Consider the following 43,131-nt stretch of genomic DNA (forward strand, 5'->3'; position numbering starts at 1 on the left):
CGAGGGACGTCATGACCTGATCCCAGCCGATCATGCCGCTGTGGATCTCCATGAACTCGCCGTTCTCGTGCTCGAAGCTCATGAACAGGCCCTGCCCCGCGCTCCCCTCGAGGGCGTAGACGGACACCCCGTCGACCTGCTCCCACCCCATCTCGAAGGCCGAGTCGGGGAGCTGCGGGTGCGCGTACGTGACGCGGAGCCCGCGGGCGCTGGCTTCGACTCGTGACGGCACGGCCACACTGTAATCGGCTCCACCGACGCCGTCCCGGTCGCCGGGGCCGCAGGTCACCCGCTGTCGCGAGCGCTCGGCCGACCCGCCCAGAGCGCGGCGGCCAGGGCGCCCGCGAGGAGGACGAGCGCGGTGCCGATGGCCGCGCGCAGACCGTCGCCGGCATCGCCGTCGGCTGCCACACCGAGCTGGTATGCCGTGATGAGCACCGCCGCCCCGATGGCCGAGCCGACCCGCTGCCCGGTCTGGAGGGCGCCGCCGGCGGCGCCACCCATGCGGGGTGGCACGTCGGCGAGGGTGAGGGTGAAGTTGGGTGAGACCACGGCCCCGCCGCCGAGGCCGGCGACGAGCAGCGGCACGGCGAGCGCGGCCCAGAGCCACGCCCGGTCCTGCGCGATCCCGGCCAGCACGGCCAGGAGCACCAGCCCGGCCATCATCACCACGAGGGCGCGCACCACCAGCGCCCGGCCCTGGCGGCTGACCGCACGCCCGGCCCAGGGGGACGACACGGCCGACCCCACGGCGAAGGGGGTGAGGAGCAGCCCGGTCGCCAGCGTGGAGTAGCCGAGACCGTCCTGGAGATAGACGGAGAGCACGAGGAAGACACCGGTGAAGCCGGTGAAGTAGAGCGAGCCGACGACGATGCCGTTGGCATACCCCGGCGTGCGGCGCAGCAGCGCCACGTCGAGCAGCGGGGCGCCGCCGGTGCGGCTCAGCCGTCGCTCCCACGCCACGAACGCCCAGCCCAGGACCGGCACGAGCAGGAGCAGCAGCAACGGGAGCAGGTCGCCCGACTCCAGCGCGACCACCGGCAGCAGCAGGCAGACTACCGCGAGGCCGAGGAGCACGGCGCCGAGCAGGTCCAGCCGTGGGCCGCTCCTCCCACCTGCCGCGCCCGCGCCGTCCTCCGGGTCTCCTGCCGCAACGGCGTCGGGTCGCGCTGCGGGCACCATCCGGGCGATCGCCACGAGCAGGGCGGCACCGATCGGGACGTTGACCAGGAAGATCCAGCGCCACCCGCCGTCCTCGCCGGCGAGCGCGATGATGACGCCCCCGAGCACCGGGCCGATGGCCGAGGCGACCGAGACGACCAGTCCGAAGAGACCGAACGCACGGCCGCGCTCCGCGCCGGAGAAGAGGTCCTGGATCAGGCCGGTGTTCTGGGGCGCGAGCAGCCCGGCGGAGATCCCCTGCACCAACCGGGCAGCGACGAGCACGCCGGCGTGGGGCGCGATCCCGCACGCCGCGCTGGACAGCACGAAACCGGCGAGGCCGACCAGCATGAGGGTGCGCCGGCCCCAGGCGTCGCCGAGGCGGCCACCGGTGACGAGCATGAGACCGAAGGTCAGGGCATACCCCGACACGACCCACTGGATCGTCGCGGCCGAGGTGTCCAGCCCGGCGCGCATGGAAGGGATGGCGACGTTGACGATCGTCACGTCGAGCAGAGACATGAAGCCGACCGCGAGCGTGACGGCGAGGATGCGCCACCGCGCCGGGTCGGGCTCGGTGGCGGCGTCGATATCGGAGTCCGGCTCGGCGCTCACGTCGGGATCCTGCTCACCTCGTCATGCTAGGTGGTGAGGCCGACAGACCCGACCGGCGCATCGCCCGTTGGCCACAGCCGTGGTCCGACCGGGTGTAGGAGACGTGCCGGGTGCTCGGTACCGTGGAGCGGACAGCTCACTCCCCCACCACCGTGAGGACACGATGACCAACAGCAGCCTGCCCCGCACCACGATCATCCTCGGACTGGTACTGGTCGCCGTGGGCGTGGTGGGCTACCTCGTGAGCGAGAGCCGCAGCCTCACCGCGCTCATCCCGGCGCTGCTCGGCGCGATCCTCGCGGTCTGCGGAGTCATCGGCCGCAGGCCAGGCCATCGGCATCCACGCCGCGCTGGTGGTCGCCCTGCTCGGGGCGCTCGGCACGCTGCGCAACGTCCTGGGCCTCGGCGACCTGCTCGCCGGCGACGCCGAGCGCCCGCTCGCGGTGATCTCAGGGACGATCAGCTTCGTGCTGCTGGTGATCTACCTGGTCATCGGCGTGCGCTCGTTCGTCGCCGTGCGGCGCGAGCGCCGTGCCGGGGTCGAGCGCTGACCCGACCCCGGCACGAGCTGCGCTCACGCCGAGGGGGCCTGCCCGTCCCGCGGCATACCGTCCTCGCCGAACACCACCCTCCCGCTCGAGGCGCTCGCGAGCGGCGTGGTGCACCACGCCGCGCCGACGCGGGTCAGCGCTGAGCAGCCGCAGCAGCCTCGGGCTCGCCGTGGTCGGGTGCTCGGCGACCGCGATGCGGGTGCTGCAGAAGGGGTCGTCCGCGAAGCGCTCGATCACCTGCGCGCTGGCGTCCGGGTTCATCGCCGCCGCATGGCGGGCGGATCGCCTGGTTGGAGTCGGTGTAGAACGGCTCAAAGTCGGCGTCCGTCCGGGCTGAGTACGCCCGGGCGTACCGCTGCTCCTCTTGCGCCTTCTGCTCGGCGCTCTTGCGCCGGCCCACACGACCTCCTCGCGGTCCTCCCGCTGCCCCACCGACCCTACGACGCGGGCAGACCGCGTCTCGAGGTCGACGTCGACCAGGCCGCCGCGACCTGCGTGTGGCGGCTGCGGCCGCACGCAGGTGTCGCCCCGATCGACCGCAGGCTGACGCAGCTCGTCGGTGAGTTCTCGACCCCGATCACGCCAACACCTCAACGGCGACGCCGAGCGCCTCGTAGGTCCCCTTCGCGCGGGCATCGCGCGTGGCCAGGGACAGGTCATGGTGCCGGGCAGCCAGCGCGACCATGGCGTCATACACCGCACCACCGGCGATCTGCGCCCCCGCCATCCGGCGGTGAAGGGTCGCGGTGAGCTCCTGGGGCAGGCCCGCCTCCACGTCGAAGACGTCGTCGATGAGTCGCACAGCGTCAGATCCGGCGACCCGCGCGTCGCCCGGAAGCCGCGTGAGCACGGAGTACGTCTCCGGAAGCGCGTGGCCACAGAGCACCACCGTGGCGCTCCGGTCGGCCACCCAACGCCATACCGCGCCGTGGGCCGGATGCCGCTCCACGAGCAGGGGGACGGCCACGCTGGTGTCGACCGCCCAGCGGTCGTGCTGCGTCACCGGGTCACCGGCGGCTGGCATCGATGAGGCCGAACATCTCCTCATCGCTCACGGCCGTGTCGCTCCGCGCGACCAATCTGCCGTGGTCGCCGCGCACCACCTGGGCCGTGCGCCCACCGGGCGTGATCTGCAGGCCGTCGCCGTAGCGCGAGACGTCGACCGTCATGCCCGCGGTGAGGCCCAGCGCGTCGCGAAGGGCCTTGGGCAGCAGGATACGCCCGCCCGAGTCGATCGTCGCCTTCATGGGAAGAGGGTACCAGTCAGTTCCCATGGCACATGGTGCATATGGAGGCGCGGGGGGTGAGGGCCAGAAGCACGTGAGCCTCGTCCGTCACAGCAGCACCAGAATGACGGGAAACTCGCATCTGCCGATGACACAGCCCCGGCACATACGAGGTTCTGGCATCGCGTGAGGCGTGTGACACGAGTGACACCGAGAACGACCATCGCCCCGCGGGCCTGCCCCGTCGGCCTGCACGAGCTGCCACAGCGCGAACTCCGCCTGCGACTCAGACGTTGAAGCGGAACTCCACCACGTCGCTTTTAGTCGTTGTCATGCTCTTCCGCCTTCCACTGCCCGATGATTGTCGCAGCCGATTCCAGACTCGCTCCGTACGTTTCCCACAATGCAGGCTGCTTTGCCCTGATCCACTCGAATCCCTGACGGACATCACGGTCATCGATCCCCCAACCTCTGTCCGCAGCAGGTATCGACTCGATTGCGGAAGCGAGATTCTGAACCATCCGCATCGCTAGGTGGCTGTCGGTGTCGGCGAGCCAGCCAACCGCCCTGATGAGCCAGGCGACCGTGGCACTGACGGGCTCGGTCGAGCCTTCACGTGACCATCGATCAAACGAGCGCAGGTTGTCTCGATGGAGAAGGAAGGCGAGGGCCTCGGGGACCGCATCCCTCAACTCTTCCACCGCATCCGCATGCAACCTCGAAGCTCCCCCGGACCGCCCGATCTCCACGTCCTTGACCGCGAGGAGGGTGCCGGTCAGAACGTTCAGCCTGAGACCACCGGAACTCCGAGGATCGATACCCTCGACCGCGTGAAGGAGACCGCTAGCTGCCCTGGGAAGGACGCTGACCAGATCCCGGTAGAATCCGTGGCCTGGACACTGATTCTCGGCGGTGGGTCCTGTAACGAGCGCGACGATCTTCGACGTCTCGATCTTTGCCCCCTGATTCGTCGCGGCCACCATGAAGTCGAGCAGACCAGGATACGAATGGAACCCGCGAGCGCCTTCTGCGTAGCGACGCTCAAGCCCGCCAACGTAATGACTCACGACGGTGTCAGTCAGATCATCCCGAACCTTCACACCAGTGGACGTCCCGGGAAGCGCGAGCGCAACGTTGGTACGAAAGCGGGCGAGAAGGAGGTCCCGATCCTCGCCTTCATACTCGCGAACCTCCCGCCACAAAAGCCCCAGATGCGTGGCGTCAGCGGATCGGTCAACGACCTCCAGCAGTGCGTCCCGTCGCTGGCGTCGGGAAATCTGCTCTTGACGAGCGAGGGTTTCGGTTTGCAACTCGTTGAGAACACCGTCGCGTTTTGCCTGTTTCGCACCCAGCCACCACAAGGCGACGGGTATAAGTGCAGTGACCACGATGGTGACAAGGCCCACGAGAAGCATCGGGTCGTCCCATGACCACTTCGCCGAGAAGTCCTGCCACCATTCCGTCACTTCTTATTCCCAGACGTAAGTCCTGTCCGGAACTCCACGACGTCCCCGTCCGCCATCACGTAGTCCTTGCCCTCCATCCGGACCTTGCCGGCCTCCTTGGCCTTGGTCATCGACCCCAGCTCGTCGAGCGCGTCGAAGCTGACGATCTCGGCCTTGATGAAGCCGCGCTCGAAGTCGGTGTGGATGACGCCGGCGGCCTGCGGCGCGGTGGCGCCCTGGCGGACCGTCCAGGCGCGCGACTCCTTCGGCCCGGCGGTGAGGTAGGTCTGCAGCCCGAGGGTGTCGAAGCCGACCCGGGCCAGCTGGTCCAGCCCTGGCTCGGTGACGCCGACCGACTCCAGCAGCTCGGCGGCCTCCTCGTCCTCCAGCTCAGCCAGGTCCGCCTCGAGCTTGGCGGAGAGGTAGATCGCCTCGGCGGGCGCCACCAACTGGGCCAGCTCGGCGTGCAGCGCCTCGTCGGTCAGGCCGTCCTCGTCGAGGTTGAAGACGTAGAGGAAGGGCTTGGTCGTGAGCAGCCCGAGCTGCCGCGCGATCGCGACGTCGACCCCGGCAGCCGCGCCGGCGGCATACAGGGTGTCGCCCGCCTCGAGCACCTGCTGCGCCGCGAGGGCGGTGTCGAGGATCTCCTTGTCCGTCTTCTTCCCCTTCACCTCCTTCTCCAGCCGCGGGATGGCGTTCTCCAGCGTCTGCAGGTCGGCGAGGATGAGCTCGGTGTTGATGGTCTCGATGTCGTCGACCGGGCTGACCTTGCCGTCGACGTGCACGACGTCGTCGTCGCGGAAGGCGCGCACCACCTGGCAGATCGCGTCGGCCTCACGGATGTTGGCGAGGAACTTGTTGCCCAGCCCCTCCCCCTCGCTGGCGCCACGGACGATACCGGCGATGTCGACGAAGCTCACCGTCGCGGGCAAGATCTTGGCGCTGCCGTGGATCTCGGCGAGCCGGTCCAGGCGCGCGTCCTTGAGCGGCACCACGCCGATGTTGGGCTCGATCGTCGCGAACGGATAGTTCGCCGCGAGCACGGTGTTCTTGGTCAGCGCGTTGAAGAGCGTGGACTTGCCCACGTTGGGCAGGCCGACGATTCCGATGGTGAGTGCCACGGGGTCAGCAGTCTAGTCGTCGCCGGAGGGCAGCAGCGCACAGTCCGAAGCAGCCGCCGCCATCCCGCGATCCAGGGTCAGCAGGGGCGCATCCACGGCGCGAGCCAGCGCGACGTACATCGCGTCGTAGGCGCTGACGTGGTGGCGCATCTCCCACACGGCCGGGAGCAGCGGCATCATGTCCACCAGCTCGATGCGCACGTCGGCGAACTCCGCGACGGCACGAGCGGCATCGTCATCGGAGAGCAGACCGCCCAGCGACCAACCGCGCAGGACGGAGGCGAGCTCGGCCGGCAACAGGTGAGGGGCGATCAGGCTGTGATCACCGAGCATCCCGACAGCCTTCGCCCCGCGTGAGGTCCGGAGCAGGATCTCCGCGACGGCAGAGGCATCGACGACCAGGGTCACCTGTCCGCCCGTTCCTGGGCAAGCACCTCCTCGGCCGGCGGCAGGTCACGCACCGGCCTGGCCTCGATCTGCTCCAGAAGCTCGGCGCGGGTCGGTCGGGCGGCGATCTGCTCCAGCTGAGCCAGCAGGAAGTCACTCAGAGAGGCTCCCTCCCGCGCCGCCTTCGCCTTCACAGGCCGGCTCAGGTCCTCGGGCACGTTGCGCACCTAAATCGTCTTCATGCACTGAGCATGGTAACCATGCACAGTGCATGCATACTCATCCGACGCCGACCGGGGCACCGAACACGGTCCGCACCCCTGGGCTGTAGAGCACGCTGTCAGGTGGCCGCCGCACCACGTCGGCCGGTAGCCCGGCCGCCGCGACCAGCTCGTCGTCGAGGTCGAGCAGCTCGGCCCGCTGCAGCGGCCACGGGCCGTGCGTGTTCGGCACCCACAGGGTGCGCCCCAACCACCTCGTATGCAGACCGAACCGGGCGGTGAGGAAGATCGCCAGCGGGTCGGGGTCGGCGATCCGCTCCCGCACGCGCACCGTCATCGAGCTGCGTGCACCGCGCGGCTCGAGCCGTCGGCTGCGCCACCGGAGCACCTCGCCGACCGCGCCCGGCTCGACCCCTGGGCTTCGCTCCAGCGACATCGACGCCCACCGGTAGGGCACCCCGAAGCCCAGCCGCGCACCCGCCACCACCGCGGCGCGCTGGGCTTCCAACGACCGGAAGACCACGCCACGCCGCCCAGCCGCATCGACGGCATACGTGCGGACGTTGAGCTCCAGGAAGGTGCCCAGCCACGGCACCGCCGGGCCCCGCAGTAGCCCGGCGTCGACCATCCGGAACGGAATGAGCCCCACCCAGGCGGACCCGTCGACGACGTCGGGGCGGGTCCCTGCCGGCAGCAGCGGAGCCACCTGCTCCGGCGCCACGCGCCAGTGCACGAAGCACAGGTCGCGCCACCACTGGTGCATCACCTGCCGGGTGGGCAGCGGCGGACCGCCCTGCTCCAGCGGGGTGTCGGCGTCGCTCACGCCGGGTCAGACCCCACCAGGTGCGGCAGCAGCTGCTCGACGCCTCGGGGGTGCAGGACGATCGTGTAGTGGTTGACGTCGTCGACCTCGACGAGGCGCAGCCGCGGCAGCCGCGTCGTCCACCCCGAGCGGGCCGCCTCCGGATAGAGCGGCGGCACCTCGTCCATCAGGCCGCGAGGCGCGACGAACCACGTCGCCTCGTGCGCGAGCCCGTCGAGCGCCCGCTCGACGTCGTCGCCGTCGATGAGCTCGCGGATGTCCTCGGTCAGCGCCTCCGGTCGCGTGGCGGGCCGCAGCTCCGGCTCCTCCCCCACCAGGTCGTAGTCGACGTAGGCGAGGGTGACGTTGGTCAGCTCCGGCCCGAGGGCCGGGTGCTCGCGCCAGAAGTCCTGGTATGCCGCTCGGCTGGGGAAGGTCTGCGTCAGCCGGTCGGCCGCGGGGCCGAGGACGGCGGCGGCCATCTGCTCGGGCGCGACGCCCTCGGGCGGGAGCAACGGCATACCCCCGTCGACGAGGTGCAAGGCACGGACGCGCTCCGGGTGCCGGTGCGCGAGGACGAGGACGACGAAGGCTCCCATCGAGTGCCCGACCGCGGTCACCGCACCGGCGCCGAGGTGCCCGAGCACGGCGGCGACGTCGTCGGCGTGCCGGGCCATGCCGTAGGGGCCGGGCAGGTCGCGCGAGCGCCCTCGCCCCCGCAGGTCGGGGGCGATGAGCCGGGCGTGCGGCAGGGCCGCCGCGAGCGCGGCGAAGGAGACGTGCGAGGCGGTGATGCCGTGCACGAGCAGCAGCGTCGGCACGTCAGCGCTCTCCCCCGCCGACTCCGCCGGCTCCCACACCCCGACCCGCAAGGTCCCCCCGTCGACGGGCACGTCCTCCTGCCGGTAGCGCTCGTCGGTCACCTCGTCCAGCGAAGGCAGTATCGCGGTGGTGCTCATCGGTCCTCCTTGGTCGTGCTGGTCGTGCTGGTCTCACCCCGGGTGCGGGCCGGCCGCGGCCCGCCGCGGCCCACGGCGTGCTCGATGACATCCATGAGCGCGGTGAAGATCTCGGGCGGGACACCGTCGGGGTGGGCGCCGCGCTCCTCGTCCCAGAGCACCCAGCGCATCCCGATCAGCTCACCCGCGCCCATGAGCACCCACGACGCGACCTCGGGGTCGAGGTCGGGCCGCACGTCACCGGCCTCGCGGGCGCGGGTCAGCGCCTGCTCGTAGCCGGTGAGGATCGAGGTGTAGTGCTCCCGCATCGCCTCGGGCGAGACGAACTCGGCCTGCCGGACGATGCGGTAGAGCGCGGGGTGCTCGGCGGTGAAGCGGAAGAAGGCGGAGAAGCCGGCCCGCTCGGCGTCCAGCCGACTCGGCGCCCCCTCGATCGCCTCGCTCATCGCGTGCCGGACCCGGCGGTTGAGGTCGAGGACGACCTCGTCGAAGATCTCCTTCTTGCCCGGGAAGTGGACGTAGAACGTGCCGAGGCCGACCCCCGCCTGCTCGGTGATCTTGACGATGGAGGCGTCGACGTAGCCCACGTCGGCGAAGACGTCCTCGGCCGCCTGCAGCAGCCGGGCCCGGGTGCGGGCACCGCGGGCCGTGCGCGGTGCTGGGCGGGCCCCCGCGCGCAGGTCGTCCTCGACACTCATGCCGGTGACCTGCGCAGCCCGAGGTCGTCGACCATCGCCCGGACGGCCGCGAGATCGGTCTTGCCGATGCCGACCTCGGGGAGCCCCGGCACAGCGACGACGCGCTGCGGCACCTTGAAGCCGGCGAGCTCGGCCCGGCAGTGCTCCAGCAGGTCGCGCTCGTCGGTCGCGACTCCGGAGCGCAGCGTGACCAGGGCCAGGCCGACCTCGCCCCACCGCTCGTCGGGCACCCCGACCACGGCGGCACGAGAGACCGCGGGGTGCCGCCGCAGCACCGCCTCGACCTCGGCCGGAGCGACGTTCTCGCCGCCGCTGATGAAGATGTTGCGCAGCCGGTCCACGATCCGCAGGTAGCCCTCGTCGTCGCGCGTCGCGACGTCCCCGGTCCACAACCAGCCGTCGTGCAGCACCTCGCGGGTCGCCGCCTCGTCGTGCAGATAGCCGGAGAACAGGCCCGGACCCCGCACCAGCAGCTCGCCGGTGGCCGCGCCCTGGAGCCGCTCCCCCGTCGCGGGGTCGGCGAGCGCGACGTCGACATAGGGGTAGGGCACGCCGGCCCAGCCCACCCGCTCGGTCGCCTCGTGCGGCGGCAGGCACAGCACGTTGGGGCCGGCCTCGGTGAGCCCGTAGCCCTGGGTGAGCGCCACGCCCCGGGCGTGGAAGGTGCGCAGCAGCGGCGCCGGCATCGGCGCCCCGCCCACGACGGCGCTGGTGAGGCTGCCCAGGTCGGCCGTGGCGAAGGCCGGGTGCTCCGAGAGCAGCAGGTAGTGCGTCGGCACCCCCATCATCGTGCTCACCCGGTGCTCGGCCACGAGGCTGAGCACCCGCCCGGCGTCGAAGGTCCGCTCGAGCACGACGGTCGCCCCGGTCCACCACGCCAGCAGCGGCTGGATGTTCCACCCGCCGACGTGGAACTGCGGCAGCACCGACAGCACGATGTCGCGCTCGGTCAGCTCCAGCGTCCGCGACAGCGACAGGTTGGTCCACCAGCAGGTGCGGTGCGAGAGCACGGCGGCCTTGGGCTCGCTCGCGGTGCCCGAGGTGAAGGCGACGAGCAGCGGGTCCTCGTCGTGGACCGGCGCGGCCGGGACGGGGGCGGCGTGCGTCGTCGCCGTCAGCACCCCTGGGGTCGCCAGCTCCGTGAGGTATGCCGTCGCCAGGCCGTCCGCACGCGCCAGCCGGCGGGTGAGCTCCCGGGCGAGGGAGGCGGTCTCCTCCTCGATCACGAGCAGGTCGGGGTCGAGCAGATCCACCTGACGCGCCAGCTCCCGGGGCGTGAGCCGCCAGGACAACGGGGCCAGGGCCGCCCCGACGCGGGCGCAGGCGAAGAGCAGCACGACCTGGTCGGCGCTGTTGCCGACGAGCGTCGCGATGCGCGCACCGCGCCCCAGGCCGGCATCGCGCAGCAGCTGCGCCAGCTGGTCGACCCTGGCCTCGAGCTGGCCGTAGGTGAGGACGACACCGCGATCGATCACGGCCCGGTGCTCCGGGGCGATCCGGGCCCGGTCGGCCGGCCAACGCCCGAGGGTGTGCAGGCCGTCCTCCGAGACGCCCGCTCCCGGCCCCCCATGGTCGGTCCGGGGGTGCTGACCGTCGACCTTTCGGGAGGCGGACGGCATACCCTCACCGCTCACCGTGACCCCGCACCGGCCGGCGCGTCCTGCGCACGGTCCTCGTCGTCCATGTCCTCCAGCATCTCAGCCGGGTCGTCCTCGCTGCCGGCGCCGTCACGGGCGCCCCGCAACCGGGCGACGGTCCCCGCGATGCCGCCGGGCAGGAACATCACGACGAGCACGAAGAGCGTGCCGAGGATGAACATCGGCTCCGACAGCGGGATCCGCAGCACGGCGGGCAGGTCGTGGACCCAGTCGGCCTGGGCGAGCACCGTGAGCCGCTGGTTGAGCAGGACGTAGAGCACCGCCCCGGCCACCGCGCCCCAGCGCGACCCGACGCCGCCGATGACCACCATGAGCAGCAGCGAGATGGTGAACTCGGCGCTGACGACGTGCGGCACGGCACCGGAGTTGAGCAGCAGGTGCACCATGCCCATCCCGATCGCGATGACCGAGGCCGCGACGAAGATCGCGAGCTTGACGAGGAAGGGCCGCATGCCGAGCACCCGGACCCGCAGCTCGTTCTCCCGCACCGCCTCGGCGACGTGACCGGCGCGGCTGCGCTGCACCCAGGCGACGAGGAGGTGGGCGAGGACGAGGGCGGCGAGCGCCAGCCAGTAGAGGTTGCGGGTGTCGGCGACGCCCACCAGCGCGTCCGGCACCTGCTCGGTGGGCAGCCGCAGCCCCTCCTCGCCGCCGGTGACCCGGCCGGGGTCGCGACGGACGAGCACCGACCCCGCCTGGGCGAAGGCCAGGGTGACCATGGCGAAGGGGATGCCGGTGACCCGCAGGCTGATCGCGCCCAGGATCGAGGCGAGCAACGCGCCGACGACGAGCACGAGCAGGACCGACGGGAGCAGGGCCAGCTTCAGCTCGCCCATGACGATGCCGAGCAGGTAGGCGCCGATGCCGAAGTAGAGCGCGTGCCCGAAGGACAGCAGCCCGGCCACCCCGAGCAGCAGGTGGTAGGACAGCGCGAGCGCGGCCATCACCATGGCCAGCGCCAGCAGGTGGAGCGTGCCGGGGGTGTAGGTGGGCCCCGGGAGCACGCCCGGGAGGGACAGGTCGAGCAGCGGCAGGCAGGCCAGCAGCACGACCAGCCCGGGCGGGAGCAGGCGACGGACCAGGGTGCTCATGCGCGCCTCCCCATGAGGCCGGAGGGTCGGGTGAGCAGGACCACCGCGAGCAGCACGACGACCGCCAGGTCACCCGTGCCCCACAGGTAGTAGTTGGCGAACTGCTGCAGCAGCGCCACCAGCACCGAGGCGATCGCCGCGCCGGTGAGCGAGCCCAGCCCGCCGATGACGGTGACGATGAAGGCGAAGATGAGCAGCGTCTGCCCCAGCAACGGCGAGACGTAGCCGAAGTAGTGGCTCGCCAGCACGCCGCCGAGGCCGGCCGCGATGCCGCCGATGGTGAAGACCAGGGTGAAGGCGGTCCGCACATCGATGCCGAGCGCGGTGACCATGGCGCGGTTCTCGACGCCGGCCCGGATGATCATGCCGTAGCGGGTCTTGCGCAGGAAGAGCACCATCGCGGCGAGCACGGCCGCGGCGACGATGATCGCCACGAAACGGTCGTTGGGCACGTTGGCGCCCAGGACGTTCGTCGTGTCACCCATCCAGGCGGGGCTGGAGATGAAGCGCGGGTCGGTGCCCCAGATGCCGTCGAAGAGCGCGACGGCACCGAGCCCGAGCCCCACGGTCACCAGCACCTGCTCGATGTGCCGCTCGTAGAGCCGCTGCACCAGCAGCCGTTCGGTGAGCGCCGCGAAGACCGCTCCGGCGAGCGCGCCCACCAGCAGCGAGGCTGCGAAGCCGAGCCACGTCGTGGCACCCAGCCGGGTCGCGACCTCGAAACCCAGGAAGGCCCCGAGGGAGAGGAAGACGCCGTGCGCGAAGTTGAGGACGTGCATGAGCCCGTAGATGAGCGACAGGCCCGAGGCGACGAGGAAGTAGATCGCGCCCAGACCGACGCCGGTGATGAGGAGCAGGACGACCGTGCTCATCGCTCACCTCCGTGGACGCCGAGGAGCCGCTGGGTGGCCTCGGGGTCGTCGAGGAAGTCGCGGGCAGGCCCGTGGTGGACGCTCCGGCCGTCGGTGAGGACCACCGCGTGGCGGGCCAGCTCGCGGACGACCTGGAGGTTCTGCTCCACGAGCAGGATCGGCGCGACCTCGGCGGCGCGGGCCAGCACCCGGCTCACCTCCTGCACGAGGCGGGGCGCGAGCCCCTTGGTCGGCTCGTCGACGAGCAGCACCCGGTTGTCGTTGAGCAGGGCCCGCGCGAGCGACACCATCTGCTGCTGCCCCCCGGAGAGGGTGCCCGCGGCCTGGGCGCCGCGCTCGCGCAGCTCGGGGAAGAGGTCGTAGACAAGGTCGTAGCGGTGCTCGCTGCCCCGGCGCTCGGCGAGGCGGAGGTTCTCGGTCACGGTGAGCCCGGCGAAGACCTCGCGGTCCTCGGGGACGTAGCCGACGCCCCGCTGGACGATCCGGTAGGTCGGCTCGCTCGAGATGTCGGCACCGGCCAGCTCGACGGTGCTGACGGCGCCGCGGTCGACGAGGCCCAGGATCGCCTTGATCGTCGAGGTCTTGCCGACGCCGTTGCGGCCCAGCAGGGCGGTGACGCCGGACGGGGCCACGTCGAGGTCGACGTGCTCGACGACCTGCTGTCCGGCGACGTGGGCGCGCAGGTCGCGGACCCGCAGGACGGGGTCGCCGGGCGTCTCCGCGGCCGTGGCCACGCCCGAGGCGCCCGCGGTCTGCGGCGCGGGGTCGGGAGAGGTGCGCTGCGTCATACCGGCTCCCCGAGGTAGGCGCTCTGGACGGTCGGGTCGGCCATGACCGCCTCCGGGGTGTCGACCGCGAGCAGGGTGCCGAAGTGGAGCACCGCCACCCGCTCGACCAGGCCCAGGAGGACCTCCATGTGGTGCTCGACCATGAGGACGGTGCACCCGTGCTCGGTATGCAGCCCGCGGATCACCTCGGTGAGGCTGGGCACGTCGCCGGACGCCACGCCCGCCATCGGCTCGTCGAGCAGCACCACCTGCGGGTCGGTGGCCAGCAGCATGGCGATCTCCAGCTTGCGCTTGTCGCCGTGCGGGAGGTCACCGGCGCGCACCTGGGCCCGGTGCGTGAGCCCGACCTCGTCGAGGAGCTCGTGCGCGCGCCGGGTCGCGGGATCCTGGCGCCGGGGGAAGGTGAACAGCGACAGCGCCCGGCCGAGCGGCACCTGGGCGGCGAGCCGGGCGTTCTCCAGGACCGTCAGCCCCGGGAAGAGCGAGGAGGTCTGGAAGGTCCGGCCGAGGCCGGCGCGGGCCCGCTGGGTGATGCTCGCGGACGTCACGTCGGTCCCGTCCAGCAGCACCGACCCGGAGCTGGGCTGGTGCACGCCGGAGACGAGGTTGAACAACGTCGTCTTGCCGGCGCCGTTCGGTCCGATGACGCCCACGATCTGGCCGGTGGGCACGGCGAAGCTGATGTCCTCCAGGATCTGCGCGCCGCCGATGCGCAGCGACAGGTCCCGGACCTCGAGCGCGGGGGTGGCGGTGCTCGCCGCCCCCGCGTCGGGGCGGGCCTGGGGGGTCACTTCCCGGACGCCTCCGGCGGCGCGACCTCGTCGGCGGAGACGGTGTCGATGAGCTCTGGCGTGAAGGCGTCGCCGTCCTGCACGAGGCGGGCGGTGAACATGTCCTGCACCAGCGCGTGGTCACCCTCACGGATGGTCGTGGTGCCCTTGGGGCCCTCGAACTCCCAGCCCTCGAGCGCGTCGATCATCGCGTTGACGTCGTCGCCGCCCTCGGCGACGGCCTGGACGATCATCTGCCCGGCCACGAAGCCGTCGACGGTGAACAGGTCGGGGGTGCCACCAGCCTCGGTGACCGTGTCGATCAGGGCCTGGTTGACCTCGTTGTCGGTCGCGTCCGGGAAGTAGTGCGACAGGAAGGAGATCTGCTCGCCGACGGACCCGTAAGCGGCGAAGGTGGCCGAGTCGGCCAGGCCGGTGACGACGGGGGCCGCGTCGAAGACCTCCTGCTGGTCGAGGGACTGCCACATGTTGCCGGCGGTCGCCCCCGCCCAGGCGACGAAGATCAGGTCGGGCTCCTCGTCCACCACCTGGCGGGCGAAGCCGGTGAACTCGGTCGCGTCCTCGGGCACCAGCACGCTGGCGACCTCCGCGCCGTCGGCGCCCAGGACGGCCTCGACGGCGGCCAGGTTGCCCTGTCCGAAGGCGTTGTCCTGGGCGAGCACGACGACCTTGCCCGAGGAGTCCTCGAGCATGGCGCCGGCGGTCGCGACGTCCTGGAAGCTCTGCCGGCCGGAGCGGAAGGTGAACTCGTTGACGCCGGTGATGGCGTCGGTGGCCGCCGGGCCGGAGATGTAGAGGATCTCGTTCTGCTCGGCCTGCTCGGCCATCGCGGTCGCGATGCCCGAGACGACGGTGCCGCCGAGGATCGTGTAGTCCTGACCGATGAGGTCCTTGGCTGCTGCGACAGCGGTGTCTGGGTTGCCCGCGTCGTCACGGAACTCCAGCTCGATGGCCGTGCCGTCGACCTCCCCGGTGCCCTCGGTGGCGTAGTCGATCCCCGCCTCCAGACCCTGCCGGTACTGCTCGCCGTAGGCGGCGAGCGGTCCGGTCTCGGAGTAGATGATGCCGACCTGCACGCTCCCGGGACCATCGGCGCCCTCGGCACCGTCCCCGGAGTCGTCGGTCTCGGAGCCGCTGTCGGCGCCACCCGCGTCGCCGTCGTCACCCCCGTCCGTCGAGGGGGCGCAGGCCGCGAGGCCGAGCGTCATCGTGGCGGTCGCGATGGCGGCGGTGATCAGACGGGCGGGACGTGCGGTCACGGGTCACTCCTTCGTGAGCTCAAACATGAAAGGTGATTCATGTTTCGTCATGGAAGGTAGACGAGGCCTCGCGGCGATGTCAACGCCGGGTCGGCGCGGGGGAGCCGGTCGTGACCAGATCGTGATCAGGTCGGGTCGTCCCGCCCTCGTGCGACCGGCGCCGGGTCACCAATCCGCACTCCTCCAGCCACGGGTATGCCGCTGCGCGACCGGGTCTGTCGGTGCCCGGTGCGAGGGTGGCGACATGAGCGAGGAACTGACGATCGGCGCGGTGGCGCCGCTGCTGCTGGCGCTCGCGGTGGGGCTCGTGCTCGGGTGGGTGCTGGCCCGCAGCGGGGCGGCCGCCCGCCTGGCCCGGGCAGGCACGGAGACGGCGCTCGCCCGCGCCTCGCGCGACCAGGCGCACGCGGAGGCGGGCGAGCTCCGGCAGGAGCTCGACGGCCTCCTGGAGCGCCAGGAGCGCGACACCCGCACGGCGGCCGAGCTGGCCCCGCTGCGGGCGGCCCTGGATCGCGTCGAGCACCAGGTGCGCACCTTGGAGCGCGACCGGGTCGAGCAGTTCGGCCAGGTCGGCGAGCACCTCGAGGTCGTGGCCGAGCAGACCCGCACGCTTCAGCAGCAGACCGCGGCGCTGTCCGGCGCCCTGTCCTCCTCCGGCACCCGGGGCACCTGGGGCGAGGTCCAGCTGCGCCGGGTGCTGGAGCACGCCGGCATGCTCGCGCACTGCGACTTCGACGAGCAGGTGGAGGCGGTGAGCCGGCACGACGCGCGGGTGCGCCCGGACGCCGTCGTCCGGCTGCCGGGAGACAAGGTGCTCGTCGTCGACAGCAAGGCCCCGCTCTCGGCCTTCGTCCAGGCCCAGGGTGAGGACGTCCCTCCCGCGGAGGCGACCGCGCTCCTGCGGAAGCACGCCGCGGCGCTGCGGGGGCACGTCGAGGCGCTGGCCGCCAAGGACTACTGGTCCGCCTTCGCGACGTCCCCAGAGCTGGTGGTGTGCTTCGTCCCCAGCGACGCCGTGCTCGCGGCCGCGCTCCGCGCCAGCCCCGAGCTCTACGACGACGCCCAGGCGCGCAAGGTCGTCCTCGCCTCCCCCGCCACGCTGCTCGCCGTCCTGCGAGCCACCGCGCTGGCCTGGCAGCAGGACGCCCTGGCCGGCAACGCGCGCGAGCTGCTCTCGCTCGGCACCGAGCTGCACCATCGGCTCGGCACCCTCGGGCGGCACGTCTCCGCCATGGGCGGGTCGCTGCGCCGGTCGGTCGAGACCTACAACCAGCTGGTGGGCACCCTGGAGTCGCGGGTGATGGTGACCTCCCGGCGGATGCACGAGCTCGGGCTCACCGACGCCGCGCACGCCGCGCTGCCGACCGTCGAGACCGCGCCGCGACCCACCGGAGCAGCCTGGCTCTCCGACGAGCTCGAGGCCGGCACGCCGGGCCGCGATCCCGAGCTGCTCGCCGGTGACGAGACCGCCGGAACGTCCTTCGTACCTGACGTGGCGTCAGGTTCGCGTCAACAGGACAGGCCGCCGCGGGCGGGCTAATCTCACCGGCTATCCAACCCGTGGAAGGACACGACTACTGATGCGCAAGCGCACTCTCCTCGCCGGCCTGGCCGGCATCGCCACCGTCGCGACCACCGCCCTGCCGGCAGCCGCCATCAAGTGGGGCGACCCGGACGACGGCGAGCACCCCTACGTCGGTTTCATGCTGGCCTACACAACCCAGGAGATCGACACCGACGAGGACGGCGAGCCGGACACCGAGACGCTCGTCGCCTCCTGGCGGTGCAGCGGCACCCAGATGGACGAGGACACCTTCCTCACCGCAGGTCACTGCACCTACGGCGCCGAGGCGGTCGCGATCTGGTACGGCGACGACCTCGAAGGGGAGATGCGTGCAGAGCGGGAGTGGCTACTCTTCTCGGACGCCATGGAGTCCGCCGATGCCTACGGCACCACCGTCCTGAGCCACCCGGACTACGACGACGCCGCCTTCTACCTCCACGACGTCGGCGTGGTCGAGCTCGACGAGCCGGTGCATATGGACACCTACGGCGAGCTCCCCGAGCTGGGCTACTGGGACGAGCAGCTGGCGACCCGCAAGAAGGACCGGGACAGCTACGACACGGTGGGCTACGGCCTGCAGTGGTCCATGCCGGACAGCAACGGCCAGGGCCGCGGCGACCAGGACGACTGGACCAAGCTCCAGGCCGAGGGCGAACTCATCAACAACCGGCAGTTCGGCGGCGGCAAGGCCAACGACATGTATGTCGTGCTCACCAACAACGCCAACACCGGCGGCACCTGCTCCGGCGACTCCGGTGGCCCCACCTTCATCGACGGCAGCGAGACCGTCGTCGCGGTGACCTCGTTCGGCGTCAACGCCACCTGCGCCGGCACGAGCGGCATCTACCGCATCGACACCGCCGACGACCTCGAGTGGCTGAGCCACTTCATCGACTGACCACACCTGACTCCCGTCGCACGGGCGGCCGGCCGTTCGGCCGGCTGATTCCACCCCTCCCGACGGGAACGACACGGCCCGGCACCCCACAGGGAGCCGGGCCGTGCTCGTGCTCGTGCTCGGAGGAGTCTCGGTCGGTGCGCGGTCGTGCGCCCGCGGTCAGCGCAACGAACCGTCCCGCCCGCTCGGGATCGAGCCGGGGTCGTGCTGGACCTTCGTGTCCTGCTGACCCGCGGCCTTGAGGTCGCGTCGGATTTCGGTGGGCAGCGCGAAGAGCAACGACTCCTCGGCCGCGGTGACCGCCTCGACGTCGTCGTAGCCGCGCTCGGCCAGCCAGTCGAGCACGTCGCGGACCAGCACCTCAGGGACGCTGGCGCCGCTGGTCACCCCCACGGTCTGGACCCCGTCGAGCCAGGCCTCGTCGATCTCGTCGGCGTAGTCGACGAGGTGCCCGTCGCGCGAGCCGTACTCGAGCGCGACCTCGACGAGGCGCTTGGAGTTCGAGGAGTTCTGCGAGCCCACGACGATCATGAGATCGCAGTCGTCGGCCATCTGCTTCACCGCGACCTGCCGGTTCTGCGTGGCGTAGCAGATGTCGTCGCTCGGTGGGTCCTGCAGCTTCGGGAACTTCTCCCGCAGCCGGCGCACGGTCTCCATCGTCTCGTCCACGCTGAGCGTGGTCTGCGACAACCAGATCACCTTGTCGGGATCCCGGACCTCGATGTCGTCGACGGCGTCAGGGTTCTCCACCAGGGTGATGTGGTCCGGCGCCTCCCCCGCGGTGCCCTCCACCTCCTCGTGCCCCTCGTGCCCCACGAGCAGGATGTCGTAGTCCTGGTCGGCGAAGCGCACCGCCTCCCGGTGCACCTTGGTCACCAGGGGGCAGGTCGCGTCGATCGTCTGCAGCGACAGCGCCCGCGCCTCCGCGTGCACCGCTGGGCTCACGCCGTGGGCCGAGAAGATGACGCGTGCTCCCTCGGGGACCTCGTCGGTCTCCTCGACGAAGATGGCGCCGCGCTTCTCCAGCGTCCGCACCACGTGCTTGTTGTGCACGATCTCCTTGCGCACGTAGATCGGCGGGCCGTAGAGCTCGAGGGCCTTCTCCACGGTGACGACCGCCCGGTCGACACCGGCGCAGTATCCGCGCGGCGCGGCGAGGAGGACCCGCTTGTCCCCCGCGCGCCCGGCAGAAGGGACGTCTGGGGCATTGGTCGGTCGGGTGGAGGGTGTCGCAGAAGTCACCGTCCCATTCTAGGTGCTGCGCCTGGGAGGTCCCCCAGCGGTGAACGGCTCAGCCCACGGCACGGGCCGCGTCCCGGAGCACCTGGGCGACCTGTCGCGGGTGCGTGGCCGGCATGAGGTGCGAAGCCCGAGGGACGGTCACGACCCGGGCGTCGCGGGCCGCGGCCGCGAACCTGCGCACGTGGAGTCGCATCTGGTCGAACTGGCCGTTGACGAGGACCACCGGGCACGCGACCGACGAGAGGAGCTCTGGCGTGACCTCGGTCATGATCACCTCCCACGCCGCCGGGAGCGCAGCATACGCCCGCCCGTCGGGCAGCAGCGCGGCGTGCTCGCCTCGCGCACCCAGCGCCCGCATCACCGCGTTGGCACCGCGGGCCATCCGGTCCTCACCGACAGCGGGCAGCAGGCGCGCGAAGCCGCGGTAGACCCCGGTGAGCGGCCCCCGAGGGTCCGCCGTGGCCCCGAGCAGCACCAGGGAGGCGAGCGACGTCGGATGCTGGGCCGCCCACATCATAGAGAGGTATCCGCCCAGGCTGTGACCCGCCAGCACCGGCGCCAGGCCGCCTGCGGACGCCATCGACACCGCATCGTCGATGGCGCTCAACGCCGCCTCGCGCGTGAAGGCCTCGCCGACCCGCTCGCCGTGGCCGGGCAGGTCGATCGTGACCAGGTCGATCTCCGGCAGCAGCGCCCGGTAAGGCTGCCACTGCGCCGCACTCATCCGCGTCCCGTGGACCAGGACGAGGCGAGGGCTCACCCAGCGAGCTGCTGGCGGTGCCGCCCGAGCTCGACACCCTGGCCGACCGGATGACCGGCGAAGGCGATGAGCTCCTCGAGCACCTCTGCGACCCGGTGGCCGTCCGCCACCGCGTTGAGGCAGGCCCGGCAGAGCTCCTGCTCGGTGAGGTGCAGCTGCTCCAACGACGAACGCACGCTCTCTTCCATGATCGCAGTGTGGCGTGTGTGACGCGCGTGACATCTGTGACACGCCATGCGACGCGGCGGATCGTGACCCACCCGTGACCTTGCCCGCGTGCCGCCCGCGTGAGGCCGAGCCACGGCATACCCTGACGTGGTGCCGTCGCCGTCGCTGCCCCCGACCGCCCGGGAGACCACGGCCTCCTCCCCGTGGCCGGTGCGGACGCTGTCGATGAAGATCAGCGACTACGTCGACAAGATGTCTCCGCTGTGGGTCGAGGGTCAGATCGTGCAGCTCAACCGTCGACCCGGGATGTCGACCGCGTTCCTCACGCTGCGCGACACCGACGTCGACATGTCGTTGTCGGTCGCCATCCCGACCGGCGCGCTCGATGCCATGCCGAGTCCGCCGCAGCAGGGCGCGCGGGTGGTGGTCCACGCCAAGCCCACGTTCTGGACCAAGCGCGGCACGCTGCAGCTGGAGGCCCGGCAGATGCGGCACGTCGGCGTCGGCGAGCTGCTCGCACGGCTGGAGCACCTCAAGCAGCTGCTGCGCAGCGAGGGTCTCTTCGACGCGGACCGCAAGCGCCCACTGCCCTTCCTCCCGCGCCGCATCGGCCTGGTGACCGGGCGTGCGACGGCGGCCGAGCACGACGTGCTCGCCGGGGTCCGCCGGCGGTGGCCCGCGGCGCAGGTCGAGGTGCGCCAGGTCGCCGTCCAGGGCACCGACACCGTCCCGGCGGTGACCGCCGCGCTGCGGGAGCTGGACGACGTGGCCGAGGTCGAGGTCATCGTCGTCGCCCGGGGCGGCGGCTCGTTCGAGGACCTGCTGCCGTTCTCCAACGAGGCGCTCGTGCGCGCGGTCGCCGAGATCCGCACCCCCGTCGTGTCGGCGATCGGGCACGAGAGCGACACCCCGCTGCTCGACTTCGTCGCCGACCTCCGCGCCTCGACGCCGACCCACGCAGCCGCTGCGGTGGTGCCGGACGTCGCCGACGAGCTGCGCGGGCTGGCCACGGTCGCCGCCCGCTCGCGGCGCGCCCTGCGCTCGCGGATCGACCGCGAGCGCCAGCGACTGCGCGACCTCATGGCCCGCCCGGTCATGGCAGACCGCGCGGCGATCGTGGCCCAGCACCGGGCTGAGGTGAACGCACTGCACCGTCGGGGCCGGGAGGTGCTCGGCGCCCGCGTCGAGCGCGAGCGCGATCGCGCTGATCAGCTCGCCCGGCACCTGCGCGCGGTCTCGCCGCAGCACACGTTGGAGCGGGGGTATGCCGTGGTGCGCCACGGTGACGGCGCCATCGTCCGCGACCGGGCGGAGGTCGACGCCGAGGAGCTGCTGCGAGTCACCGTGGCCCGAGGCGACTTCGCGGTGCGACCGGTCAGCCGCTGAGGGGGCGTGGCTGCGCCTCGCCACCGCTCCCGCGGTCGGGCTGGTCGGCGGCGATGTCACCTCGGCCCCGACAGCAGGCGCAACCGCTGTAGCCGCGGTCGCCCCCCTCGTGCGAGGCCGCCTGGTGCCGGCACTCCCGGCACAGGTGCAGCAGCAGGCTCATCAGATCTCCGGGCGGATGGGCATGACGAGGGCGAGACGGGAGCCCGTGTCGTTGGCCAGGAGCAGTGGCCCCATCGAGCCGGGCAGTCGGAGCTGACCACGCGGCCCCACTCCGGCGAGCGCCTCGCGGAGGAAGGGCCGAGAGACCAGGTGTCCACCGTCCAGCTCGACCACCTCGGCATCGGTGTCGCCCTCGCACTCGAGGAGCACCGCGCCCAGGGCGGGATGATCCGGGTCCTGCGAGACGGCATACCGGACGTCGCGCAGCGCCTCAGCCAGCTCGGCCCCGCCGACCCGCACGGCAACAGTGCTCCCCGCCGCGAGCGAGGCCAGGCGCTCGACCTCCGAACGCGCCTGCTTCAGGCCACGCTCCAGACGCCGCACGTGCCAGTCCAGCAGGTCGCGGACGGTCTCGCCGTCGCCACCCGCGTCGAGGACGGCGACCATCTCCGCGAGCGGGAGCTGGACCCGGCGCATCCCGGCCAGCAGACGGGCCTGGCGCACCTGACCCGGGTCGTAGCGGCGGTAGCCTGTCGCCGGGTCGTAGCGGCGGTAGCCTGTCGCCGGGTCGACGCGTGCTGCGGGGAGGACTCCCTCGCGGTCGTAGAACCGGAGGGCGCTGATCGTCAGACCGCTGCGGCGCGAGACCTCACCGATGGGCAGCAGGTGTCCGTGCATGAGGATCACTGTCGACCCTCGACCAGGGTGAGGGTCAAGGCAGGGCCCGGAGAGGGTGCTCGTGAAGGACGCCCGGACGGCGTCGACCCCCTCGGGCGGGCAGGGGTCGGCCACCAGGTTTTCCCACGGCGTACGGTGACGGGGTGACACCCGCTGCGCAGTCCCCCGAGCCCGCGACCGACGACACCGACCTGCCTCCCGTGGCCGACCTGAGCTACGAGCAGGCCCGAGACGAGCTGGTCGCGCTCGTGGCGCGGATCGAGTCCGGCCAGGTGCCGCTCGAGGAGGCCATGCAGCTCTGGGAGCGCGGCGAGGCGCTCGCGGCCCACTGCCAGACCAAGCTTGACGCCGCCCAGGAGAGCCTCGACCAGGCCACCGACCGCGGCGAGTCAGCCCGCGCCCCCTCCACCGACGAGGACTGACGACCGGCCGCACGCTCTGGACGCAGAACGGGCCTCCAGTCGGGTCGCCACGGCATACCGCGCGGGCAGTCACGGCATACCGCGCGGCCAGTCACGGCATATCGCGCGGCCAGACACGGCATATCGCGCGGTCGGTCGATCCTCAGTCGCGTGGCTCGACCGAGTCGAGCAACTCCTGGGCCTCGTCCTCGGCTGCCGTGCCGTGGACCGCGACGGTCGAGCCGTCCGCATCGTCCGGCCCCAGCACCCAGGCGTTCTGGGCGTTGCCGGACTCTGCCTCCCACACGCTCCAGGTGCGCTCCCCCGTGGGCCCGGCCAGGCCGACCTCACCGACCTCGTCGGCCCCGGCGAGCACCTCCTCCTGCCAGACCTGGGTGACGTCGGCGGCCTGGTGGAGGGCGAGGTACTCACCCTCCGGCGTGACGTACGAGACATGCCACGTGGGCACCTCCTCCACCGGCTCGAACCACACCACGGTCGGCGTCCACCCCTCTCCCGGGTCCGGCACCCACACCGGCCAGTCGGCCTGCTCCGCCGCATACGTCGCGGTGGACCCGACCTCCACCGCGCGGGGCTGCTGCTCGGTGGGGTTGTAGGTGACCGACCACCAGACGAGGACCAGCGCGAGCACGATGAGCATGGAGTAGACCATGTTGCGCACCGTGTAGGACGCCAGCCGCTGCCGGCGGCGGTCTGGCGGTGCCGGGGGTCCGCCCGGTCCAGGGTCGGCGGTCTCGGGGGCGCTGCTCACCTCTCCATGGTCGCACCCCGCGCCGCCCACCCCCGCCCCAGGCGCACCCCGCGCCCGGCCCACCGCCAGCAGATAGGGTGATCGTGGCGCATCGTCCGACGAAGGAGTGGCTCATGGCCGACCGTTCCCCCAAGACCACCGACCAGGTCCTCCCGGACCGCAACCTCGCGCTGGAACTGGTGCGGGTGACCGAGGCCGCCGCGCTGGCCGCCGGCCGGTGGGTGGGTCGCGGCGACAAGATCCTGGCCGACAACGCTGCGGTCGAGGCGATGCGCAAGGTCATCTCCCAGGTCGCCATGGACGGCGTCGTCGTCATCGGCGAGGGTGAGAAGGACGAGGCGCCGATGCTCTTCAACGGCGAGCAGGTCGGTGACGGCACCGGTCCCGCCGTGGACGTCGCGGTGGACCCGATCGACGGCACCACCCCTACCGCCAAGGGCATGGACAACTCGATCGCGGTCATGGCGGTCTCCGAGCGGGGCACGATGTACGACCCCTCCGCCGTCTTCTACATGGACAAGCTGGTCGTGGGCGCCGACGTCGCGGACCGGGTCGACATCCGCCTGCCCATCCGCGAGAACCTTCGCCGGATCGCGCGCGCCAAGAAGCGCTACGTCGAGGATCTGACGGTCATCATGCTGGACCGTCCCCGGCACGAGCAGTACACCCACGAGGTCCGGGAGGCCGGCGCCCGGCTCCGGTTCATCACCGACGGTGACGTCGCCGCGGCGATCGCGGCGGCCCGCGAGGACTCCTCGGTCGACATGCTCATCGGGATCGGCGGTACGCCCGAGGGCATCATCACCGCCTGCGCGATGAGGGCGATGGGCGGCGTGATCCAGGGCCGCCTCTGGCCCAAGGACGACGACGAGCGTCAGAAGGCGATCGACGCCGGTCACGACCTCGACCGGGTCCTGTCCACCGACGACCTCGTCACCGGCGACAACTGCTTCTTCGTGGCCACCGGCATCACCACCGGCGAGCTGCTGGGCGGCGTGCGCTACGGCTCCGGCACCGCCACCACCCAGTCCCTGGTGATGCGCTCCCGGTCGGGCACCATCCGGGAGATCACCTCCCACCACCGCCTCGACAAGGTCGCGGCCATCGCCGACTCGCTCGCGCCGGAGTCCGTGTGATGGGGGCGGTGCTGACGGTCGGGGAGGCGCTCATCGACATCGTCGTCCCGCACGGCGACGGCGAGCAGAGCGAGCACGTCGGGGGATCACCCGCCAACGTCGCCATCGGGGTCGCCGCGCTGGGCCACGAGAGCCGGCTCACGGCATACCTCGGTCAGGACGAGCGCGGCGAGGAGGTGCGCGACCACCTGCAGCGGTATGACGTGCAGCTCACCGAGGGGTCGATGTCGGCTCCGCACACGTCGACGGCGACCGCGCACCTGGATGCCGACGCGGTCGCGACCTACGAGTTCGACCTGAGCTGGGAGATCGGCGATCAGGACCTGGCGGGCGTCGGGCACGTCCACACCGGGTCCATCGCCGCCACGCTGGAGCCGGGCGGCTCCGCGGTGGTGGACCTGATCGGGCAGGCCCGGGAGGCCGCGACGGTCAGCTATGACCCCAACGCCCGACCGACGATCATGGGGCGGGCGGAGGACACGCGGCAGCGGATCGAGGAGTGCATCGGGCGCAGCGACGTCGTCAAGGCGAGCCTGGAAGACATCGCGTGGTTGTATGGCGTGGACGACGTCGCGAGTGTCGTGGACGTCGTGCACGCCTGGGGCCAGCTCGGACCGCAGCTGGTCGTCGTGACGCGCGGGGGCGACGGCGCGGTCGTCCATCTCTCGCGCGACGACACCACGCTGGAGCTGCCGTCGCTGACCGTCGAGGTCGTCGACACGGTCGGCGCGGGCGACTCCTTCATGTCCGGGCTGCTGAGCGGGCTGCTGGACGCCGGCCTGCTCGGGTCGCCCGAAGCCCGGGCCCGGCTCGCGCGGGCCGAGCTGGAGGACATCGCGCCGGCGTTGGAGCGGGCGGTCGCCTGCGCCGGCTGGACCGTCGCCCGGGCCGGAGCGGCAGCCCCCACCCGAGCCGACCTCGGGATCGACTGACCGGATCGATCGACCCGACGCCGCGGGCTTACCACTAGAGTGAGCCCATGCCCGACACCACGTCCTCCGCCTTCGACGACCTGCTCCGCGCCAACGAGACCTTCGCGACCGAGCACGCCGACGAGCTCGCCGGTTTCGACGGCGTCGCCCACGCCGGCGTGGCCATCGTCACCTGCATGGACTCCCGGATCCAGCCCCTGCAGATGCTCGGCCTCACCCACGGGGACGCCAAGATCTTCCGCAACCCTGGTGGCCGGGTGACCGACGCAGCGCTGGAGGCTCTTGTCCTGGGCGTGCACCTGCTCGGCGTGACGCGCATCCTCGTCGTCCCGCACACCCGGTGCGCCGTGGCCTCCTCCACCGAGAACGAGCTGCGCGACAAGGTGAGCGCGAGCGCGGGGCAGGACGCCTGGTGGCAGCACTTCCACGTCGTCCCGGACCAGGAGGCCGCCCTCGTCGAGGACGTGCGTCGCGTCACGACCCACCCCCTGATCCAGGGGCGCGCCGAGGTCGGCGGCTTCCGCTACGACGTCGACACCGGACGGCTCAGCCAGCTCGTCTGATTACCCATTGACGCGTCACGTATCCTCGGACCCATGCCCACCGCGCTCTCCCTGGCACCGCTGACCCTCGCGGCGGTCCTCGTCCTGTCCGGGATCGCCAAGCTGCCAGACCCGAGCGCGACCGCGAGCATGATCCGGCTGCTCCGTCTGCCGTCCGTCGTCCACCCGACCGCCTCGGCCCGGGCGCTGCCCTACGTCGAGCTCGCGACCGCGGCCCTGCTGCTCACCCCGTGGCGCTGGACCTATGCCGTGGGAGCGGTCCTCGCGGCGGGTCTGTTCGTGGCCTTACTGCTCGTCGTCGTGCGCGCGATGGGCTTCGACCCCCGGCCGACCTGCGGCTGCTTCGGCCGGGTGGGTGACCACCGGATCAACGGGCGCACGGTGATCCGCAACGTCCTGCTGGTCGCCCTGGCCGGGGTCGCCCTGGCCATCGCGGTGGGGGGACGCAGCGCCGGCGGGCTCGTCGCGGACTACTCGACCGGGGACTGGACCTGGCTCCTCCTGGCGGTAACCCTGGCTGCCGTGGCGGTGCTCGTGCTCGGCGCCGCACCGGGACGTCCCCGCGCTCCGCGGACCTCGGCGTCTCGCAGCAGCACCGACGCAGGGCGGGCCGCACCCTCGGGCGACCGGTCCACCGCAGCAGCCGCCGGCACCGAGGCGGAGGCGGACGACTACGTGCGCGCCCCGATCCCCGCGGGAGTCGTCGTGGATTCCGACCTGCAGACGCGCAGCCTGCGCTCCCTGATCCGCAGCCAGGCCCAGCTCGTCGTGCTGGTCAACTGCTGGTGCGGCCCGACCTTCGAGGTCGCGGACCGGCTCGGCGGCTGGCGGGAGCGACTCCCCCAGCTGGGCGTCCAGCTGGTCCACACCCACGCCCCGTGGGACGACGCCCGCTTCGAGAAGCTGTCCGGGACCTGGTGGGATCCGGGCTCCCAGCTCTACACCGCGCTGCAGGCCGGATCGAGCCCGGCGGCCGTGCTTCTCGGGGCCGACGGGCTGCTCGCGGGTGGACCGGTCAACGGGGTGGACGAGATCGAGACCTTCGTCAGCGACATCGAGGCCCAGCTGTCCGAGGCGAGCGTCGAGGCCTGACCCCGGCCGCGCCGCAGCTCAGAGCGAGAGGCGGTCCCGCACCACGTCGGCGAGGCGATCGGCATACTCCTGGGCGCGCTCCTGGGTGTCGGCCTCGACCATGACCCGGACGAGCGGCTCGGTGCCCGACTTGCGCAGCAGCACGCGCCCCTGCGAGCCCAGCTCGGCCTCCACCTCGGCGACGGCCTGGGTCACACTCTCGTCGTCGCCGACCCGGTCCTTGTCGACACCCTTGACGTTGACCAGCACCTGCGGCAGGCGCGTCATGACGCCGGCCAGGTCGTGCAGCGGCTGCCCGGACGACACGACGCGCTGGGCCAGCGCGAGCGCGGTGAGCACCCCGTCGCCGGTGGTGCCGTGCTCCAGCATGATGACGTGACCGGACTGCTCCCCGCCGAGCGAGTAGCCGTGTGCGCGCATCTCTTCGAGCACGTAGCGGTCCCCCACCGCCGTCTGGGCCACGGTGATCCCCTCGCGCTCCATCGCCTGGAGCAGTCCGAGGTTGCTCATCACGGTCGCGACGAGCGTGTCGTCCTGCAGTTCGCCGCGCTCGTGCATGGTGAGCGCCAGGATCGCCATGATCTGGTCGCCGTCGACCTGCTCGCCCCGGGCGTCGACCGCGAGGCACCGGTCGGCGTCGCCGTCGAAGGCGACGCCCATGTCGGCGCCCCGCAGCCGGACCGCCTCCTGCAGCTGACGAAGGTGGGTCGAGCCGGCGTCCTCGTTGATGTTGAGGCCGTTGGGGTCGGCGCCGATGACGTCCACCGTGGCACCGGCCCGACGGAAGACCTCGGGCCCTACGTGCGACGCCGCGCCGTGGGCACCGTCCAGCACGATGCGCAGCCCGTCGAGGCGACCCGGCGCGGACCGGAGCAGATGGTCGATGTAGAACTCGGCCCCCTGCGGGAACGGTCGGATCCGCCCGACCGCGGCGCCCGTCGGCCGCTCCCACTCCCCGCCGATCCGCTCGGAGATGCGGTCCTCGATCTCGTCCGCGAGCTTGTGGCCGCCGTCGGCGAAGAACTTCAGCCCGTTGTCCGGCATCGCGTTGTGCGAGGCGGAGAGCATGGCGCCCATCTCGGCGTTCATCCGATGCGTGAGGTAGGCGATGGCCGGCGTCGGGAGCACCCCGGCGTCCAGGACGTCCACGCCCGCCGACGCGAGACCGGCCATGACCGCCGCCGACAGGAACTCCCCGGAGGCCCGGGGATCCCGACCCACCACCGCGGTGGCGCGGGCGCCACCGAAGACGCTCTGGCCGCCCAGCTCGTGCGCCACCGCCACGGACAGGTCGAGCGCCAGCTCTGCGGTGATGTCCTTGTTGGCGAGGCCGCGCACCCCGTCGGTGCCGAAGAGTCGTCCCATCACGTGTCCTTCGCTGTGTGGTGTGCGTCAGGTGCTGACACGGCAGTATGCCGCACCGACCCGGGTTCGTCGGAGAGGCTGCGAAGAGGCGGCATCGACGCCGACGGCCCGGCGGGACGATCTCCCGCCGGGCCGTCGGTCGTCGGCCTCCCGCCCGGCAGCACCGGGCGGCGGCGATCAGCGCTTGCTGTACTGCGGCGCCTTGCGGGCCTTCTTGAGGCCGGCCTTCTTGCGCTCGGGGACGCGGGCGTCGCGGGTGAGCAGGCCCGCGCGCTTCAGCGCGGGGCGGTTGAGCTCGGTGTCGACGCCGTTGAGCGAGCGGGCCACGCCGAGGCGGACCGCGCCGGCCTGCCCGGAGGGGCCGCCGCCGTGCACGCGGACGAGCACGTCGTAGGCGCCGTCGAGTTCGAGCAGCGTGAGCGGCTCGTTCGCGATCTGCTGATGCACCTTGTTGGGGAAGTACTCGGCCAGGCTTCGGCCGTTGATCTTCCACTCGCCAGTGCCGGGCACGATCCGCACGCGGGCCACGGCCTGCTTGCGGCGTCCGGTTCCAGCCCCGGGCGCCGAGGCGCTCGGACGCTGGGCCGCGGCCTCGACGGGCGCGGAGGACTCGGTGGTGTACTCCGAGACGGCGTTCTCGTCGAAGTCGCCGCCGTCGGTGCTCTCGATGTCGTTGACAGTCATGACTCTCTCGCGTTCCTTACTGGGCGACCTGGGAGATCTCGAACGGGACCGGCTGCTGAGCCGCGTGCGGGTGGTTCTCACCCGCGTAGACCTTCAGCTTGCGCAGCATCTGACGTCCCAGCGAGTTCTTCGGGAGCATGCCGCGAACGGCCTTCTCCACGGCGCGCTCCGGGTGACGCTCGAGCATCTGCTCATAGCTCTCGGCCCTGAGGCCACCGGGGTAGCCGGAGTGGCGGTAGGCCTTCTTCTGCTCCAGCTTGGCGCCGGTCAGCGCCACCTTGTCGGCGTTGACGATGATGACGAAGTCACCGGTGTCGACGTGCGGCGCAAAGATCGTCTTGTGCTTGCCGCGCAGCAGCGTGGCGGTCTGGGCGGCCAGCCGGCCCAGCACGACGTCCGTGGCGTCGATGACGTGCCAGGCGCGGGTGACGTCGCCGGCCTTCGGGGTATAGGTGCGCATTCGCAAACCTTCGTGTTCGTGTGTTTCGGGCAACCGTTCCAGTCTAGCGACGTCATACACCTCGACCAAAGCGGCCAAATCCGCAGGTCAGAGCGCATGTGGCGGGCTGGCTGCCGCCTGCTGCAGCAGTTCTGTGCACACATATTGTGCATCCTGCGGGCCTGCCCTAGGCTGCGGAGGTCGAAAGGAGCACGTCGTGCCGATCCTGCCCTCCCTGCGCCGTCGTCGCGCCCAGCCCGCGCCGGAGCGCGCCCCGAGCGCGCCGCAGGAGCCCGGGCCCGCCTCCGCCGGTATGCCGTGGCCGCGCGCCCTCCTCGTGCTGCTCGGTGTCGCGTTGTCCTTCGCCGTGCTGCTCGGCCTGCACCAGCTGCGCGACTACATCGCCCCGACCTTCCTCGCCCTCAACCTCGTCCTCGCGGCCGCGCCGCTGCAGCGCTGGCTGGTCCGCCTCATGCCCGCGGGGCTGGCGGCCACCCTCACCGGAGTCGGCATCTTCTCCTTCCTGCTCGGCTTCTTCGCGGCCCTCGGCTGGGCCGCCGCGGCGATGGTGGAGGAGCTCTCGAGCGCGGAGTACCGACAGCGCTACACCGAGCTCTACAACCAGGTGATCGCGTTGCTCAACGACTACGGCCTGGAGCAGGACACGCTGGCCCAGCAGCTGGAGTCGGTGCTCGACCCCAGCCGGTGGGTGGGCGCCCTCGGCAGCATCCTCAGCGACCTGGGCAGCGTGCTGACCCTGCTCACGACGACGGTCATCGTCATCTTCTTCCTCATGATCGACTCGATGAGCGCCGGCCGTCGGATCGGTCTGGCGCGAGACCAGCACCCCAACGTCGCCAACGCCCTGACCAGCTTCGCCCAGGGCGTGCGTCGCTACTGGGTGGTGACCACCATCTTCGGCCTCATCGTCGCGCTCCTGGACGTCATCGCCCTCGTCTGGCTGGGCGTGCCGCTGGCCCTGGCCTGGGGTGTCGTCTCCTTCCTCACCAACTACATCCCCAACATCGGCTTCGTCATCGGTCTGGTGCCGCCCGCGATCGTCGCGCTCCTGGCCAACGGCCCACTCAACGCCCTCCTGGTCGTCGTGGTCTACAGCGTCCTCAACTTCGTGGTGCAGTCCCTCATCCAGCCCAAGTTCACCGGTGACGCCGTGGGGGTGACGCCGACGGTGGCCTTCATCTCGCTGCTCGTGTGGGCCTGGGTGCTCGGGCCCGTCGGGGCCCTGCTGGCCCTGCCGGCCACGCTGCTGGTGAAGGCACTGCTCATCGACGCCGACCCGAAGGCGCGCTGGTTCAACGCCTTCCTCGCGGCCAAGCCCGAGACGGCGGTGGCCGACTCCACCGGCGAGAGCTTCCACCAGGAGACGTGAGGTGAGCGAGCGTTCCGCGCTACGCACGCTGGCGCACCCGCTGCGCAGCCGGATCCTCGCCGAGCTGAGGGTGCACGGCGAGGCGACGGCGACCCAGCTCGCCGACGCGCTCGGCACCCACACCGGGGCGACGTCATACCACCTGAGGCGGCTGGCGGAGGTGGGACTGGTCGAGGACACTGGCACCGGGACCGGGCGGCGACGCGTGTGGAGCGCCGTCGACGACGGGGCGCCGAGCGTCATCGAGGACGAACCGCTGGACGAGGACGAGGCCCAGGCGGCCAACTGGTTGGCGCTCGACTACCTCGCGCACTTCGGCGACCGCGCCCAGGCGTGGCTGGGCGAACGCGAGTCCTACGACCCCGTCTGGCGGGAGCTGTGCGGCCTGGAGGACCACACCGTGCAGGTGAGCGCCGAGCAGCTCACCGCGCTGCGCGCCGAGCTGCTCGAGGTGCTGGAGCGCTACCGGCGCGTGGGTCAGGGGAACCCGCAGGCGAAGAGGGTGGTGGTCTACACCTGCGCGTTGCCGGTCGACCGGCCTTCCGGCCGTCAGTGACAGATCGCGAGCTCGCTGGCCCCGCTGGCCTGGCGGGTCACCCCGATGTCCTCCGCCAGGAACCGTCCTGTCGCGGCAACGCCGCAGGTCAGCGGGTATGTCAGTGCCTGTTGGTTGAGTCTTCTCATGGAGGCGATGGGCGGGCAGGAGCGAGCCGGGTGCGATGATCCGTTCGGTGGGGATCCGTGGGCGGGGTATGTGGATGTGGGGGCGTTGGGGCCGGGGGCGTATCGGGCGTTGATGGATGAGGTCGCCGCGTCTTACGAGGCGGGGCATGACCGGCCGGAGCAGGAACTCTCGGGTGGGGTGACCGCGGCCCGGCGGGGCCTGGGCCGGGCCTGGCTCACCCGGGATGAGGCGGTCACGGTCCTGGAGGAGGACCTGGTCGCCTCGGTCGAGGCGTTGGGTGAGGTGTCGACCCAGCTGGGTGCGGTGACGTTCACGATGGTCCGCGAAGCCCATGCACGGGGTGTGCACACGGCGTTGTCGTTGTCGTTGGTGGACTGGCTGCGGGCTAGGTGCCCGTGGACGTCGGTTCAGGAGGCGTCCCAGATCGCGGCGGTCGTGAAAGCGTCGACGAACCCGGCGATGGCCACGATCGGGGACGCGGTCGCGGCGGGCACGGTCCCGGTGCACCGGGCCGCGTTGGTCGCCCGCACCATGACCCGACTGAGGACCTCACTCGAGGTGGACCAGCTGGGGGAGTACACGGCGATCGCGACCACCGCCGCCGCGAACCGGGGCGTGTCGGACCGGGACCTGGCGAAGGTGTGCCACCGCCTCATCGAAGACCTCCTGGAGGGCAAGGCCCCAGGCGAGGCAGAGCGCACCGCGCACGAGCTGCGCCGCGTGACGACCCGGACGATCGGGCGGGGGTCAGCGAGCTTGACGCGGTTCACGATCGCCGCCCCCGCGGGGGCGGCGGCGATCACCGGGGTCCTGACCTCCGCGTTGGCGGCACCGGTGCCGGTCACTGACGAGCACGGGCACGTCGTGGAGGTGGATACCCGGTCGGCAGGGCAACGCCGCTTCGACGCGCAGGTCACGGTGATCGACCGGGGCCTGTCCAACCCGGGCGCTGGCCCCTCGACCGCCAGGGCGTCTGTGATGCTGCTGATCCCGTTCGACCCCGCGAAGGGTGCCCAGGGTGGGGGCCCGGCGTTCACCGCGGGTGGAGACTACGTCCCACCCCGCGCCGCCGCGCAACACGCGTGCACCGGGGAGGTGACACCCGTGTGGGTGAACCCGCAAAATGGGGAGCCCCTCGCGTTGGGCCGCACGGCGAGGTTCGCGTCCCCGGCGCAGTGGAAAGCTCTCGCGGTGCGCGATGGTGGGTGCACGTTCCCCGGGTGCTCCGCGCTGCCGCAGTGGTGCGACTCCCACCACATCACCCATTGGGCCCGCGGCGGCGCCACCGACCTGACCAACCTCGCCCTCCTCTGCGGCAGGCACCACACCCACGCCCACCTGCACGACCTCACCGCGACCATCACCGGCGGCACCGTCACCTGGCACCTATGACCACCACGCCCCGAAGCCGACCCCACCGGGCCGGCCCACAGGCACGCCCAGAGCGGCCCTTCACGCCGGCTCATGAGAGGCGTCTCCGTGCTCTGCCGGTGGTCGAGGGCCATCCCACCCGCGGTCGCCACGGAGGTCACCTCACCGTCGCACGAGGACGGCCGCCGTCAGCCCGGGCACCGACACGCGGCCGTCCGTCAGGTGCCAGGTGACGGACTTGACCACGTCGTCGGCACCGTCGCGCTGCACCGGCGACAGCTCCCAGCGCTCCCCCGCCGCGTCCGGCACCGCGACCTCCCGAGCCTGCGGGGCGGCGTTGAGCACCACCATGACCGCGCTCTCGTCCGTCGTTCGCCTGCCCTCGAGCAGGCTCCCGTCCACCACCATGACGACGAGGTCGGGAGCTCCGTGCTCGGTCCCCGAGACGGGGAAGCGCACGGCGCCGACGACGGCGTCGGCCGTGCCGAGACGCAGCAGCGGGTGGGCCCGGCGAAGCCGCAGCAGGTCGAGGGCCGTGTCGCGGGCGAGTGCCATGTCGTCGGTCGTCGGCTTCAGCTCCGGGTCGGCCAGCAACGGCCGCATCTGCTCCCACCTCGCGCCGTTGTCCGGCGCGGGCGGCAGTCCCCGACCGAAGCCGTTGTCGGTCAGGGTCGGGTCGTAGTGGTTGAACCAGTCTCCCGAGGCATAACTGTTGCGGTCCAGGCTCTTGCTGCGCAGCAGCTCTGCTCCGGCGTGCCAGAAGCTGATGCCCTGGGAGAGAGTCACCGCGGCCAGGGCGAGGGTGTTGCGGCGCAGTCGCTGCGCCATGGAGGTCTGCTGCGGCAGCTTGAGCAGGAGGGTGTCCCACAGCGTCTCGTTGTCGTGCGCGTCGACGTAGTTGACCACCTCGTCGGGAGCGGCGGCATACCCTCCGGGAGAGCCGCCGTAGGGCACCTGCTCGCCGCGCACCCACTCCCCCGTCTCCTGCGAGCGCAGCTCCACCTCGCGCAGGCCGCCCGCGAGGCCCACCTGCAGCAGATCGGTATGCCGCGGGTCCTGCCCGCCCGTCGCGAAGCCCAGGCCGGCGCGAGGATCCGGGTCGTGCACGGCCCCGCCGCGGACCGCGTCGCGCAGCCGGTCGTTGAAGGTGCCGATCCCCGTCCCGTCGAGCCGACCCTGGACCGCCTGCTCGAAGCGGGCGTGACCGGCGACCTCCCCGAAGTCCCAGCCCTCGCCGTAGAGATGGACGGCGCTGCCGTCGATGCCGTCACGCTCGAGCGTCAGCTCGTCGAGCGCCGCCCGGACGGCAGCCAGGTTGGCGGTGCTGTGGTGACCCATGAGATCGAAGCGGAATCCGTCGACGCGGTAGTGGCGCACCCACAGCACGCACCCGTCCACCATGAGCCGCTGCGCCATGGCGTGCTCCGTCGCCAGGTTCTGGCAGCAGGTGGAGGTCTCCACCATCCCGTCGCCGTCGAGCCGGTGGTAGTAGCCGGGGACGATCCGGTCCAGGACCGAGGCACGGTGCAACCCGGAGTCGGTCGTGTGGTTGTAGACCTGGTCCAGCACCACCCGCAGGCCGAGCTCGTGCAACGCGCCCACCATGGTGCGGAACTCCCGCGTCCGCGCTCCTCCGTGCGCCGTGCCGGCCGAGGACGCGTAGGACCCCTCGGCCGCGAGGAAGTGCCACGGGTCGTAGCCCCAGTTGAAGGCGTCGCGCAGCGCGTGCGCGCGCACCCGGCGTTGCTGCTCGCTGCCATCGGGGGGCAGTTCCGCGAGCGCACCCTCGTCGATCGGCAGCTGCTCGGCCGGGTCCTCCGGCACCGACGTCAGGTCGTAGGTCGGCAGCAGGTGCACCGTCGTGAGGCCTGCCTCGGCGAGCCGGCGCAGGTGGCGGCGCCCCGGCCCCTCGTCGGCGAACGCGAGGTAGCTTCCCCGGTGCTCCGCCGGCACCTGCTCGTCGTCCCGGGAGAAGTCACGCACGTGCAGCTCGTAGATCGCCTGGTCGACGGCGCGGATCGGTCGCGGCGAAGGGGTCTCGCGCCAGCGCTCAGGCGCGAGCGCCGGATCCTCGAGGTCGACCAGCACCGAGTGGGTCGAGTCCAGAGCCAGGCCCGTCGACCACGGATCGGTCGCGGTCACCCGGCGGTGTTCCCCCGTGCGCGGCAGCACGTGCTCGAGCTCCAGCCGGTAGCACCGCCCGGCCCAGGCCGGGGTTCCCGTCACGGTCCAGGCCCCGTCCTCGTGCCGCGTCATCGGCACCCGCATGGGTTCCCCGGTCGGCTCCCATGCCTGCTGCTGATCCGGCGGGACCCCGTCCCACAGCAGCAGGTGCACGTGCCGTGCGGTGGGCGCCCACACGCTGACGGTGGGTATGCGGTGCCCCACCTCTCCCGTCCAGCTCGGCCCGTAGGCGCGTCGGGTGGCGGCGTCGGCATACACGTCGTCGAGCACGCCGGGCACCTGCAGGTGCGTGGCGACCCGGAGCTCCCCGGTGCGCGAGTGTCCGAGCAGCGCCACCTGCCCGAGGAGCACCACCTCGACGCGGCTGTCGTCGACGAGCTTCAGGGGGTAGCACGAGGCCAGGTGCGGGTGGCGCTCGGCGAGCCGTGGCGGCAGCGCGCCGTCGAGCAGGGCCAGGTCCAGCTGCTCCTCCGGTGACGCGGGGTCCAGGCCCCCGTCCGGCGCCACCCCGAGGCTCCAGGAGAGGTCCTCGGCGCCCGTCCCTGGCGGCAGCGTCGTCGGCGGGAGGGCCACATGGTCGCGGGTCAGCCAGTGTGCTCGGGCGTGCAGGAGGTCGACGTGATCCACGCCGACCATCCTGCCGCCTCGATCAACGCTGGACGAAGACCGCCACGGTCTGCGCGGGGACCTGTGCCGTGCCGGACGCGGCGTCCCAGCTCGCGGAACGCACGACGTCGTCCGCGCCCTCGGCCTGCACCGGGGACAGCGCCAGGTCGGCGCCCTCCAGCCCGGGAACCACCTGCGTGACCTCGTCGCCGCTGGCGTTGAAGACCACCACGACACCCTCGAGCTCAGGGTCGACGTCGGCACCGACGGTGTCGTCGATCCGCATGACGATGACCTGCGGGTCGCCGTCCTCGGTGCCGGAGACGGGGAAGGAGACCTTCTCCTGCACCAGCTGGGGGTCACCCAGGCGGAACAGCTCGGTGGAGAAGCGCAGCCGGAGCAGGTCCTGGGCGGCCGCCGACGCGGTCTCGATGTCCTCGGGCTCCGGCGCCAGGGTGGCGTCGGCGAGCAGCGGGCGCATGAGGTCCCACTTGTCGGAGTTGTCCGCCGCCGGCGGAAGGCCACGGCCGAAGCCGTTGTCGGTCATCGTGAAGTCGAGCACGTTGAACCAGTCGCCGCTGTTGTAGGAGTTGCGGTCCAGGCTCTTGCTGCGCAGCAGGTCGGCACCGGCGTGCCAGAAGCTGATCGACTGCGACAGCGCCGTGGTGGACAAGGCCACGGTGTTGAGCCGCACCCGCTCCTCCATCGGGGTGTCCTGCGGCAGCTTGAAGGTCAGCGCGTCGAAGATCGTCTCGTTGTCGTGCGCGTCGACGTAGTTGACGATCTCGTCCGGGTGCGCGGCGTAGCCGGCGGGAGAGCCGTTGTACGAGATCTCGGCGCCGGTCACCTCCTCGCCCGTCTCCTGGCTGCGCAGCTCCACGTCCGCGAGGTTGCCGGCCAGGCCGACCTGGACCAGGTCGGTGTCGTTCGCGCTCGTGCCTCCGGTCGCGAAGCCCTTCTCCGCGCCCGGGTCCTCGTCGAACGGACCGCCGCCGCGGACCCCGTCACGCAGCCGGTCGTTGAACGTCGCGATGGACGTGCCGTCGAGCTGACCCTGCGAGGCTTGGTAGAAGCGGGCGTTGTCGGCCACCTCCCCGAAATTCCACCCTTCGCCATAGAGCGTGATCGCCGAGCCGTCGACCCCGTCACGGCGGAGCGTGAGCTCGTCCAGCGCCGCCCGGACCGCCTCCATGTTCTCGCGGCTGTGGTGGCCCATGAGGTCGAACCGGAAGCCGTCGACCTTGTAGTCCCGGGCCCACACGACCACGGAGTCGACCATGAGCTTCTCGGCCATGGCGTGCTCGGTGGCGACGTTCTGGCAGCAGGTCGAGGTCTCGACCTGACCGGTGGCGCCCAGCCGGTGGTAGTAGCCCGGCACCACCTGGTCGAGGACGCTCTTGTCACCCTGACCCGACTGCGCCGTGTGGTTGAAGACCTTGTCCAGAACCACGCGCATACCGGAGTCGTGCAGACCACCGACCATCGTGCGGAACTCGGCCACGCGGGCGCCGCCATAGGCGCCCTCGGCGCTCGAGGCGTAGGAGCCCTCCGGAGCCATGAAGTGCCACGGGTCGTAGCCCCAGTTGAAGGCGTCCGTGTCGGCCTGAGCCATGACGCAGGCCTGCTGCTCCTCGCTGTCCGGGGCGAAGGACTCGAGGTCGCAGTCCGGCGCGGTCTGCGCCTCCGGGTCCTCCTCGATCGAGGCGATGTCGAAGGTCGGCAGCAGGTGCACGGTGTTCATGCCCGCCTCGGCCAGCGCCTCCAGGTGGCGACGACCGTAGCCGTCCTCCGCGAACGCGAGGTAGGACCCCCGCAGTTCCTCCGGGACATCCGGGTCGGCCATCGAGAAGTCGCGCACGTGCAGCTCGTAGATGGTCTGGTCCACCTCGTCCCGCAGCGTCGGCGCACTGGCCTCCTGCCACAGCTCGGGCTGCCACTGCTCGTCGTCGAGGTCGACGATCACGGACCGTGCGCTGTTCAACGTCAGGGCCACGGAGTACGGGTCGGTCACCTCGTTGACCTCGACGGCACCCGTCGAGGGCACGAAGACGTCGACCTCGTAGCGGTACTCCATCCCGGTCCAGTCTCGCTTGCCGCGGGCGGTCCAGACCCCGTCGTCGGTGCGGCGCATGTCGACGCGGGTCGGCTCACCGTCCCCACCCTGCGGCCACAGCAGCAGGTCGACGTCCTGGGCCGTCGGGGCCCAGAGTCGCAGCGCCGGGGACACCCCGCTCCAGCTGACCCCGAGCTCGGCGCGGTCAGCCCTGTCGGCGTAGAGGTCGTCCAGGACCCCGGGGATCTGCACCCCGGTCGCGTCCCGGAGCCGGCCCAGGTCGTCGTACATCGCGACCGCGACCTGGCCCTGCAGGATCTCGTCGGCGTCGCGCGCGACCTTCGAGTCCAGGCGGAGCGCGAGGTAGCCCTCGAGGTGCGGGAAGTCTTCGACGACGTCGGCGGGCAGGCCGTCCGGGTCGTAGGTGAGCCCGGCCGAGTCACCCCCGGTGATCGCCTCGGCGTCGACCGCGAGACCGCCGTCGGGCGACCAGTGCAGCCGCCAGTCGCGCAGGCTCGGGTCGTCCACGCCGTCGGCCGGCCAGGCCAGCAGGTCCTCGGCCAGCCAGTAGGCGCGGGCCGTGGTGAGGTCGGGAGCGACGCCGGCCTCGGAGGTGGTCACGCTGATCTGGTGCGTCTCCAGGACGTAGCTGATCGTCGTGACGACGCCGTCGCCGGGCACGGAGAAACCGATGTTGCTGCCGTCCCGCGCGCCGTCGGCGCCGTAGTTCTCGTCCCAGGACAGCCCGTGCGCGACCTTGAACTCGTAGTTGCCGGCCGGGATCTGGGTCGTGGACCAGGTGTAGGTCCCGTCGCCGTCGGGGTCGATCAGCCAGGAGCGCATGCAGTCGGGCGACCAGTCGCCACCGCAGCCGATCTCGTCCTGGAAGCTGCCCGGCGCCGTGATGATCGGGCCCTCGGCGTCCGAGGTGACGTAGTGGCGGGCGTGCTCGTAGAAGAAGGTCACCGGGCCGCCGGGTGCGGTGTAGGCGATGTTGCTCCCACCCTGCTGGCCGCCGCCGCCGTAGTTCTCGTCCCACGACCGGTTGATGGCGGCCTTGTACTCGTAGCTTCCGGCCGGGAGGTCGTAGGTGCCCTTCCAGACCAGGTCACCGGCATCCAGCGCCAGCTGAGCCTGGTCGCAGTCGGGCTGCCAGTCGTCGGGGCAGCCCATCTCCGAGTTGTGGTTGCCGGGCACGCTCACGGCGTCCGGCTGCTCGACCGGGCCGACCGGGCCGGTGCCGCCACCGCCATCGCCGCCGCCGGAGGTCGCCTCACCGACGGTGCCGTAGCCCGAGGACGTCGACACGTTGCCCGACGCGTCCTGCAGGACGGCGCGATACTCCAGCAGCGTGCCGAACGGCATACCGCTGACGTCGTGGAAGACCCGGTAGGGCGCGTTGTCGTCGGTGCCGAGCACCGTCCACTCCTGCGTGCCGACCGGGCGGTAGGCGAAGGTCACCTGCGCGAAGGTGTTCTCCGGGACCGAGGCCCCGATCTCGGCGCGGCCACCGACCACTGCGCCGGCGGACGGCGAGTTGAGGTAGACGGCGGGCGCCTCGGCGCGCTTGCGGACCGAGCGCTGGGCCTCGTAGACCTCGACGGACAGCGGGGCGACCTCGACGTCGATCCGGCCCTCCCGGTCGGCCCGGAGCCGGGCGTCGTCGCCGTAGATGCCGCGGTAGGTGATGCGGTCGCCGTAGGTGGGCAGCTGCGCAGCCTGCGTCTCGGTGGAGTTGTTGGCGACGACGACGTACTCCACGAGCTCCTCGGCGTCGATCCGGGAGAAGGCGTAGATCCCTGCGCCGGAGCTGGCGTAGCGGTGGATCTGGGCGCCATCGGCCAGCGCCGGGTGCTCGGCCACGAGCTCGCTCAGGCCGGCGATCTGGGTGTAGAGCGGGTGCGCGGTGTCGTAGCGATCCATCGAGCCGGCCGGGGCACCGATGACCGGCTCCTCGGCATACTCCTGCACCTGCGTGGCGAACATGTCCTGTCGCGCATCCTTGTCGCCACCGTCGCCGACGAAGCCCTGCTCGTCGCCGTAGTAGACGACCGGCTGGCCACGGGTGAGGAACATCAGCGCGTTGGTCAGCTCGACCCGCGACTGCAGCTCCTCCCCCGAGTAGTCACCTGCGAGCATCATCGCGGCCCGACCCATGTCGTGGTTGCCGGTGAAGGTCGGCAGCTGGTAAGCGTTGGAGTCGGCGTCGGTGTAGTAGTCGTCCTGCGCGTAGAAGGTGCGCAGGTCGGTGGTGGCGCCGCCCCGGGCGAAGCTGACGGAACGCGCCTGGAAGCCGAAGTCGATGACGGCCTGCAGCTGCCCCTCGGTGGAGAAGGTCGAGAGGTACTCCGGGTTGCTGTCGTAGACCTCACCGAACATGAAGAAGTCGTCGTTGCCGGCGCGGGCCGCCTCGAGCACGCGCGGGCTGAACTCCTGCCAGAACTCCAGGTTGACGTGCTTGACGGTGTCGATGCGGAAGCCGTCGATGCCGAAGTCCGCCCAGGTGGAGTAGACGTCGACCATGCCGTCCACGACCTCGGGGTTCTCGGTGAAGAGGTCGTCGAGGCCGACGAAGTCGCCATAGGTGCTGGACTCGCCGGCGAAGGTCGAGTCGCCCCGGTTGTGGTAGAGCGTCGGGTCGTTGAGCCACTCCGGGACCTTGACGCTCGCGTCCTCCTCGATGCGGAAGACGGGCGTGTAGGGGAAGGAGGTCTCGGGGTCGAGCAGTGGGAAGGGCTTGTTGACGTAGTCACGGTCGTCGAAGACGTTGCCGGCCGCGTCGCGGTAGGGCTCGGTGGCCTTGTCGATGTAGGAGTACTCCCCCTCCTCGTAGCTGATGACGTCGGCCGTGTGGTTGGTGATGATGTCGAAGTAGACCTTCATCCCCCGGGCGTGCGCCTCGTCAATGAGCGCCTTCATCTCCTCGTTGGTCCCGAGGTGCGGGTCGATCTGGGTGAAGTCGGTCACCCAGTAGCCGTGGTAGCCCGCAGAGGCGTCGGCACCAGACCCCTGGACCGGGCGGTTCTTGAAGCTCGGGGTGAGCCAGATGGCGGTCGTGCCCAGACCCTCGATGTAGTCCAGCCGGTCCATGACCCCGGCCAGGTCACCTCCGTGGAAGAAGCCCTTGTCGGTCGGGTCGAAGCCGTGGTCGAGGCGGTCGCCCTCGATCCCAGCGGTGTCGTTCGAGGCATCGCCGTTCGCGAACCGGTCGGCCATGACGAAGTAAAACTGCTCACCGGTGACGGGAGCACGCAGACTGTCCCGCGCGAGGTCGGCATCCGCCTCGGACGCCGGGCCTGCCAGCTGCGTCGGCGCGACGCCGATGGCGTCGCTCTCGTCGTCGAAGGAGAACTCCAGGCTGGCCGGCCCCTCGAGGACCAGGGGGAGGTTGTCCGCCGGGTGCGCCTCGTCCCAGCCGCCGTCGAGCGCGACCTTGTACTCCCACCTGCCCTCCGGTACCTCGAAGACAGCGGAGTATGCCGTCCCACTGCCCTCCACCGGCTCCAGCACGGTGGCCTCGCAGGCCGCGTCCCAGTCGGTCTCGCAGCCGAGCTCAGCCTGGAGGTCTCCCACCAGGGTCACGGTGCGAGGCTCGGCCGCGACGGCCGCAGGGACGACCGCATCGGTGAGCGGGGACGCCACCAGGGCGGTCGAGGACAGCAAGGCGGCGCCGAGGGCGCCGGCGAGCAGAACACGCGTCATTGCGGGACTCCAAGGGGACAGGCGTCAGTGACTGCCTTTCAATCTAACCCCGCGCTTGTGGGAAAGACAACAGTCTTTCGCAAGAACTTGCAGGCTGTCAGTAGACGTGACGGTCCTGCACCCGGTCGTAGGGGGCGACCCAGGGCAGGTCGTGGCCGAGCTGGTGGGCGGCTCGGTGCCACCATCGAGGGTCCGCAAGTGCTGCCCGGCCCAGCATGACGACGTCGGCCTGTCCGCTGGTGAGCACATGTTCGGCCTGACGCGGCTGCGTGATCATGCCCACCGTGCTCACGGGCACGGAGACTGCCTCACGAACCGCTGCGGCGAACCGCGTCTGATAGCCCGGACCGACCGGGATGTGCGGCGCTGGAAGGTTGCCACCGCTCGAGACGTCGATGAGGTCGACCCCCGCCTCGGCGAGCCACCGGCACAGGGCCACCGTGCGTTCCACGTCGTCCTCGACCTGACCCTGCGCCCAGTCCGTCGCGGACAGGCGGACCAGCAGGGGCATGCACTCCGGGAGCGCAGCTCGCATCGCTTCCAGCACCGCGAGCAGGAGGGTGGCTCGCCCTTCGAGCGATCCGCCATACCCATCACCGCGATCGTTGACGACGGCGCTCAGGAACTCCGCGAGCAGGTAGCCATGGGCGCCGTGCACCTCGACCAGGTCGAAGCCGGCGGCCACCGCACGGCGGGCAGCAGCGCCGAAGGCCCGCACGACGTGGTCGATGTCCTGCTGGCCCATCGCGCGGGGAGCCGCGAGGTCGCCGAAGGCCGCCGCGGTCGGCGCGACCGTCTGCCACCCGCCGTCGGCATCGGTCACCGTGCCGCCGCGCTCGTGGAACGGAGGAAAGGTCGACCCCTTGCGCCCGGCATGCCCCAGCTGGATCCCGGCCCGGGCGCCGGCGCCGTGCACGAGGGACACCACGCGCTGCCAGGCCACCACCTGCTGGTCCTCCCACAGTCCGGCGTCCCAGGGCGAGATCCGGCCGTCCTTGGTCACGGCGGTGGCCTCGCTCATGACCAGGGGGGCTCCCCCGATCGCGAAGCCGCCCAGATGCGCCAGGTGCCAGTCGGTGACGAAACCGGGCTCGCTGGGCCGACAGGAGTACTGGCACATCGGCGATACCCAGGCGCGACCGGGAACAGTCAGGCCACGCAGGGTCACCGGCTTGAAGAGACGAGGTGTCATGCCGAGGCAGTCTGCCAAACCCCTGAAGCATGACGAAGGCCCCGCCTCTGCTGAGGCGGGG

Annotated in this window: 40 protein-coding genes (1 of these 40 cut by a window edge); 12 read left to right on the top strand and 28 right to left on the bottom strand. The window is 71.5% G+C overall.

Translation table 11 applies throughout. The features are described 5' to 3' along the window. Positions 1-232, bottom strand: partial view of a hypothetical protein gene (locus AC5PYY_RS16015; protein WP_493897773.1) — the 5' portion only. The gene continues 101 nt to the left of window position 1, outside the view; 232 of the gene's 333 nt are visible here — the first part of the coding sequence; it begins with the start codon at positions 230-232; the stop codon falls past the left edge of the window. A gap of 53 nt (positions 233-285) precedes the next feature. Next, complete coding sequence (locus AC5PYY_RS16020; protein WP_493897774.1) at positions 286-1,776, bottom strand: MFS transporter; 1,491 nt, start codon at positions 1,774-1,776, stop codon at positions 286-288. Between the two features lie 353 nt (positions 1,777-2,129). Here AC5PYY_RS16020 and AC5PYY_RS16025 point away from each other — a divergent pair, with 353 nt between their 5' ends. After that, on the top strand, positions 2,130-2,327 hold the full coding sequence (locus tag AC5PYY_RS16025) for a hypothetical protein (protein ID WP_493897775.1): 198 nt from the start codon (positions 2,130-2,132) through the stop codon (positions 2,325-2,327). A 577-nt stretch (positions 2,328-2,904) separates the two neighbouring features. Here the strand turns inward: AC5PYY_RS16025 and AC5PYY_RS16030 are convergent. The 15 genes from AC5PYY_RS16030 to AC5PYY_RS16100 form a co-directional block, all read right to left on the bottom strand. Further along, complete coding sequence (locus tag AC5PYY_RS16030) at positions 2,905-3,330, bottom strand: PIN domain-containing protein (RefSeq protein ID WP_493897776.1); 426 nt, start codon at positions 3,328-3,330, stop codon at positions 2,905-2,907. Between the two features lie 4 nt (positions 3,331-3,334). Next, positions 3,335-3,574, bottom strand: a complete 240-nt coding sequence (locus AC5PYY_RS16035) for an AbrB/MazE/SpoVT family DNA-binding domain-containing protein (protein WP_493897777.1) — start codon at positions 3,572-3,574, stop codon at positions 3,335-3,337. Positions 3,575-3,873: 299 nt separating this feature from the next. Next, positions 3,874-5,019, bottom strand: a complete 1,146-nt coding sequence (locus tag AC5PYY_RS16040) for a hypothetical protein (protein ID WP_493897778.1) — start codon at positions 5,017-5,019, stop codon at positions 3,874-3,876. Then, positions 5,016-6,119 (bottom strand): redox-regulated ATPase YchF, encoded by a 1,104-nt coding sequence (gene ychF / locus AC5PYY_RS16045; RefSeq protein ID WP_493897779.1) that lies wholly within the window; start codon positions 6,117-6,119, stop codon positions 5,016-5,018. The genes AC5PYY_RS16040 and ychF overlap by 4 nt, the downstream gene beginning before the upstream one ends. A gap of 12 nt (positions 6,120-6,131) precedes the next feature. Continuing rightward, positions 6,132-6,527, bottom strand: a complete 396-nt coding sequence (locus AC5PYY_RS16050) for a type II toxin-antitoxin system VapC family toxin (protein ID WP_493897780.1) — start codon at positions 6,525-6,527, stop codon at positions 6,132-6,134. After that, the gene (locus tag AC5PYY_RS16055; protein ID WP_493897781.1) at positions 6,524-6,724 is read right to left on the bottom strand and encodes a hypothetical protein; all 201 of its coding nucleotides are present in this window, start codon (positions 6,722-6,724) and stop codon (positions 6,524-6,526) included. The genes AC5PYY_RS16050 and AC5PYY_RS16055 overlap by 4 nt, the downstream gene beginning before the upstream one ends. A 61-nt stretch (positions 6,725-6,785) precedes the next feature. Then, positions 6,786-7,550, bottom strand: coding sequence for a YqjF family protein (locus tag AC5PYY_RS16060; protein WP_493897782.1), 765 nt, complete (start codon positions 7,548-7,550; stop codon positions 6,786-6,788). Then, positions 7,547-8,488: an alpha/beta fold hydrolase gene (locus tag AC5PYY_RS16065; RefSeq protein WP_493897783.1), complete on the bottom strand. Its 942-nt coding sequence runs from the start codon at positions 8,486-8,488 to the stop codon at positions 7,547-7,549. Before AC5PYY_RS16065 ends, AC5PYY_RS16060 begins: the two co-directional genes overlap by 4 nt. Beyond that, entirely contained in the window at positions 8,485-9,186 is a 702-nt protein-coding gene (locus AC5PYY_RS16070; protein ID WP_493897784.1) for a TetR/AcrR family transcriptional regulator, read from the bottom strand. Before AC5PYY_RS16070 ends, AC5PYY_RS16065 begins: the two co-directional genes overlap by 4 nt. Next, positions 9,183-10,805 (bottom strand): class I adenylate-forming enzyme family protein, encoded by a 1,623-nt coding sequence (locus AC5PYY_RS16075; RefSeq protein ID WP_493897785.1) that lies wholly within the window; start codon positions 10,803-10,805, stop codon positions 9,183-9,185. The genes AC5PYY_RS16070 and AC5PYY_RS16075 overlap by 4 nt, the downstream gene beginning before the upstream one ends. An 11-nt stretch (positions 10,806-10,816) precedes the next feature. After that, entirely contained in the window at positions 10,817-11,935 is a 1,119-nt protein-coding gene (locus AC5PYY_RS16080; protein ID WP_493897786.1) for a branched-chain amino acid ABC transporter permease, read from the bottom strand. Next, entirely contained in the window at positions 11,932-12,807 is an 876-nt protein-coding gene (locus AC5PYY_RS16085; protein ID WP_493897787.1) for a branched-chain amino acid ABC transporter permease, read from the bottom strand. Before AC5PYY_RS16085 ends, AC5PYY_RS16080 begins: the two co-directional genes overlap by 4 nt. Further along, a complete protein-coding gene (locus tag AC5PYY_RS16090) occupies positions 12,804-13,595 on the bottom strand; it encodes an ABC transporter ATP-binding protein (protein WP_493897788.1) in 792 nt (263 codons plus the stop codon). The genes AC5PYY_RS16085 and AC5PYY_RS16090 overlap by 4 nt, the downstream gene beginning before the upstream one ends. Further along, positions 13,592-14,386, bottom strand: coding sequence for an ABC transporter ATP-binding protein (locus AC5PYY_RS16095; protein ID WP_493897789.1), 795 nt, complete (start codon positions 14,384-14,386; stop codon positions 13,592-13,594). Before AC5PYY_RS16095 ends, AC5PYY_RS16090 begins: the two co-directional genes overlap by 4 nt. Beyond that, on the bottom strand, positions 14,383-15,594 hold the full coding sequence (locus tag AC5PYY_RS16100; protein ID WP_493899398.1) for a substrate-binding domain-containing protein: 1,212 nt from the start codon (positions 15,592-15,594) through the stop codon (positions 14,383-14,385). The genes AC5PYY_RS16095 and AC5PYY_RS16100 overlap by 4 nt, the downstream gene beginning before the upstream one ends. A gap of 295 nt (positions 15,595-15,889) precedes the next feature. Here AC5PYY_RS16100 and AC5PYY_RS16105 point away from each other — a divergent pair, with 295 nt between their 5' ends. Beyond that, positions 15,890-17,185 carry a DNA recombination protein RmuC gene (locus AC5PYY_RS16105; RefSeq protein ID WP_493897790.1) on the top strand — a complete coding sequence of 432 codons (1,296 nt, stop codon included), beginning with the start codon at positions 15,890-15,892 and terminating at the stop codon, positions 17,183-17,185. A 40-nt stretch (positions 17,186-17,225) separates the two neighbouring features. Next, the gene (locus tag AC5PYY_RS16110) at positions 17,226-18,107 is read left to right on the top strand and encodes a trypsin-like serine protease (RefSeq protein ID WP_493897791.1); all 882 of its coding nucleotides are present in this window, start codon (positions 17,226-17,228) and stop codon (positions 18,105-18,107) included. A gap of 159 nt (positions 18,108-18,266) precedes the next feature. Here AC5PYY_RS16110 and AC5PYY_RS16115 read toward each other — a convergent pair whose 3' ends face one another. From AC5PYY_RS16115 to AC5PYY_RS16125, 3 genes are read right to left on the bottom strand one after another with little or no spacing between them, the layout of a single operon-like run. Further along, positions 18,267-19,349 carry a 4-hydroxy-3-methylbut-2-enyl diphosphate reductase gene (locus AC5PYY_RS16115; protein WP_493897792.1) on the bottom strand — a complete coding sequence of 361 codons (1,083 nt, stop codon included), beginning with the start codon at positions 19,347-19,349 and terminating at the stop codon, positions 18,267-18,269. Positions 19,350-19,398: 49 nt separating this feature from the next. Continuing rightward, on the bottom strand, positions 19,399-20,109 hold the full coding sequence (locus tag AC5PYY_RS16120) for an alpha/beta fold hydrolase (RefSeq protein WP_493897793.1): 711 nt from the start codon (positions 20,107-20,109) through the stop codon (positions 19,399-19,401). Continuing rightward, positions 20,106-20,297, bottom strand: coding sequence for a hypothetical protein (locus AC5PYY_RS16125; protein ID WP_493897794.1), 192 nt, complete (start codon positions 20,295-20,297; stop codon positions 20,106-20,108). Before AC5PYY_RS16125 ends, AC5PYY_RS16120 begins: the two co-directional genes overlap by 4 nt. A 130-nt stretch (positions 20,298-20,427) precedes the next feature. On the opposite strand from AC5PYY_RS16125, the gene xseA reads away from it, so the two are divergent. Beyond that, a complete protein-coding gene (gene xseA / locus AC5PYY_RS16130; RefSeq protein WP_493897795.1) occupies positions 20,428-21,663 on the top strand; it encodes an exodeoxyribonuclease VII large subunit in 1,236 nt (411 codons plus the stop codon). A gap of 162 nt (positions 21,664-21,825) precedes the next feature. Here xseA and AC5PYY_RS16135 read toward each other — a convergent pair whose 3' ends face one another. Then, positions 21,826-22,503, bottom strand: a complete 678-nt coding sequence (locus tag AC5PYY_RS16135) for a MerR family transcriptional regulator (protein WP_493897796.1) — start codon at positions 22,501-22,503, stop codon at positions 21,826-21,828. A 143-nt stretch (positions 22,504-22,646) separates the two neighbouring features. On the opposite strand from AC5PYY_RS16135, the gene AC5PYY_RS16140 reads away from it, so the two are divergent. Further along, positions 22,647-22,925 (top strand): exodeoxyribonuclease VII small subunit, encoded by a 279-nt coding sequence (locus AC5PYY_RS16140; protein WP_493897797.1) that lies wholly within the window; start codon positions 22,647-22,649, stop codon positions 22,923-22,925. 142 nt (positions 22,926-23,067) lie between these two features. Here AC5PYY_RS16140 and AC5PYY_RS16145 read toward each other — a convergent pair whose 3' ends face one another. After that, a complete protein-coding gene (locus tag AC5PYY_RS16145; RefSeq protein WP_493897798.1) occupies positions 23,068-23,676 on the bottom strand; it encodes a DUF4245 domain-containing protein in 609 nt (202 codons plus the stop codon). Between the two features lie 113 nt (positions 23,677-23,789). Between AC5PYY_RS16145 and glpX the strand changes: the two genes are divergently transcribed. Genes glpX through AC5PYY_RS16165 form a run of 4 tightly spaced genes read left to right on the top strand, consistent with a single transcriptional unit; the run spans position 23,790 to position 27,399 of the window. Next, complete coding sequence (glpX, locus tag AC5PYY_RS16150; RefSeq protein ID WP_493897799.1) at positions 23,790-24,812, top strand: class II fructose-bisphosphatase; 1,023 nt, start codon at positions 23,790-23,792, stop codon at positions 24,810-24,812. Then, positions 24,812-25,744: a carbohydrate kinase family protein gene (locus AC5PYY_RS16155; protein WP_493897800.1), complete on the top strand. Its 933-nt coding sequence runs from the start codon at positions 24,812-24,814 to the stop codon at positions 25,742-25,744. The genes glpX and AC5PYY_RS16155 overlap by 1 nt, the downstream gene beginning before the upstream one ends. Before the next feature lie 47 nt (positions 25,745-25,791). Further along, positions 25,792-26,307 carry a beta-class carbonic anhydrase gene (locus tag AC5PYY_RS16160; RefSeq protein ID WP_493897801.1) on the top strand — a complete coding sequence of 172 codons (516 nt, stop codon included), beginning with the start codon at positions 25,792-25,794 and terminating at the stop codon, positions 26,305-26,307. Positions 26,308-26,340: 33 nt separating this feature from the next. Continuing rightward, positions 26,341-27,399, top strand: coding sequence for a MauE/DoxX family redox-associated membrane protein (locus tag AC5PYY_RS16165; protein ID WP_493897802.1), 1,059 nt, complete (start codon positions 26,341-26,343; stop codon positions 27,397-27,399). An 18-nt stretch (positions 27,400-27,417) separates the two neighbouring features. Here AC5PYY_RS16165 and glmM read toward each other — a convergent pair whose 3' ends face one another. The 3 genes from glmM to rplM form a co-directional block, all read right to left on the bottom strand. Beyond that, positions 27,418-28,764, bottom strand: coding sequence for a phosphoglucosamine mutase (gene glmM, locus AC5PYY_RS16170; RefSeq protein WP_493897803.1), 1,347 nt, complete (start codon positions 28,762-28,764; stop codon positions 27,418-27,420). A 177-nt stretch (positions 28,765-28,941) separates the two neighbouring features. Next, positions 28,942-29,448: a 30S ribosomal protein S9 gene (gene rpsI / locus AC5PYY_RS16175; RefSeq protein ID WP_493897804.1), complete on the bottom strand. Its 507-nt coding sequence runs from the start codon at positions 29,446-29,448 to the stop codon at positions 28,942-28,944. Between the two features lie 16 nt (positions 29,449-29,464). Next, entirely contained in the window at positions 29,465-29,908 is a 444-nt protein-coding gene (gene rplM / locus AC5PYY_RS16180) for a 50S ribosomal protein L13 (RefSeq protein WP_493897805.1), read from the bottom strand. Between the two features lie 196 nt (positions 29,909-30,104). Here rplM and AC5PYY_RS16185 point away from each other — a divergent pair, with 196 nt between their 5' ends. The 3 genes from AC5PYY_RS16185 to AC5PYY_RS16195 all read left to right on the top strand — a co-directional run bounded on the left by AC5PYY_RS16185 (position 30,105) and on the right by AC5PYY_RS16195 (position 33,354). After that, positions 30,105-31,277 carry an AI-2E family transporter gene (locus AC5PYY_RS16185; RefSeq protein ID WP_493897806.1) on the top strand — a complete coding sequence of 391 codons (1,173 nt, stop codon included), beginning with the start codon at positions 30,105-30,107 and terminating at the stop codon, positions 31,275-31,277. A 1-nt stretch (position 31,278) separates the two neighbouring features. Continuing rightward, entirely contained in the window at positions 31,279-31,833 is a 555-nt protein-coding gene (locus AC5PYY_RS16190; protein WP_493897807.1) for an ArsR/SmtB family transcription factor, read from the top strand. Between the two features lie 240 nt (positions 31,834-32,073). Continuing rightward, entirely contained in the window at positions 32,074-33,354 is a 1,281-nt protein-coding gene (locus AC5PYY_RS16195; RefSeq protein WP_493897808.1) for an HNH endonuclease signature motif containing protein, read from the top strand. A gap of 141 nt (positions 33,355-33,495) precedes the next feature. Here AC5PYY_RS16195 and pulA (AC5PYY_RS16200) read toward each other — a convergent pair whose 3' ends face one another. The 3 genes from pulA (AC5PYY_RS16200) to AC5PYY_RS16210 all read right to left on the bottom strand — a co-directional run bounded on the left by pulA (AC5PYY_RS16200) (position 33,496) and on the right by AC5PYY_RS16210 (position 43,070). Beyond that, complete coding sequence (pulA, locus tag AC5PYY_RS16200; protein WP_493897809.1) at positions 33,496-36,144, bottom strand: pullulanase-type alpha-1,6-glucosidase; 2,649 nt, start codon at positions 36,142-36,144, stop codon at positions 33,496-33,498. A gap of 22 nt (positions 36,145-36,166) precedes the next feature. Continuing rightward, the gene (pulA, locus tag AC5PYY_RS16205) at positions 36,167-41,878 is read right to left on the bottom strand and encodes a pullulanase-type alpha-1,6-glucosidase (RefSeq protein ID WP_493897810.1); all 5,712 of its coding nucleotides are present in this window, start codon (positions 41,876-41,878) and stop codon (positions 36,167-36,169) included. A gap of 97 nt (positions 41,879-41,975) precedes the next feature. Continuing rightward, entirely contained in the window at positions 41,976-43,070 is a 1,095-nt protein-coding gene (locus tag AC5PYY_RS16210; protein WP_493897811.1) for an NADH:flavin oxidoreductase/NADH oxidase, read from the bottom strand. Positions 43,071-43,131: the final 61 nt, after the last annotated feature.

It is taken from the genome of Serinicoccus sp. JS2-9 (assembly GCF_059025165.1).

Coding starts and splice junctions, on each gene's coding strand:
- AC5PYY_RS16035 (WP_493897777.1), bottom strand. CDS start 3,574: ATGAAGGCGACGATCGACTCGGGCGGGCGTATCCTGCTGCCCAAGGCC.
- AC5PYY_RS16065 (WP_493897783.1), bottom strand. CDS start 8,488: ATGAGCACCACCGCGATACTGCCTTCGCTGGACGAGGTGACCGACGAG.
- AC5PYY_RS16070 (WP_493897784.1), bottom strand. CDS start 9,186: ATGAGTGTCGAGGACGACCTGCGCGCGGGGGCCCGCCCAGCACCGCGC.
- AC5PYY_RS16075 (WP_493897785.1), bottom strand. CDS start 10,805: ATGCCGTCCGCCTCCCGAAAGGTCGACGGTCAGCACCCCCGGACCGAC.
- AC5PYY_RS16080 (WP_493897786.1), bottom strand. CDS start 11,935: ATGAGCACCCTGGTCCGTCGCCTGCTCCCGCCCGGGCTGGTCGTGCTG.
- AC5PYY_RS16085 (WP_493897787.1), bottom strand. CDS start 12,807: ATGAGCACGGTCGTCCTGCTCCTCATCACCGGCGTCGGTCTGGGCGCG.
- AC5PYY_RS16090 (WP_493897788.1), bottom strand. CDS start 13,595: ATGACGCAGCGCACCTCTCCCGACCCCGCGCCGCAGACCGCGGGCGCC.
- AC5PYY_RS16100 (WP_493899398.1), bottom strand. CDS start 15,594: ATGACGCTCGGCCTCGCGGCCTGCGCCCCCTCGACGGACGGGGGTGAC.
- AC5PYY_RS16105 (WP_493897790.1), top strand. CDS start 15,890: ATGAGCGAGGAACTGACGATCGGCGCGGTGGCGCCGCTGCTGCTGGCG.
- AC5PYY_RS16110 (WP_493897791.1), top strand. CDS start 17,226: ATGCGCAAGCGCACTCTCCTCGCCGGCCTGGCCGGCATCGCCACCGTC.
- AC5PYY_RS16125 (WP_493897794.1), bottom strand. CDS start 20,297: ATGGAAGAGAGCGTGCGTTCGTCGTTGGAGCAGCTGCACCTCACCGAG.
- AC5PYY_RS16135 (WP_493897796.1), bottom strand. CDS start 22,503: ATGCACGGACACCTGCTGCCCATCGGTGAGGTCTCGCGCCGCAGCGGT.
- glpX (WP_493897799.1), top strand. CDS start 23,790: ATGGCCGACCGTTCCCCCAAGACCACCGACCAGGTCCTCCCGGACCGC.
- AC5PYY_RS16155 (WP_493897800.1), top strand. CDS start 24,812: ATGGGGGCGGTGCTGACGGTCGGGGAGGCGCTCATCGACATCGTCGTC.
- AC5PYY_RS16160 (WP_493897801.1), top strand. CDS start 25,792: ATGCCCGACACCACGTCCTCCGCCTTCGACGACCTGCTCCGCGCCAAC.
- AC5PYY_RS16165 (WP_493897802.1), top strand. CDS start 26,341: ATGCCCACCGCGCTCTCCCTGGCACCGCTGACCCTCGCGGCGGTCCTC.
- glmM (WP_493897803.1), bottom strand. CDS start 28,764: ATGGGACGACTCTTCGGCACCGACGGGGTGCGCGGCCTCGCCAACAAG.
- rpsI (WP_493897804.1), bottom strand. CDS start 29,448: ATGACTGTCAACGACATCGAGAGCACCGACGGCGGCGACTTCGACGAG.
- rplM (WP_493897805.1), bottom strand. CDS start 29,908: ATGCGCACCTATACCCCGAAGGCCGGCGACGTCACCCGCGCCTGGCAC.
- AC5PYY_RS16195 (WP_493897808.1), top strand. CDS start 32,074: ATGGATGAGGTCGCCGCGTCTTACGAGGCGGGGCATGACCGGCCGGAG.
- pulA (WP_493897810.1), bottom strand. CDS start 41,878: ATGACGCGTGTTCTGCTCGCCGGCGCCCTCGGCGCCGCCTTGCTGTCC.
- AC5PYY_RS16210 (WP_493897811.1), bottom strand. CDS start 43,070: ATGACACCTCGTCTCTTCAAGCCGGTGACCCTGCGTGGCCTGACTGTT.